Raw genomic sequence first — 55,934 nt, 5'->3', positions numbered from 1 at the left:
GACCAACACCACCATCACGAACGCGGCCACCACCACAAGGGACGGCGGCGCGGACCAGCCTGGATGCCCTGGCTCGGACCCATCTCCCTCGACCTCGCCGCCCAGATCTCCTGCGACGCCGACATCACCCCCATCGCCATGGACTCCGACGGCAACCCGATCGATGTCGGACGGACCACCCGCCTGATCCCCCGCAAACTCCGCCGCGCCCTCAATGCGAGGGATTGCGGCTGCGCGTTCCCCGGCTGCGGACGACCCGCCGCCTGGACCGAAGCCCACCACATAATCCACTGGTCCAACGGCGGACCCACCAACCTGTCAAACCTGGTACTGCTCTGCCGCTTCCACCACACGACCATCCACCGCGGCGACTGGACCGTGACCATCAGCAAAGACGACAGCCATCCCTGGTTCACCCCACCCCCCTGGATCGACCCCAGGCGACAACCCATGCCGGCACACAACCGGCGCAACCAACTCACCTTCGCCGCCTAAAGGCGAAACCATAGGGCACCGCCCGACACCATCCCGAAACGGGAGGCGTCGGCGCGGTGCCCGCCGCGCGTTCGGGGGAGTGATGGCGGCCTCGCCGTCGAGTTGACCGCCTCGATGCAGACCCTCGCCCTCACCGAGACCGAAGCCCCGCAATGGGATCCGAAAAAGGTACGACTGCGGCAGTTTTCGATCGCGGATGGATCGTCCGACATGCCCGGCGAACCCACCTGAGACGGTCTGCGTACGTACCGTGGCGACACCTGATCGAGGCCGCCCTTGCCAGGATCGCCGCTTGTTCCGTCCCAGCCTGACTAGTTTGAACCGGCCCTTACAGGCCGACACGGATATCACCGGAACTCGTGGAACGTGGCCGTCAAACCCGGCTACCTCGGGTGCGTGATCGGCTCACCTCACACGCGGTAGCGGCGAGCGTCGGCAATCGGATGAGACCTGACCCATTCGGAGGTGCGGGTGAGCCCGTCGCGCAGGGAGACCTGCGGGCTCCAGTCCGTCAGCTCCCGCACCCGCCTGTTGTCGGACACCAGCCGATGGACCTCGCTCCCGGCGGGACGCTGGCGTGAGTCCTCCGTGGTGATCGATGCGGAGGAACCCGAGATCTCGATGAGCAGACCGATCAGGTCGCGGATCGAAATCTCCTTGCCGGTGCCGAGATTCAGCGTCTGGCCCAATGTCCGCTCGGACTCGGCGATCGCCATGAAGCCGCGAGCGGTGTCCTCGACATAGGTGAAGTCCCGGGTCGGGGTCAGCGCGCCGACGGCGATCTCCTCTGCGCCGGAGTGCAACTGGTGCAGGATCGCGGGAATCACTGCGCGCGTCGATTGCCTAGGGCCGTAGGTATTGAACGGACGGCAGACCGAGACCGGGGTGTCGAACGAGTGGAAATGCGACAGCGCGACCATGTCCGCGGCGATCTTCGATGCGGAGTAGGGCGACTGGGGTTGCAGAGGATGCGCCTCGGAAATGGGCACCTCTCGGGCGGTTCCGTACACCTCGCTCGTCGACGTGTGGACAACCCGTCGCACATCGCGTCGGCGCGCGGCGTCGACGATGTTCTGGGTGCCCAGCACATTCGTCTCGAGATAGGTCAGCGGAGCCTGGTAGCTGTAGGGGATACCGATCAGTGCCGCGAGGTGGAAAATGGTGTCGACACCGTCCGCGGCATCGAGGACCTGTCCACTGTCACGGACATCTCCGGCAATCATCTCGATATCGTCCAGGTGTTCCGACAAAAAGCCCGCCGACGCGTAGGGCTTGTAGTGCGCCAGAACCCGTACCTCCGCGCCCTGCGTGATCAACTGTTCGACCAGGCTGCTGCCTATGAATCCCTCGCCGCCGGTGACCAAGACTCTTCTGCCGGACCAGAATTCATTCACGGGTACACCCCTTCGTTTGATGTGCTCAGCGTTTGATGTGTTCATGCGCTGACGACGTCATATGCCGCGGACCTGTGGCCGCCGAGCTGCCGGATCCAGTTCGCCACTGTTCGCGCGGAGTCATTCATTGCCGGATGGAGGGCGTGCTCGACCGTCGCGCGCCCAGTGGCGTCGCCGACGAGGTCGTCGATTGATCGCGCCAGGCTTGCCGGGCTCAGGTCGCCGTCCGCCAGCATCCTGGCGGCGCCGCGAGCCACGAGCGCCTGCGCGTTGTGTCGCTGATGGTCACCGATCGCGTGCGGGTAGGGCACGAGGACGCTGGGCACGCCCACATGGGAAATCTCGGCGACCGTGATCGCTCCCGCCCGTCCGACGAAGACATCGGCGCCCGCGTACACCAGGTCCATCCTGTCCAGATACGGCAGCACCAGCACGTTGCCGAGGCCTTCGACCGCGGCCGACGCCGTCGCGAAATGCTCGGTTCCCGCCTTCACGACCAGGCGCACGTCGTCGCGGTCGCGCCACTGTCGCGCCAGCGACAGCGCGGTATCGGTGAGCCGACGAGATCCGAGGCTGCCGCCGCACACGACGACGAGTTTCTGGCCCGGTTCCGCGCCGAAGACGGTGCGTGCCTGGTCGCGAATCGCCCACTTGTCGAGCCTCGCGATCTCCCGCATCAGCGGTGTGCCGACCACCCGAACCTCGTTGCGGGTGAACGAACGCGCGGCCTCCGGGAATGCCACCGCCACCCGGGACGACAGGAGTGCGCTCAGGCGGTTTGCTCGTCCCGGCACGGCGTTGGATTCATGAATCAGTGTCGGTATGCCCGCGATGCGGGCGGCCAGCACGATCGGCAGGCTGGGGTATCCGCCGGTGCCGAAGACGACATCGATGCCGAGTTCACGGATCTGCCTCGCGCACTGGGCACTGGCTCGCACGAGTCGTGTTGCCGCCCTCGCGCTGCCGCGAAGGCCGGTCAGTCCGTCGACCTCGGCGGTATGAAGTCGGTAGCCCGCCGCGGGCACGAGTGTTTCTTCGAGTCGGCCCTTGGCGCCGAAGAAGTCGATCTGAATATCGGCGTCTTCGCGCAGAGCCTCGGCGACGGCAAGTCCGGGGTAGATGTGTCCGCCGGTGCCGCCCGCGCCGATGGCGACTCGAAGCGTCGATCGCGGTTCGAATGTCATGTCCGCACTGTGCGCGACGGAGATTAGAGCTCCGTTAGACACCGGATTCGGCGGGCAGCGGTCGAAGCAGTGCGGAGCAACGAAAACGCCCGGCGGCCTGGAACTTCCAGGCCGCCGGGCGCTTCGCGAAACGAGTGGACAGTCTCACCACGCGTTCAAGGTGTTCAGGATCTGGGGGCGCGCCTTCCACAGTTCGGCGGACCAGTACTGCCACGAGTGGGTGCCGCTGGCCGGGAAGCTGTATGTGGCCGGGATGCCCATCGAGTTCAAGCGGAACTCGAAGGCGCGGGTGTTGGCCAACGCCAATGCCTCGAGTCCCATGCCCGCTGCGGTGTTGAAGTACTCGATCGGGGCGTTCGGCTGATCGTAGGGGCCCGGAAGGCCGCTCGCCGCATAGACATACATGGACAGGCCGCGTAGTTGCTCGGCCTGGACGAACGGGTCGTTGCGCAACCACAAGGGCGACCAGGGCGGGCCCCACATGGAGTCGACGTTGTAGCGACCGGCGTCGAGCATCGCGACGCGGATGGCCTCCCGCATGCCCGGTGCGGACAGGTTGAGGTAGCCCGACAGGGAGCCGGCGAAGGTGAACTGGTCGCGATGGTGCGCCGCGAGCGTCATCGCCGCGGAGCCGCCCATCGACAGACCGAGCACGCCGTTGTTGTTGCGGGAGACGCCGCGGGTCTCGAGGTAGTTCGGCAGGTCACGGGTCAGGAAGGTCTCCCACTTGTAGGTGGTCTGCTGTCCGTTGAGGTTCGACGGTGCCATCCAGTCGGTGTAGAAGCTGGATTCGCCACCGACCGGCATCACCAGGGTGACGTTGTCGTTGCGGAACTGGTCGAGCGCGTTGGTCTCGAATGTCCAGGCGTTGCGATCGTCACGCGCCCTCAGCCCGTCGAGCAGGTACAGCGCGGCATTGCCGCCGCGGGAGGCCCACTGGATCTGCACCTTGATCGGGCCCATCTCCGAGGGGACCCATACTTCCTCGTACCCACCCGACGGCGCGCGGTGTGCGACGGGCGCAGCGCCCGCGGTCGCCTGACCCGAGATCCCCGCGAGCATCGCGCACGCGAGCAGCGCCGCTGTGACGGTGAGCAGGCGTTGGAGAAGTCGGCTGGTCCATTCTGGTCTGGCAATGCTCATCAAAACTACTGGGTTCCGTCCTGTCCGTGCGATGTGCGGCGGCCGCCCCAGCGGAGAGTGGCGCCGCCCCGACCCACATCGGGCACGAAGGTACGGACGAATTATTAGCGAACCTTAAGAAATGGAAGCCCTCCTGGGGCAACCCGAAATCGGCGAGTTCTACATCACAAGGGCTGGCACGGTCGCCTCCCCGGATCGGAACCCGGGTGGCGATCCGGCCCTACTGGTGCCCGTCGTGCAGGCGCTCCTCGAACAGCGTCCGCACCTCGTCGACATGCTTGTCGAGCGTCTCCACGGTCCAGTTCTCGGTGCTCACCGGCTCCAGCACGTCCACGTACACCGTGCCCGGATGCGCGACAAGTGAGTTGCGCCACATCAGCTCTCCGGCGTTGTGGATGACGATCGGCACGATCGGCACCCCCGCCTGGATGGCCAGGTGGAAGCCGCCCTTTTTGAACCTGCCGAGGCGCGGCGTCACCGTCCGGGTCCCCTCCGGCGAGATCGCGATCGAGATGCCCGACTTCAGCTTGTCCACCGCCGGCGCCAGCGCGGCCTTCGCCTTCTCGCTGTCCGACCGGTCGATGTACGCGACGTCCAGCAGCGCGCCGATCGGCACGAACCGCGGATCTCGGGAGGCCTCCATCTTCGCCACCCCGGTCACGTCGCGGCGGATCACCCCGCCGACGATCAGCATGTCCAGCGAACTGGTGTGGTTGAACATGAACACCGCGGGTCGATCGCTCCACGCGTTGTCCTTGCCGCTGATCTTCACCGAGACCCCGCAGATCGCCAGGGCCAGGTCCGGACCGAAGGTGCCGACGAGGTTCGCCGCGCTCTGCCGGTTGCGCAGGACCAGCCCGGCCGCGCCGCCCGCCACGGCCGTCGCCATCAGCGCGCTGACGGCGGCGGTGGTCCGCACCACCGACACCGGATCGGCGCCGAGCTGCGGCTTGCGCAGGTTCACCACCGGCCAGCCCTTCCGCTGGGCGACACCGGTCAGCTTGCGGTCCGGGTTCAGCGCCACCGGATGCCCCACCGACTCCAGCATCGGAATGTCCTCGCCGCCATTGGAGTACGCGAAGCTGCGCGACAGATTGGCCTCCTTCCTGGCGGCGTACGAGCGCAACGCGTCGGCCTTGGCCTGCCCCCACAGCGGCGGCGTCGCCAGCTCGCCGGTGAGCATCCCGTCGACGACCTCCGGTTCGGTCGACAGCACGTCCGAGATGTCGAGGTCCGCCGCCACCCACTGGGCTTGGTACGGCGTGGCTGAGGTGGCCATCACGATCGTGTGGCCGGCGCGCCGGTGCGCGGCGAGCAGCCCACGGACCTCCGGGTAGATCATCCCGGCGATCTCCTGACGGAACAGCCGCTGCCCCCACTCGCGCAGCTCGTCGTCCATCCGCCCGGCCAGGGCTTGGACCCCGATCCGCATCAGCCCCCCGACGTCGGCGCCGCGGAACTGGGTGTCGATCGCCGCCCCGGTGGTGCGCAGCAGCTCGGCGAGGCTGATGTCGAAGCGGCGCAGCCGATCCCGGTACACCACGCTCGCGGAGTAGCCGCTGATCAGGGTGCCGTCCAGGTCGAACGCGGCGAGGGTCCGCGGGCCGGGCTCGGCGGCGGCGATGGCCTTGTGCAACGCATCCACATCGCTCACAGATCACGCTCCTCGGGCGATGTGCTGGGCTCCCGGAACTGGTCGAGGCGCCCCTGGGTGAGGCCGCGGATGTGCCGTATCCGGGCGACCAGGGTGCGGATCTCGGCGGCGAATGCCGTCCGCCGCCGCGCCAGGTCGCCGTCGGCGTCCCCGTCGGCGGCCTCGACCAGATTGCGGTTGCGTGCCAGTTTCAGCGCGGTGCCGAACAGCTCGCTCGAGATGGACTCGCTGCTGGCGATCTGCTGGCGCAGCCGCCGCTGCTCGGCCAACGCGAGACACGTTGTGATGAAGTCCTTCTCGTTGAACTTCCCGGACAGCGGGGTGTGGACCAGCTGATCGGCCACCACCTGGTAGGCCTCGAGGAACGGTTGCAGGACCCGGTGCGCCAGGTAGGGGCGTACCCGGTCGAGCATGTTCTCGGCCAGCTTCGGATCGTCGAGGTTGCTCTCCCACGCCGGGTCGATCAGGCTCATCTCCCGGCGCATGTCGTGTTCGAAGGTGTCCCGGTCGCTGAAGAAGAACTCGAACTTGAGCAGATCGCGGATCCGCTTCGCCTCGATCCAGCCGTCGACCTCCAGGTTGCTGTACTGCGCCTCGATGGCGCCCAGCAGCACCAGCTCCGTGATCGCCCGGACCACAAAGAAGTGGATGGTGTTGTTGCGGTAGAACGCCGCCACCAGATGCTGGTCCTTGCCGAGGTAGTAGACGCGTGTGCCGCCCTTGTCGAAGCACTGCAGCACACCGGATTCCACGTGCGTGTCCAGGGCCTTGCGGTACACCTGCGGGTTCTGCAGGTCCACACCGCCTGCGGTCGGCAGCGCGCGGGCGGAGATGTAGTCGACCAGCGGCGTGAGGATGAAGGCCAGCTCGGGGACGGTGAGCGCGCGGTCCTCGATGCCGAGGAAGGCGAGCATGACCAGGGACGACACCGTGATCGGGGTGACCTCGTTGATCCGATGGCACACCTCGAACGCGGTCTTCTGAATGGCCAGCCGCAGGTCCTTCTCGCCGCCGAGCGACTCGGCGAGCGACAGCGGCCGGCCGACGGTCACGTGCGCCACGCCGTGCCGCTTGCCCTGGGCGCGCACGTACCCGACCATCCAGCGCAGGCTCTCCTTCGTCTTCGCCTCGCCATGTGCCTCGGCGGCCATCGCACTGACCTCGTAGAGCTGGTCGTAGGTGAGCGAGACGGGTACCAGGTAGACGTCCTTGATGCCGCTGGACTGATAGGACTTGGTCAGATAGGTGAGCAGCCCGAAGCGCGGTGGCCGCAGCTTTCCGGTGCGGCTGCGTCCGCCCTCGATGTACCACTCGAGGTTGAACCGCTTGGTGAGCAGGTAGCGCATGTACTCGCGCAGCGTCCACTTGTAGACCTCGTCGCCGTCGAACTTGCGGCGGATGAAGACGGTGCCGCTGCGCCTGCTGATCGGCCCGATCGGCCAGAAGCTGACGTTCAGCCCGCCCATCACGTGGTTGAGGGGCAGGTCGTTCGCGAGCAGCGCCGGCCGCAGGACCAGCGGGTCGAGGTACGAGCGGTGACTCGGCAGGAACACCAGCGAGTGCTCCCGGTTCAGCTCACGCAGTTCCTCGAACCGGGAGGTGTCGACGTCGAGCCGGTAGGCGCGGGAGAAGTAGCGGCCCAGCCGATCCCACAGGGCGATCGCACGCCTGCTCTGCGCGGCCACCATCTCACCGAGCGCCTCCCTTGCCCGCTTGTCGACGTCGGCCAGCGGGACGTTCAGCCGCAGGGACAGTTCGCTCATGCCGGCGTGGAAGCGGGCGGTGTCGGTGATCTCCTCGGTCACGAACCGCGACACCTTGTATTGATTGCCGAGCAGGGCGCGCTCGGACCGTTCCAGCGCGAGGGCGGCCTGCCTACGGATGTATTCCGGCAGCGAGCCGCCGCCGCTCTCGTCGAGCCGGCGCTTGAGGTCGCTGAGGGGGGCGGGCTCGCCCTCGATCACCTGGCAGCGCGCCGGGTCGCTGCGCAGCACCCGCCGCTGTGCGCCGTGGCCCGGATGCAGCGGATCCCGCGGGGACAGCGCATCCCGCAGTCCGTGTCGATGCCCGTTGTCGGGCGGTGGCAGCCACACCACCCGCACGGGGGTGAGCATCGGGTCGTCCTGCCTGCGGGTGAGCTCGGCCAGCGACTGGCTGCCGATCGGCACCGCGGTCGCGGGCTGCCCGGTGTCGGTGGGGCGGCGGCTGAGCCACGACCGCAGCACGTCGTCCTCGGCCGCCGTCACGGTCTCGGTGAGATAGACCCGAGGGTGCTGCGTGCTCGTCATCGTTGCGTCCCTTCGTCCGGGCCGGCCAGGGCGACCACCTCGTCCAGGCTCTCCTGCAGGCAGCGCATGAACAGCTTGGGAGCGGTGACCGCGGCGGTGTCGAGGTTGACCCCGATGCAGCAGGTGCCCACGTGCGAGACCAGGGTGGCCATCACCGCGCAGCCGGGCGCGGGACCGAACGGGAACATCCGCTCGATCCGGGCCCCCGCGAGATACACCGGGACCGGGACGCCCGCGACGTTGCTGGCCTGCAGGTCGAGGCCGGTGGACTGGGACAGGTACCACTCCGCGAGCAGCCAGTTCGGCAACCGCTTGAGCACGGGAGCGGCGAGGTCGATCGCGTCGATCGCCGGTTCCTCGCGCAGTCCGAGGACGATGGCGCGCACCTTCCTGATCCGCTCGACCGGGTCCGCCTCGGCGGCGGGCCCGGCGAACCGGACGGCCGCGAACCGGTTGCCGCCCGAGGGGTCCGAGGCCGCCCGCATGTTCACCGGCATGCCCATCGGGATCGGGCCGATCTGCTGGCCGTGGGCCTGCGCGTAGCGGCGGAAACCACCGAGCAGCGCGGCGACGTACGCGTCGTTGAGCGAGCCGTGCGCGGCGCGGGCGGCCGCCTTGAACTCGGGCAGGCCCACCTCCAGCACACCGAACCAGCGCCCGAGCCCGCGCCCGCGCAGCAGCGGCGATCCCGTCGCCGGGGGAGGGGTGACGATGCGGCGCAGCGAATTGGCATAGCCAAGGGCGTCGCTCGCGGTGCCGATCGGGTCGGCGAGGGCGCCCACCGCGGTCCTGGTCGCGCCCGCGATGAGCCCGGTGATCCGGCCGGGGGCCTTACGCACCTCCGTCAGCACGTCCTGGCCGAGCGCCTCGAAGTGGGACAGGTGCTCGGGCGGCGCCGGCAGCCGGTCCGGCTTGTTGGGGCTGGGCGCGGACCGGCGGCTGTGCAGCAGCGTCATCATCCGGATGCCGCCCATGCCGTCGGTCATGCTGTGGTGCGTCTTGACGACATACACCGCGCGGCCGTCGTCGAGGCCCTCGATGAGCATCGCCACCCACGGCGGCCGGGCCTTGTCGAACGGCTCGGTGCCCATGTGCCTGCAGATCCGCAGCGCGTGGTTGAAGTCGGCAGGCGCAGGCAGCCGGATGCGCCGCAGGTGATACCCGAGGTCGAACTCGGGGTCCACCGACCACACCGGGTTGCCGAGGCCGAACGCCGGCTCCACCGCGCGCATCCGGATCCGGGGCACGATGTGCGAGGCCCACTCGTGCGCCCGCACCAGCCGGTCCCAGTCCGGCGGGCGATCGAGGAGGTCGACCGCGACGATGGGGGTGCGCAACCGCGGCTGGGACTCCTCCATCCGCCACATGCCGGTCTCGAGGTCGGACATCGACCGGTCCCAGCCGTCCGCGACGGCGGAGAGGTCGACGTCGACCGCACTCGGTGGTATCTGCGGAACGCCGTCGGTCATGCCCGCACTCCCTCGGTTGTGTCGCCCGCGGTCGTCGCTTCCGGCGTGGAGCCGGCGGAGCCGCCCACACAGCAAGTGTGGACCCGTCGGGTGGGGGACGCACAGGGTTTCGGGGGCTCGGTGGCCACCGGTGCGGGTGGCTACTAGGCGACCCGGATGTCCTCGTTCCGCAGCGGCGGCAACGTGGTGACCTCGCTCGAAAGAGACCGCGGGGACTTATAACGCCAGCGTGATCCGCAAAACAGCAGAGTTGTCGGTTCGTAACCGAAGGTTCTCACAACGGCAACCCAAACTCCCCGCCCGCTGGGTTAGGTTTCCCCCTATCGCTCGGTAGCGCGAATGCGTTACACAGAGACGCCGACCAATTTCGGTGAGGCGTCCGATATGAATCGGGAAGAGGTGGGCGATGAGCGGACTGCCCAGCGGAGTCGACGGGATCATCCGCGCGATTTTCGCCTATGAGTTCGAGGACCGTGACGTGGTCGACGAGGTGGTGATCGGTGCCATCAGGTCGGGCGAGTTCGGGGAGTACCTCGACACGGTCGGGTCCTCGGGAATGTTCACCCCCTCGGTGGTCGACACCATCGGGACCGCCTGGTCTCGCGACCCGGAGTTGCTCGTCGACGCATTGCTCGACGGAGTGAGGGTCGGCGGATAGCGGCATCGCATGCCCCATGAGTCACATTCGTCACGCCAGTCACTCTGTTATCGGATCGTTGGCGAGCCGAAGGTTCAGGGGACGGAATCGGCGATAGCGTGAGCTATCGCCACAGCACCACACAGTGTTACAGCGAAGATGCCGTCAGTATTGACGAAGGGACCGACACGATGAGAGACCTGGGATCCCACACAAAAGACCTCGTCAGCGCCGTGCTGTCGTATGAGTTCGACGGCGGCGAGATCGACGCCTGGGCGATCGATCTGGTGCGCGGGGGAGAGTTCGCGCAGTGGCGCGACGCCCTGACCGATTCGGGTTTGTTCACCGACACTGCGGTGGAGGTGATCGGGTCGGCCTGGCGGCGGGATCCGGAGCTCCTCGTCGACGCCCTGCTCGACGGGGCGGATGAGGTCTCACGCCGCAGGCTCAAGACGATGCGCCGTCCCTCCCTCCTGCCGGTCCACATCCCGGCCGACCGGATCGTCGGATTCGGCTGACCAACGGCTGACCGGTGGCCTGGCCCGCGGGCCAGGCCACCACTCATATCCGCGTGTCGATGACGATCGCGTCGTCGTCGGTGAGGGTCCGGTATCGGATGCCCGCCAGCCGGTAGTTCTCCGCGACCTCCTCGATCAGGGCCGTCTCCTCGCTCCCGTAACCCGGCGAGCGAAAATGCGGCACGATCGCCTGATCGATCAGGCCGAGCCCCTCCCAGATCACCGGCGTCCCGCAGGCCGGCCCGACCTCCGCCGGATCGTCGAGCAGTTCGAGCCCCCGCAGCGACGGCGACATCACGCAGGCCCCGGCGCTGTACCCGGCGTAGACCAGCGAGTCGGCACGCAGCAGCTCAGGCAGCACCACGTCGGCGCCGCTCCGCGCGAACTGGGCGCGCAGGACGAAGGTGTTGCCGCCGCGCACCCACACCATCGACTGCCTCGTCAGCTCCGCGCGCAGCGATTCCGGGTCGCCGATGAATTCGCGCAGGTCCAGCTCTCGTGCGTCGAAGCCCATCCGGCGCAGCGGCATCACGTCGCTGACCACCGCCGAGTCGCGTCCCACCTCCCACGCGTCCGCCGCGTTCGCGATCACCGCGACGGGGCCGCGGTCGTCGAGCAGGCTCAGCAGTCGATCGGGGTCGGCCCCGAACCTGTACGAGGACAGGAACAGTCGCATCAGATGGTGAAGGCGAGGTTGGCCGCGATCTGGCGGCCGAGTGCCTCGTCGCCGAGCACCTCGATCTCCCCGGCGTGATCCGCGGCGGACGCCCGTCCCCCGCAGAGCCGGGTGAACAACCGCGAATCGAGCCGCAGCGTCGTGGTCGCTGGCGCGTCCAGGGCGGGGACGACGGCGGCGCGGCCGTGGACGGCGATGTGGATGTCGCGGGCGAGCGGGCCGGTCAGCGCGAACGTCACGGTCGAGCCGTCCGGTGCGCCGCCCTTCTTGCCGACCGCGAAGCCGAGGCCACCGACCAATTCCGCGAACGAGTACTCGGCCCGCGGCCCGCCCTCCTCGCCGGGCTGGCCGACGGCGTCCCGGATGTCGTGCTCGTGGAACCAGCAGTCGAACAGCCGGGTGCGCATGAACCGGCCGTAGCTGTCGGGGCCGACCGGCGTCATCGACGGGGCGTCGAAGTCGGCCTGGTTCATCGCGGACAGCGCCGCGCGGCGCGTGCGGATGATGTCGCGGAACCCGGACAGCACCTCGGCGTGGCTGTGCGAGCGCAGGCCGGCGACCCAGCGCTCATTGAAGGCGCCGATCGCGTTGACCACGTGGGGGGAGTCGGGCACCTCGTCCGCCGCGAGCGGCGGCTCGACATCGCTCAGCATCGACTCGATGCCGATCAGGTGGGCGACGACATCGTGCACCGTCCAGCCCGGCAGCGGCGTCGGGCTCGACCACTGCTCGTCGGTGAGCCCGGCCAGCAGGCCGTCGAGGATGTCCCACTCCTCGAACAGGGCGGCGGTCAACGGCTCACGGTCGATCAGCGTCGGCTGCTTCGCATCGCTCACCGGCGCCACTCTAGGTGCTGGGCAGGCGGGTGGCGGCGATATGCGGCTCGGCGTCGCCCGCACACCGCGGGCAGCCGTCCTCGGTCCCGTCGGGCCGGAACGCCCCGCACTCGGGGCACACCCGGTCGAGCCAGCAGGCCGGGTCGCCGCCGATGTCCTCGGAGCTCACGAGTCCGACTCCCGCAGGAACTCGGCGAGCACCTCGGCGTGGCTGTGCTCAAGGTCCCTGGTCGCGGTGAGCAGGACCAGCGGGCGACCGTGCGCGAGCTTCTGGACGCGGGCGATGGCCTCCTGGCCGAAATCGGACTCGAGCTCCGCGCGGTAGCGCGCCCGGAACTCCCGGAAGTGCGCCTCCTCGTGGCTGTACCACCGCCGCAGTTCGGTCGACGGCGCGAGGTCCTTGGCCCAGTCGTCGTAGTGGAATGCGTCCTTGCGGATGCCCCGCGGCCAGAGCCGGTCGACGAAAATCCGTGCACCCGGCTCGGGTTCGGGGTGGTCGTAGACGCGCTCGATCGTCACGGTCGGCTTGGTCTGCCTGCTCATCGGCACCTCCGATGCGGTCGGAATCCCAGACTACGCGTGTGATCGGTGCCACATATCGATGTCCGAGTTGGGCGATTGGTCCTGTTCGGATTCGATTCAGTTTCCACCCGCTGGGATGAGAATCCCCTATCGTGGCGCCACTCTGGCTAGTGTTGTGAACTTCGTGCCAGCTGGGTCATCATCCGCAAGTCGCACGGGTGCCGCCGTCCGCCGCGGTTCCAAAACCACCTACCGCAGGAAGTAAACAGACAGTTGGATACATCGCAGAGCTCTAAGCAGCCGCGCCCAACGGTCGGCGTCGTTCGGGAAACGAACGACGGCGAACGCCGGGTCGCGTTGGTACCCAAGGTCGTCGCAACGCTTCGCGGCAAGGGGCTCGACGTCATCGTCGAGTCCGGTGCGGGGCTCGGCGCCCTGATGCCCGACGAGTTGTACGAGGAGGCGGGTGCGACCATCGGTGACGCGTGGTCCGCGGACGTCGTCCTCAAGGTCGCGGCCCCGAACGCCCAGGAGACCGCCCGGCTGCGCGCCGGCCAGAAGCTGATCGGTTTCCTCGCCCCGCGCACCAACGAGACCGGCATCGCCGCGCTCGCGGACGCCGGGGTCGAGGCGTATGCCGTCGAGGCGATCCCGCGCATCTCCCGCGCCCAGGTGATGGACGCGCTGTCCTCGCAGGCCAACGTCGCGGGCTACAAGTCCGTCGTGCTGGCCGCGTCGGAGTCCACCCGGTACTTCCCGATGCTCACCACCGCCGCGGGCACCGTCAAGCCGGCCACCGTGCTGGTGCTCGGCGTCGGCGTGGCGGGCCTGCAGGCGCTGGCCACGGCCAAGCGTCTCGGCGGCCGCGTCACCGGCTACGACGTGCGACCCGAGGTGGCGGACCAGGTCCGTTCCGTCGGCGCGCAGTGGCTGGACCTGGGCATCGACGCGGCAGGCGAGGGCGGCTACGCCCGCGAGCTGACCGAGGACGAGCGGGCCCAGCAGCAGCAGGCGCTCGAGGACGCGATCAAGGGCTTCGACGTGGTCATCACCACCGCGCTCGTGCCCGGCCGTCCGGCCCCGCGCCTGGTCACCGCCGCCGCCGTCGAGGGCATGAAGCCCGGCAGCGTCATCGTCGACCTGGCGGGCGAGACCGGCGGCAACTGCGAGATCACCGAGCCCGGTCAGACCGTCGTCAAGCACGGCGTGACCATCTGCTCCCCGCTGAACCTGCCGGCCACCATGCCGGAGCACTCGAGCGAGCTGTACTCGAAGAACCTGTACGCCCTCATCGAGCTGATGCTCGACGAGGGCGGCGCGCTCGCGCCGGACTTCGACGACGAGGTGCTCGCCGCCGCGTGCGTCACCCGCAAGGAGGCAACGCCCTGATGTACAACGAACTTCTTGCCAACATCGCGATCCTGGTCCTGGCCGGGTTCGTGGGCTTCGCGGTCATCTCCAAGGTGCCCAACACCCTGCACACGCCGCTGATGTCGGGCACGAACGCCATCCACGGCATCGTCGTGCTCGGCGCGCTTGTCGTGCTCGGTCACCTGCCCGGCGATGCGCCGTGGAGCATCAAGATCATCCTGTTCGTCGCGCTGGTGTTCGGCACCCTGAACGTCGTCGGCGGCTTCGTCGTCACCGACCGCATGCTCGCGATGTTCAAGCCCAAGAAGGACGCCCCCAAGGCGGCCGAGAAGAAGGGGGCTGACGCCTGATGGGCTACCTCGTCACGATCCTCTACATCGTCGCGTTCTCGATGTTCATCTACGGTCTGTCCGGCCTCACCGGCCCGAAGACCGCGGTCCGCGGCAACTACATCGCCGCGGTGGGCATGCTGATCGCGGTGGTCGCCGTGCTGATCGACATCCGCGACACGGACAACTGGGCCCTCATCGCGGGTGGCCTGCTGGTCGGCGTCGTCCTCGGCGTCCCGCCTGCGCTGCGCACCAAGATGACGGCGATGCCGCAGCTGGTCGCGCTGTTCAACGGTGTCGGCGGCGGCACCGTCGCGCTCATCGCCTGGGCCGAGTACCTCAACTCCGACGGGTTCACCGCCGTCGAGGCGGTGCCCTCGGCGCCGTTCATCGTCGGATCGCTGTTCGCCGCGATCATCGGTTCGGTCTCGTTCTGGGGCTCGCTGGTGGCGTTCGCGAAGCTGCAGGAACTGCTGAACAAGAACGTGGAGAAGGTGTTCGTCTCGAACGCGAAGGCGTTCCAGGTCGCGAACATGATCCTCGCGCTGGTCTCGATCGGGCTGGCCGTGTTCATCGGCATCAATGCCGACGGTGACCCGCAGTCCTCGCTGCTGATCGTCGGGCTGCTCGTCGCGGCCGGTGTCATGGGCCTGTTCGTGGTGCTGCCGATCGGCGGCGCCGACATGCCCGTCGTCATCTCGCTGCTCAACGCGCTCACCGGTCTGTCGGCCGCGGCCGCGGGTCTCGCGCTCAACAACCAGGCGATGATCGTCGCAGGCATGATCGTCGGCGCGTCGGGCACCATCTTGACGAACCTGATGGCGAAGGCGATGAACCGGTCGATCCCGGCGATCATCTTCGGCTCGTTCGGTGGCGACGCCGCCGCGGCGGGCGGCGCGAGTGCGACCGGCGGCACCGTCAAGGCGACCTCCGCCTCGGATGCGGCGATCCAGATGGCGTACGCCAACCAGGTCATCGTCGTCCCCGGTTACGGTCTCGCGGTGGCGCAGGCGCAGCACGCTGTCAAGGAGATGGCGGCGTTGCTGGAGGCCAGGGGCGTCGAGGTCAAGTACGCGATCCACCCGGTCGCGGGTCGCATGCCCGGTCACATGAACGTGCTGCTCGCCGAGGCGGATGTCGAGTACGACGCCATGAAGGAGATGGACGACATCAACGGTGAGTTCTCGCGCACCGACGTCGCCATCGTCATCGGCGCCAACGACGTCACCAACCCCGCGGCGCGCAACGATCCCAGCAGCCCGATCCACGGGATGCCGATCCTCAACGTCGACGAGGCCCGCTCCGTCATCGTGCTCAAGCGTTCGATGTCCTCGGGCTACGCAGGCATCGACAACCCGCTGTTCTTCGCGGACACCACCTCGATGCTGTTCGGCGACGCCAAGAAGATGGTCGCCGCGGTGACCGAGGAGCTCAAGGCCCTCTAGCCCGCCGCATTCGCTGACGAAGGCGCCCTCCCCGAGATGATCGGGGAGGGCGCCTTCTGTGTTCTTTGTGTCCGTCGAATTGCGCGTAATCGCCGGTGCTCAGACGGACTGGTTGAGCTCGCTCGGTACCCGGGGACGGCCGACCAGTCCCGCATACCGCGACGCCAGCAGCACGAACACCAGCGGCACCAGCATGGTCGCGGTCAGTGGCATCAGCTTGGTCAGCCAGCCGAGCAGCGCGGGACCCGCGAGCAGCCCGACGTAGCCCATGCCCACCACGCGCGACATGTTCACCCCCGCCGATCCGACGCTCAGGTTGCCCGCCGCGGTGAAGATCTGCGGGATGCAGCCGGACAGCCCGAGCCCGAACAGTGCCCAGCCGGCCAGCGTCAGCCACACCCAGCCGGACACGATCACCGTCCCGATGCCCGCGGCCGCGATCAGCGTGCCGTAGCGCACCACCGCGACCGGTCCGAGCGCGGCGCTGACCCGGTCGGCACCGAACCGGCCGACCGTCATCATCAGCGCGAACGCGCCGAAGGCCAGCGCGGCCATCGCGTCGGATGTCCCGAGGTGCTCCTTGACCTGCAGCGTGCTCCAGTCGTTCGCGGCCCCCTCGGACAGGAACAGCGCGAAGGCGAGCGCGCCGAGCGCCAGCACCTTGCGTGAGGCCCCGGTGCCTCGCCGGCCGGCGACCCGGTCGGGGGCCGTGTGTTCGGCGGGGGCGACGTGCGGCAGCAGGAAGGGGGCGCACCCGGCGACCGTCACGAACCCGATCGCGGCCGCGACGGCCAGCGAGGTCAGTGGCGGCCATCCGGCGGCAAGGGCGGCGGCGCCGAGGAGCGACCCGACGACCCCACCGATCGAGAAGAACGCGTGGAAGGCCGACATGATCGGCCGCCGGTAGAGCCGCTCGGCGTGCACGGCCTGCGAGTTCATCGACACATCCAGCGCGCCGTTGCCGAACCCGAACACGGTCAGTGCCACGCCGAGCCAGACCGCATCGGTCGCCAGCCCCGGTCCGATCACCCCGAACGAGATGAACACCCCGGCGAGGATCACCATCAGTCGGCTGCCGTAGCGGTCCGCGAGCGGGCCCGCCACCTGCATACCGATCAGGGCGCCGCCGGCCAGCAGCAGGAGCAGCCAGCCGAGGGTGGCGTGGCTGATGCCGGTGCGCTCCGAGATGGCCGGGATGTGCACCACCCAGGCGGCCAGCAGGAACCCGTTGACGGCGAAGATGCCGAAGATCGCGGCGCGGGCCCGGCGGAGCCGGACGGGATCCGTGAGGGTCGGGCTGTTCGGGCGCACCCACTCTTTCTACCCCGGCCGGGTGCCCTCCCGGCCGGACGGTCAGAGCAGGGTGAGCGGATCGGTGAGTACGGCGGCGATGTCTGCGAGGAAGCGCGAGCCCTGTTCGCCGTCGACCAGGCGGTGATCGAAGGACAGCCCCAGGGTGGTGACCGAGCGGACGGCGAGTTCGCCGTCGACCACCCACGGTCGCGGCGCGATGGCGCCGAGGCACAGGATGGCCGCCTCTCCCGGGCTGAGGATCGGGGTTCCGGTGTCCACGCCGAACACCCCGACGTTGGTGATCGTGATGGTGCCGCCGGACAGGTCGGCGGGCGTACTCCGGCCGGCGCGGGCGGTCTCGACGAGCTGGTGGATCGCCCGGGTGAGCTCGAGCAGGCTCATCAGGTGGGCATCCTTGACCGACGGAACCAGCAGTCCGCGCGGGGTGGCGGTCGCGATGCCGAGGTTCACGTAGTGCTTGGTGACGATCTCCTGGTGCTCCTCGTCCCAGCTCGAGTTGAGGGAGGGGTGCTCGCGCAGCGCGACCAACAGGACCTTGGCCACCAGGGCGAGCGGGGTCGGCGCGAGGCCGGCGAAGGCGGGACTCGCGTGCAGGCGATCGACCAGGTCCATCGATGCGCTCACGTCGGCGGTGACGAACTCGGTGACGTGCGGGGCGGTGAACGCACTTCGCGTCACCGCGTCCGCGGTCTGCCGCCGCACGCCCCGGATCGGGGTGCGGGTCTCGCGGGTCGGCGTGGCGTCATGGGGCGCAGCCGTTTCTCGTGGAACATCCTGTGCGCGTACATCCTCGGTGGTGATCGCCCCGCCGAACCCGGTGCCCTGCACGGCGTTCAGATCGATGCCGAGCTCATGGGCCAGCCTGCGCACGGAGGGCTTGGCGTCGGGCCGCGCCCGCTCGCCGTCCGCGGCCGCGGCGGCGGTGGGGGCGGCGGTGGGGGCGGCCTTTCGCCTCCGGCTCGCGGGCGCGGCGGTCGGCCCGTACCCCACCAGCGTGGCCGGATGGTCCGGCGGTTCGGCGGCGGGCGTCGCCGCTGCGCCGGGGGAGTCGCCCGCGCCGGGCTCGCCGATCCGGATCAGGGGCGCGCCCACCTCGACGATGGTGCCGGGTTCGGCGAGCAGGGCCAGCACCGTCCCGGCGAGGGGGGAGGGTAACTCCACCAACGCCTTCGCCGTCTCCACCTCCGCGATCACCTGGTCGAGTTCGACGGTGTCACCCACCGCCACCGACCAGCGGACCAGTTCCGCGTCCGTCAGGCCCTCGCCGAGGTCGGGCAGCCGGAACTCGTTCGCTGGGTGCACGGGGATGTCCCTTCAGGCGGCGAGCATCTGGTCGACCGCGTCGAGGATGCGGTCCGGGTCGGGGAGGTAGTACCGCTCCAATCTGGCGGGTGGGTAGGGCGTCGCGAACCCGCCGACCCGGGCGACCGGCGCCTCGAGCTGGTAGAAGCACCGCTCCGTGATCCGGGCGGCGATCTCCGACCCGAGCCCGAGGAACACCGGGGCCTCGTGCGCGACGACCAGCCGCCCGGTCTTGCGGACGGAGGCCTCGATGGTGTCGAAGTCGATCGGGGAGAGCGAGCGCAGATCGATCACCTCGATCGAATGCCCCTCCTGCCGGGCGATCTCGGCCGCCGACAGCGCGGTGGCCACCATCGCCCCGTACGCGACAAGGGTGACGTCGGTGCCGGGGGCCGCGACCCGAGCCCGGTGCAGGTCGAGCGCGGCGGGTGCGTCGAGGTCCACCTCGCCCTTGTCCCAGTACCGGCGCTTGGGTTCGAAGAACACCACCGGATCGTCCGCGGCGATGGCCTGCATGATCATGTGGAAGGCGTCGTCCGGGGTGGACGGGGTGACCACGCGCAGGCCCGGCGTGTGCGCGAAATGCGCCTCCGGAGACTCCGAATGATGCTCCACCGCACCGATTCCGCCGCCGAACGGCACCCGGATCGTCAGCGGCGCACGCACTCGGCCCCCGGTGCGGAAATGGATCCTGGCGACCTGGGACACGATCTGGTCGAAGGCCGGGTAGACGAACCCGTCGAACTGGATCTCGCACACCGGCCGGTAGCCTCGCAGCGCCATCCCGAACGCGGTCCCGATGATGCCGGATTCGGCGAGCGGGGTGTCGATCACGCGGGCCGCGCCGAAGTCCTTCTGCAGCGTGTCGGTGACCCGGAAGACGCCGCCGAGCTTGCCGATGTCCTCGCCCATCAGCAGCACCTTCGGGTCGCGCTCGAGCGCCCTGCGCAGGCCGGCGTTCAGCGCGGCGCCCAGCGCCATCGTGGTCATGGCTGCGCCTCGTCGAAAGTGTCCAGGTACGCCGAGAACTGTTCGCGCTCCTCGTCGATCAGCGGATGCGGGTCGGAGTACACGTGATCGAACATCGTCAGCGGGGCCGGGTCGGGCAGGGCGAGGGCGCCCGCCCGAAGGGCCTCGGCCGCCGCGAGGGCCTTGGCTTCGACCCCGCGGGTGAACTCCTCGTCCATCGCGTTCTCGCGCAGCAGCAGCCGGCGGAGCCGGTCGATGGGATCGCGGGCGCGCCAGTGCTCGATCTCCGCACCGGTCCGGTACCGGGTCGGGTCGTCGGAGGTGGTGTGCGGGCCCATCCGGTAGGTGATGGCCTCGATGAACGTCGGCCCGCCGCCCTCACGCGCGCGCCGCGCGGCCGTCCGCGTCACCGCGAGGACGGCGAGGACGTCGTTGCCGTCCACCGCGATCCCCGGGATCCCGAACCCGCGGGGCCGGGCCACCAGCGGGAAGGGGCTCTGCAGCTGCACCGGTTCGCTGATCGCCCAGTGATTGTTCTGGCAGAAGAAGACCACGCCCGCGCCCCAGCTCGCGGCGAACCCGAGCGCCTCAGACAGGTCGCCCTGGCTGGTGGCGCCGTCGCCGAAGTACGCCATGACCGCGATCTCGGCGCCGTCCATGTGGGCGGCCATCGCATAGCCGGTGGCGTGCAGCCCCTGCGAGCCGACGACGATGGCGGGGTTGGTCAGGTTGAACTCGGCGGGATCCCAGTTCGACAGCGCCACGCCCCGCCACAGCGGGGGCCACTGCGCCGGCGGCACGCCGCGGCAGTACGCGAGCCCGTGCTCGCGGTAGCTGGTGAAGACGTAGTCGTCGGGTTCGAGTGCGCGCGCGGATCCGATCTGAGACGCCTCCTGACCCAGGCTCGGCGCCCAGATCCCCAGCTGTCCCTGGCGCTGCAGGGCGGTGGCCTCGGCGTCCACGCGGCGCAGCACGACCATGTCCTCGTACAGGCCGCGCAGCTCCGCCGGGCCGATGTCGGTGACCTCGCCCGCGTAGCCGGCTCCGTGTACCCGGGCCCCGTCGGGCTGGATGAGTTGGACCGGATAGTCGATTTTCTCGGACACCGGACCCTCCTCGCTGCTGTGCCGGGGCGGTCCTCGTGAGACCTCGGCGGCGCTGGATGTGTCCTTACTTCTCAGCATCCACCTTTGGCGGCGCGGCGCAAGTGAGCCGGTCGTCGAGTGGCATATCGCTACTCTGACCTGCGCGGACGATCAGTTCGTCACGAGCAGCGTTGCGATCACGATCACCGAGAGATTCGCCAGGGCGAATGCCGTCCAGGCGTCGTTGCCGGAATCCGGGTTGCCGAAGTCGCCGTACCTGATGTGGAAGGCGACCGCGGACCCGAACAGCACGAGCAGGCCAACGGCGGCGGCGACCCCGACCGGCCACCAGTACAGGCCAACCATCAGCCCGGCCGCGCCCGCGAGCTCCGCCGCGCCGATGAAGCGGACCCGCGCGGCGCTCAGCCCGCGCCTGCGCAGCGCCGTCCATGCCGGCCCCCGCAGCATCACCTTGGGCACCCCCGCGCCCAGCGCGGCGACGGCGAGCAGGACGGTGCAGACGATGGTGAGGATCTCCATGGGTGTCCTTCGCTGTCAGCGGCGGTGCAGGCGCAGCCGGAATCCCTCCGGCTTGAGGGTGAGAAGCTCGGTGACGTCCAGCTCGTAGTCGGGTTCGGGCTCGAGGTCGTAGCGGTGCAGCAGCAGTGCCAGGGCCATCACGATCTCGTGGATCGCGAACTGCCTGCCGATGCAGGAACGGATCCCGGTGCCGAACGGCTTGTAGACGTGGCCGGGGCGTGCGCGGACGTTCGCGGGCAGGAAGCGGTCCGGGTCGAAGGCGTCAGGGTCGTCGCCCCAGACGGGGTCCCGGTGCAGCTGCGGCAACAGCACGAACGCGGCGTCACCCGCCTTCATCGGGTAGCGGCCGCCCAGCACGGTGTCCTCGCGGGCCTCGCGCATGTAGCCGGGCGCGGTCGGCCACAGGCGCAGCGTCTCGTCGAGGACCCGCCGCACGTAGCGCAGCTTCGGGATCTGCTCGAACACCGGATCTGGGTCGGTGCCCTGCGGCCACATCGAGTAGATCTCGGCGCGGGCCCGCTCCGCGATCTCCTGGTTGTTCGCCAGGTAGTACAGCGCGAACGACAGGGCGCCCGAGGAGGTCTCGTGACCGGCGATGAGGAAGGTGATCACCTGGTCGCGGACGTTCTCGTCGTCGAGGCGCTCGCCGGACTCGGGATCCTCGGCGGACAGCATCAGGCCGAGCAGGTCGTCGCGGTGCTCATCGGGGTTCGCGCGGCGCGAGCGGATCACCTCGTCGACCACGTGGGCCATGTAGGCCAGGTCGGCCTGGTTCCTGCGGATCGCCTTGCGCTTGATCGCCCGGTCCAGGATCGGGATCGGGAGGGTGAACGAGGCCTTCTGTGCGAACCGGAGTGAGCGGATCATCGCCCCGACGAACGGGTCCTGCTCGGCCCGGTCGAAGGAGCCGAACTCGTATCCGAAGCCGGTCCGGCCGATCGTCTCGAGGGTCACCTTGGTCATGTCCGGGGTGACCTCGACCGGTGCGGAGTCGCAGCGCTCGTCCCAGTGCACGATCAGCTCGCGCACGGTGTCGAGCATGGTCTGGTGGTAGCTGCGCATCGCGGACTGGGTGAAGGCGGGCATCAGGATGTTGTGGGCCTTCGACCAGTTCGGTTCGGAGTTGTAGGCGGTGAACAGCCCGTCGTTCCCGATCGGCCGCAGGTTCCGCAGGGCGACGCCGACGTGCTTCTGGAACCGGCTCTCGTCGTTGAGTTCGGTGGCCAGGTCTGCGCCGGAGACGAAGGTGAACACGTAGTTGAAGATCTTGCGCTGGTAGATCGGGCCGAGTCGCCGCGCGCAGGCCATCGCGTTCTGCGTCGGCTTGGTGACGTCGACGTCGAGCAGGTCCCCGAGCAGGGGGATCCGGCGCGGCGGGTGGGGCACCGACGGACGATCGACCGTGAGGACTGCCATGGGCTCCATCTTGGCGTGCCTGCGCGGCTGTGGGCGGCGTAACGCGCCCAACCGCGGGGGTTCGTCGACTTCGGGTTGGTCAGCGTCGCCGCAGACCCAGCCGCAGGCCGACGGGCTTGAGCGTGAACTCCTCCGCGACCTCCAGTTGGTAGCCCGGCACGGGATCGAGCTCGTAGCGGTGCAGGATCAGCGCCAGCGCCAGCGTGGACTCGTGCAGGGCGAGCTGTCGTCCGATGCACGAGCGCATGCCCGTGCCGAACGGCTTGTAGATGCCGGTCGGGCGGGTTCGGGCGCGCTCCGGGAGGAACCGGTCCGGGTCGAAGGCGAGCGGGTTCGGGCCCCACACCGGGTCCCGCTGCACCCGCAGGGTGAGCGCCAACAGGGCCTGGCCCTTCCGGACCGGGTGGCCGCCGAGGGTGGTGTCCTGTTTCGGTTCCCGGAAGTAGCCGGGGGCGATCGGCCACAGGCGCAGCGTCTCGTCGACGACCCGGCGCACGTACTTGAACTTGTGGATGTCGGCGAACATCGGGTCCGGCTCCGTGCCCGCCGGCCACAGCGAGGAGACCTCGGCCCGGGCCCGATCCGCGATCTCGGGGTGGGTCGCCAGCAGATGCAGCGCGAACGAGAGTGTGCCGGAGGTGGTCTCGTGGCCGGCGCTGAGGAAGCTGATCACCTGATTGCGGATGTTCTCGTCCTCGAGGCGCTGCCCGCTCTCGGGGTCCGCGGTGCCGAGCATCAGCGCCAGCAGGTCGTCGGGCTGACCGTCCGGGTGGCGGCGGCGCTCGCGGATGATGTCGTCGACCACCTGCCTGATGTAGTCGACATCGCGGGCATTCTGTCTGATGTCCTTGCCGTGGACCGCCTTCTCCAGCCAGTGCACCGGGATGCGGAACCCGGCGCGCCCGATGTAGGCGAACATGCGCGCCACCGCGACGGCGAAGGGGTCGGGCTCGCTGCGCGTGAACGAATCGAAGTGATAGCCGAAGCCGATGCGGCCGATCGTCTCGAGCGTCAGTTTGCTCGTGTCGGTGTGCACGTCGACGGTGGTGTCCTCGTCGGCCAGGGTGTCCCAGTGGGCAAGGAACTCGCCGACGGTCTCGAGCATGATGTCGTGATAGCTGCGCATCGCGGAGAGAGTGAAGGCGGGCATCAGGATGTTGTGCGCTCGCGCCCAGTTGGGTTCGTCGCTGTACGCGGTGGGCAGTGCGTCGCCGAGGAACTCGCGGGAGGCCGCGAAGGCGAAGCCGACGTGCTTGCCGAACCGCTTCTCGTCACCGAGCTCCGCATATACCGCGGGCCCCGAGACGACCGTGAGGTGTCGGTTGAAGATCTTGGTCTCGTACATCGGGCCAAGGAACCCGGCGAGTTCGGCCAATCGCTGCGCGGGACGCGCGGCATCGGCGGAGAGCACGTCGCCCAGCACCGGGAGCCGATGCGGTGGGTGCGGCAGCGTGTCGGTGGTCATCGCCGGAAGCGGACGAGCCATGACTGATTCTCGCGCACTTCGGGGGTGTTTGTCGCCCCTCGGCGCTCGCGCCGGATCACGTTTCGTGGTCTGGCGAAATCGAATCGGCCCCGATTTGTTGCGGCTCGGCGGCGATATCCGCGTCCGCAGGTGGTAACGGCATCCGCGAACTAGCATCGCTGCTTGGGTAATTCCGCCGCGGTCGCGGCCGTCACGGGCACGCTGATCCAGGGAGAGGGAAGCAGATGGATTTCGCACCCACCGAACGCTGTCAGGAGTACCGCGACAAGCTCCTGGCCTTCATGGACGAGCGGATCTACCCGGCCGAGGCGGTGTACGAGCAGCAGATGCGCGAGTCGGGGGACCCGCACTTCCAGCCGCCGATCATCGAGGAACTCAAGGTCGAGGCGCGGTCGCGGGGGTTGTGGAACCTCTTTCACCCGCATCCCGGGTACGGGCCGGGGCTGACCAACTCGGAGTACGCGCCGCTGGCCGAGATCATGGGACGGAGCCACCTGGCGTCCGAGGCGTGCAACTGCTCCGCCCCGGACACCGGGAACATGGAGGTGCTCACGCTCTTCGGCACCGACGAGCACAAAGAGCGCTGGCTGCGGCCGTTGCTGGAGGGCACCATCCGCTCCGCGTTCGCCATGACCGAGCCCGACGTCGCCAGTTCGGACGCGACCAACATCCAGATGACCATGGTCCGCGACGGCGACGACTGGGTGCTCAACGGTCGCAAGTGGTGGACCTCGAATGCGTTGCACGCCAACTGCCGGGTGCTGATCGTGATGGGCAAGACCGATCCCACCGGGCCCGTCTACGGCCAGCAGTCGATGATGGTGGTGCCGATCGACGCCCCCGGGATCACGGTGGTGCGCGGGCTGCCGGTGTTCGGCTACCAGGACCGCGAGGGCCACGCCGAGGTGCTGTTCGAGAACGTCCGGGTCCCGGATGCCGACGTGTTGGCCGGTGCCGGTGCGGGATTCATGATCAGCCAGGCCCGGCTCGGACCGGGGCGCATCCACCACTGCATGCGCGCGGTCGGGATGGCGGAGCGGGCGCTGGAGCTGATGTGCCTGCGGGCGTCGACCCGGGTCACCTTCGGTCGTCCGCTCAGCGCGCGCGCCAACATCCAGGACTGGATCGCCGAGGCGCGCATCGAGATCGAGATGGCCCGGCTGCTGACCCTCAAGGCCGCCTGGCTGATGGACACGGTCGGCAACAAGGAGGCGCGCACCGAGATCGCGGCCATCAAGGTCGCCGCCCCGCAGATGGCGCTCAAGATCGTCGACCGCGCGATCCAGGTGCACGGCGGCGGCGGGGTGTCCGACGACTTCCCGCTGGCGATGATGTACGCGCACCTGCGCGCCCTGCGGCTCGCCGACGGCCCCGACGAGGTACACAAAATGACCATCGCGCGCCAGGAGCTGCGGCCGTACCGGCTCGCAGCCGAAGAAGCCGTCGCCGCCGCGAAATGACAGACACCGCACCACAGTCCGTGACAGGAAAGGGAACCCGATGAGCAACGCCGTAGGACTCGACGAAGAGGCGGTGTCGAACTGGATCGCCGACATGGGGGTCGGTGCCGTCGCGCCGCTCGAGTTCAAACGGATCGGCAACGGCCAGTCGAACCTGACCTACCTGGTGTCCGACTCGGGGGGTGGCCAGTGGGTGTTGCGCAGGCCGCCGCTGGGGCACCTGTTGGCGTCCGCGCATGACGTGGCCCGGGAGTACCGGATCCTGTCGGCCCTGCAGGGGACCGGGGTGCCGGTGCCGAAGGTGCTGGGCCTGACCGAGGATCCGGCGATCACCGACGCGCCGCTGATGCTGATGAACTACGTCGACGGTGTGGTGATCGACAGCATCGGGGTGGCCAAGCAGCTGACGCCGGAACGTCGACGGGCCACCGGGCTGTCGATGCCGAAAGCGTTGGCCAGCATTCACGCCGTCGACCTCGAACTGTCCGGCCTCGACGATCTCGCGAGCCACTCGCCCTACGCGGAGCGCCAGCTCAGGCGCTGGTCGGGGCAGTGGGAGAAGTCGAAGACCCGCGACATCCCGGCGGTCGACGAGCTGGCGGCGCTGCTGACCCGGTCCATCCCCGCGCAGACCGAGCTGACCCTTGTGCACGGCGACTTCCACCTGAGCAACGTGATCACCGCCCGCGACGACGGCCGGGTGGTCGCCGTCGTGGACTGGGAACTGTGCACGCTCGGTGATCCGCTCGCGGATGTCGGTGCGCTGCTGGCGTATTGGGCGCAGGCGGAGGACGAGGTGCCCGGTCCTTTCGCGGCGTCGACGCTGGAGGGCTTCCCGACCAGGGAGGAGCTGACGAAGGCCTACATGCAGGAGACCGGCAGGGATCCGGCCGCACTCGGGTTCTGGCACGCGCTCGCCCTGTGGAAGATCTCGATCATCGCCGAGGGGGTGCTCCGGCGGACGATGGAGGATCCACGGAACACGGCCGCAGTGGGGGCACCGTCGGCCAAGTTGATCGACGACATCGTGGCCCAGGCGACGGAGATCGCGCGCAAGGCCGGCCTCCGGTAGCCAATCGTATGCAAATCGTGACCAAAAGAATCTTGTAAAAGAAACCATCAATCCGCTAGACGGATGGGGGATCGGCGTGCACACTTCTTTGTGAGCCGGAACACGGTGACAGGAATCACACTGAAGGGAACAACATGGACAACATTCTGAGCCAGCTGATCTCACTTCTCGGCGGCCTCACGGGCGGTCTGACGTCGGGCTCGTCGAAGCCCTCGACCACGACCACGACGTGACAACTCGGACCTGATCGAATGCCCCGCTTCCCGAGAGCGGGGCGTTCGGCGTTTCGGGGCAGTTCCCTGGCGAATACCCCGGCCGAGGCCGGGATCTCCCACCCCGGGTTGCTGCATCATTTCCCCAACAAGGCGGCGCTGCTGATGGCGGTGCTCGCCGGCCGGGACGTGCAGGATCTGCGCGCGACGGGCACGGATCCCGAGGCCCTGTCCGAGATGGACTTCGCCGAACAGCTGCAACGAGCGGTGGCGCCGACCGCCTGAGCGTGTGGCCCCGAGCAGGGAGTTCCCGGCTCAGGACGGCGGGGTCAACTGGCTCACCGCGTCGCGGATCTCCTCGGGAATCGCCACCGGTTTCCGGGTCTGCGCGTCGATGTAGACGTGCACGAAGCGTCCCGTGGCGGCGAGATCGAGCGCGCCGCGCTCGCCGACCCGGAAGATCGCGAGCGCGTATACGATGCTGCGCGCGCCGAGCCGGGCCACCGACAGGCCGACCTGCAGCTGGTCCGGGAAGCTCAGCTCGCTGTGATACCTGCACGAGGTCTCGGCGACGACGCCGATCGCGGGCAGGTCGCGGATGTCGACGCCGACCGTCGACATCAGCCAGCCGTTCACCGCGGTGTCGAAGTACGAGTAGTAGGTGACGTTGTTGACGTGGCCGTAGTGGTCGTTGTCCGCCCAGCGGGTGGGTACCGGCCACAGCACGGGGTAGTCGGCGGCGGTGGGCTCGGATTGGGCGGAAGTCATGGTGGCGACCTTAGATCAGTCGTATCGGGACGGATGCCTCGGTCGCTGCGCCGGGTGGATCAGCGAATCGACGAGCTTGGTCATCGCCGAGCCGGCGGCGTCGGTGGCGGTTGGCCCCAGTGCGACCAGCGAGACGATGAGGGCCGCGGCCTCGCCGGGGGTGAGGGTGATCGGGTCGACGTGGCGCCTGGCATCGATCGCGTACCCGCCGCCTGGCCCGTTGCGGACCTCGATCGGGATGCCTGCCTCGCGCATGCGGGCGATGTCGCGCTCGACGGTTCGCGGGGTGACGCGCACGGTGTCGGCCAGCGCGCGGGCCGTCGTGAACTCCGGCGACCGGGCGCGCAGGCACTCGATCACCGCGTGCTGGCGTTCGATGCGCCGTAGCGTCAGGTGCGGGTCGGTGGACTTCGAGAAGGCCATGGCGACAAGGTTATAGAAGCCGACATTTGCTTGTCGGGCTCTCTGTCTACTGTTGCGTTCACCCTCACATTCAAGGAGAGCGCATGAACACCGAACCGAAGTCGACACCGATCGTTTTCCTCAGCGGCGCAGGGCTTCCGGCCTGGATCTGGGACGAGGTGCGGGCCTCATTGCCCGTCGACTCGGTCGTCGTGTCCTACCCGAAGCGTGCGGACGCGACGCTGCGGGACTACGCGGACGCGGTGCTGGCGCAGGCGCCCGAAGGTGAGTTCACCGTGGTGGCGCATTCGATCGGCGGGGTGGTGGCGAGCGAGGTCGCGGCCGTCGCCCCCGAGCGCGTCGGCGGGCTGCTCGCCGTCGCGGCCTCGGTGCCGTCGGCGGGCAGCTCGTTCCTGGGCGCGCTGCCCGCGCCGCAGCGGTACATCGTCGGGCCGATCATGCGGCTCGCGGGCACCAGGCCGCCGGAGAAGGCGATCCGCTCGGGCCTGTGCGCCGGTCTCGGCGAGGACGACATCGCGCGGATCGTCGCGGACTTCGCGCCGGAATCGCAGCGCCTCTACCGGGATCGCGTCTCGGCGCGGACCCTGCCCGCGCGTACCGGCTACGTGGTGACGGCGGCGGACAAGGAGTTCCCGGCGGCTCTCCAGGGCCGGTACGCCGACGAGCTTGGAGCCCGGTGGCGGCGCGAGATGGCCACTGGCCACCTGCCGATGCTGCAGGATCCGGCATCGTTCGGTCAGATCCTCAAGGAGTTCGCGTCCGGGGCCTGACGCCGCGCACCACCAGCCGGAAGACCAGCCCGGCGACGAGGGCCCAGAAGGCCGACCCGATGCCGAGGATGTCGACCCCCGACGCCGCGATCAGGAAGGTGAGCACGGCCGCCTCCCGGTCGGCTTCGTCGGCCACCGCCGCCGCTAGCGAGGCGCCCAGCGTCGCGAGCAGCGCCAGGCCCGCGACGGCCTCGACGACGCCCTGCGGTGCGGCGACGACCAGCGCCGCGAGCGCCGCCGAGCACAGCGCCAGCACCAGGTAGGAGCAGCCCGCGGTGAAGGCGGCCACCCAGCGCCGTTTCGGGTCCGGGTGCGCGGAGGGCGCGGCGGCCAGGGCGGCGCTGATGGCGGCGAGGTTGATCGCGTGGCCGCCCGCGGGTGCGCCGATCACAGTGCCGATGCCGGTGACGGTCATCGCCGACTTCCACGGCACCCGGTACCCGAAGGACGACATCACCGCGGTTCCGGGGATGTTTTGCGAGGCCATCGTCACGATGTACAGCGGGATCGCGATGCCGACCAGCGCCTGCCACGTCCAGTGCGGGGCGGTGAGGTCGAGGGTCGGTGCCAGCGCGGAGGTATCCAGGGAGCCGTCGCCGAACGCGATGCTGATGCCGATCACCACCGCGGCCGCGGCGAAGGCCGCGGGCACGGCCCAGCGTCGGGAGAACCGCAGCAGGATCAGCCAGACGAGGACGACAGGGGCGACCGCGGCGGGGGAGTCGCGGAAGGCGGTGACCGGGGCGAGGCAGAGCGGGAGCAGGACCCCCGCGAGCATGGCCTGGGCGAGCGGGGTGGGGATCGCCGCGATCAGCCGGCCGAGCCGCGGCCACAGGCCGGTGAGGGTGACCGCGAGGCCGACGACGATGAAGGCGCCCACCGCCGCGGGCCAGCCGCCGACCACCAGTCCGGTTCCGGCCAGCAGCGCGGCGCCGGGGGTGGACCAGGCCAGGGTGATCGGTATCCGGTAGTGCCGGGAGAGCCAGAGCATGCCGATCGCCTGGGTGACGCACAGCGCCATCAGGCCGGACGCCGCCTCGGTTGGGCTCGCGCCGACCGCGCGCAGGCCGGTGAGGACCACGGCGAAGGAGCTGGTGAAGCCGACGAGGGCGGTGACCACGCCTGCGCTGATCGGGTGCGAGAGGCCCGGTTCGCGCGCGACCGCGGGCTCCGTCTGTTCGGCTCCCGTCGGATCGGGCTCGAGGGTTCGTGACACGACCGCCATCTTGCCGCAGCCGCGATCGCGGTCGGTCGCGGTCGGTCGCGGCGCCCCCGCCGAGTGTGCAGCTGCCGTCGCGCTACCTGGGCGTTTGCCCCGACAACTGCACACTCGACGCGGCGGGCGGCTAGGTGCGGACCTTCTTGACCACGAACAGCAGGATGACCGAGCCGAGCAGGCAGGTGAAGAAGCTGAAGATCAGCCCGCCGCCCTTGACGTCGACGCCGACGAGGTTGAGCAGGAAGCCCCCGAGCAGGCCGCCGACGACGCCGACCACGATGTTGAGCAGGATGCCCTGCTGCTCGGAGGTGCCCATCATCTTGCTGCCGATCCAGCCGGCGAGCCCGCCGATGATGATCCAGCCGATGATGCCGAGTCCAAGCATGTGTTGACTCCTAGGTCGATGATGGTCCCGCGCCACGGCGGCGCGCGAACAACCGTAGCGACATCCGGGCTCCGTTCGATTGGGGCCGGTATCCGTGCGTGTCGCTTGCCGTGCCCCGCACCATTGACTGGTGCGACACGCGATGACACGGTTGCGCGGTGACCGAGTTCGGCATCCGGGCCTCGTTCCTCGACTTCATCGACGATCCGTGGCGGCATGTCGGACGGGAAAGTGAAGCAGCGCGCTTCCACGCGGATGGTCTGCTGGTCGTCGAGGACGGCCGGATCATCGACTTCGGCGCGCATGACGAGGTCGCCGCGCGGCACGCAGGGCTGGCCGTCACGACCATCAGCGACCGGCTGGTGTTACCCGGCTTCATCGATGGCCACGTGCATTTTCCGCAGACCCGGGTCATCGGCGCGTTCGGTGAGCATCTGCTGCCGTGGCTGGAGAAGTGGGTGTTCCCGGAGGAGATCAAGTTCTCCGACCGCGCCTACGCGCGTGAGGCGGCGGGGCGCTTCTTCGACAGCTTGGTGGCCTCGGGCACGACCACCTGCCAGGCCTTCACCACCACCGCCTCGGCCGCGACCGAGGAACTGTTCGACGAGGCCGCGCGGCGCAACATGCGGCTGATCGCCGGCCTGACCGGCATCGATCGCCTGGCGCCGGATGGCTATTCCCTCAGCGCCGAGAACTTCTATCGCGACAGCAAGCGGTTGATCGAGCGCTACCACCGGCAAGGCCGCGGTCTGTACGCGATCACGCCGCGCAACGCGCACGTCTGCACGCCCGACACGATGGCCGCCGCTGAGCGCCTGAAGCGCGAGCATCCGGACTGCTGGGTCAACACGCACCTGGCGGAGACGACCGGTGAATGCGAGGACATGCGCGAGCTGTATCCGGACAGCGCCGACTACGTCGCGGTCTACGAGAAGTATGGGCTTGTCGGGCCGAAGTTCTCGGGTGGCCACGGCGTGTGGCTGTCCGACGACGAGTTCGACCGCCTCTCGGCCGGCGGCGGGGCGATCACCTTCTGCCCGTGCTCAAATCTGTTCCTCGGCAGCGGCCTGTTCCGCCTCGGCCGCGCCACCGACCCGGCGCACCGCGTCAGGCTGTCGTTCGGCAGCGACGTCGGCGGCGGCAACCGCCTGTCCATGCTCAACGTGCTGGATGAGGCCTACAAAGTCGGAATGATGAACAACGGCATGCTTGACGATCCTGCCGAGGCCGAGCGCAACAAGCTCTCGGCCTATCGCGGCTTCTGGTCGATCACGCTCGGCGGCGCCGAAGGACTCTATATAGACGATCTGGTCGGTAACTTCGCCCCCGGGAAGGAAGCCGACTTCGTCGTGCTCGACTGCAATGGCGGGCCGCAGGCGCTGCGCTGGCGGCAGTCCCTGATCGCCCAGAACGGCACGCCGGCAACACTCGAGCAGGCGGCGGACCTGCTGTTCGGCCTGATGGTGGCGGGCGATGACCGCGCGATCGAGCAGACGTGGGCGATGGGCAGGCAGGTTTATCTGCGGCCTGGCTCCACCTGATCCCCGTCGATCGCGCCGACCCACGAGCGGTGGCGGTCGCCGGTAGGGTGGAAGCGACATGGAGATCGTGATCCGGTCCACGCCAGACGAAGTCGCCTCGACCGTCGCCGACATCGTCGAGCGCTCCGTGCGCCGAGGCCCGACGACGCTGGGCCTCGCGACCGGGTCGTCTCCGCTCGGCAGCTACCGCGAGCTCATCCGGCGGCACCACGACGACGGGTTGGACTTCTCGTCCGCCCGGGTGTTCCTGCTCGACGAGTATGTCGGGCTCCCGAAAAGCCATGAACAGTCCTACTTTTCCGTGATCAGGTCCGAATTCGTCGATCGGGTGAACCTCGACCCCGGCCGGGTGCACGGCCTCGACGGGCAGGCGCCGGACCTGGCCGCGGAGGCCGCCCGCTACGACGCCGCCATCGCCGCGGCCGGCGGCATCGACGTGCAGCTGCTCGGGATCGGCACCGACGGACACATCGGCTTCAACGAGCCCGGGTCGTCGTTGACGTCACGGACGCGCATCAAGACCCTGACCGAGCAGACCCGCATCGACAACGCCCGCTTCTTCGGCAGCGTCGACGACGTTCCGCTCCACGTGCTGACCCAGGGCCTCGGCACCATCGGCGAGGCCAGGCACCTGGTGATGGTCGCGGTCGGGGCGGGCAAGGCGGACGCCATCGCCGCGGCGGTGGAGGGCCCGCTCACCGCAATCTGTCCGGCGTCGGTGCTGCAACTGCACCGGCACGCGACCGTGGTCGTCGACGAGGCGGCCGCGGAGTGGCTCGCGTTGGCCGACTACTACCGGTACGCGCTGCGGCACAAGCCGGACTGGCAGCAGTTCTGAGACGATGGTCCTTCGGTCAAACGAGGGGTGGGGCCGGTCGGTACGGAGTAGGTTCTGCAGACAACTGCACGTCTGACGACGGGACCCGGCGATGACAGCACAGGTCGTGACCAGGACACATCGGCGGCGGGGGTTGTTGGCGGCGGCGGCCGTCACCCTGCTCATTGCGGCGGGATGCGCAGACGATTCGACCTCGGAGCAGGCGGCCACCAGCACGCCGGCAGGCGCCGAACCGAGCGCGGAGATGGATTCCGCCGTCGCCCAGCGCCTCGACGATGCGATCAACGCGACGATGACCAAGACGTCCGTGCCCGGCGCGATAGTCGGTGTCTGGGGGCCGGAGGGCAAGTACGTCAAGGCTTTCGGCGTCGCCGACAAGTCCACCGACGCGCCGATGGAGACCGACTTCTACACCCGGATCGGCAGCCTGACCAAGACCTTTACGGCCACCGCCATCCTGCAGCTGGTGGACGAGGGGAAGGTGGGTCTCGACGACCCCATCTCGAAGTACATCGACGGCGTCCCTGCAGGCGATCAGATCACCATCCGGGAGCTGGCCCGCATGCAGAGCGGGCTGGCCAACTACTCGGAGAGCCCGGAGTTCCAGCAAGCGCTCTTCGCGGATCCCAAGGCGCCCTTCACCCCGCAGCAGCTGCTGGACTATGCGTTCGCCCAACCGGCGACGTTCCCGCCCGGCCAGGGATTCCAGTACTGCAACACCAACTACGTGCTGCTGGGACTCGTGGTGGAGAAGGAAAGCGGGCTGGCGCTGCAGGACTACATCAACGAGCGGATCCTCCAGCCGTTGCACATGGAGAAGACGAACTTCCCCACCACCAACGCGTTCCCGAGCCCGCACGCGCAGGGGTACACCGTGCAGACCGCCGACGGCAAGGAAGCCACGGCCACCGACTGGGACCCGTCCTGGGGCTGGGCGGCGGGCGCGATGATCTCGACCCTCGAGGATCTGCACATCTGGGGTCCGGTGCTCGCGACCGGCACCCTGCTCAAGCCGGAAACACAGGCGCAACGGCTCGAGACGGTGAATGCGCCGGGTTATCCCCCCGACGTCGGTTACGGCCTTGGCGTGTTCAACGCCGCCGGCTGGATCGGGCACAACGGCAGCCTGCCCGGATACCAGACCGTGACGGTCTACCTGCCGGAGCAGCAGACGACCCTCGTCATCATGACCAACACCGACATCGCCTACGAGGGTGGCGAGCCGAGCACCCAGTTGGCGACGGCGATCACCGAGATCATCTCCCCGGAACACGTCTATCGGCTGAGCGCGGCCGCGCCGAGTCCGGAGACGACGACTCCGGAGGCGACGACCCAGTCGACCGAGCCCACCCGCTGATCTGGGGGCGCCCGAACGCGCCCACTCCGGTGACGCACCCATCCGCGCGACCCATCGGCTCCGAAGACCTTGCGAACTACGATGCAAGGGAGCGGAGGCGGGCATGCCGGCTACGAGTTCGACGTCAACGGACGAGGGCCCCGTCGCCAGGAACGCGGCGCTGCGGCTGATCGCGCGGGCGGCGTCGGGGGTGATCGCCGCAGGCGTGGTGCTGGGCGTCGGCGAACTGCTGTCGGCGCTGACCGGCCCGGAATCGTCGCCCTTCTTCGCGGTCGGATCGACCACGGTCGACCGCAGCCCGGCCTGGGCCCGGGAGTTCGCCATCACGACCTTCGGCACCAACGACAAGCCGGCGCTGTTCGTCGGTATGTCGGTCCTCATCACGGTGATCGCCGCGATCGCGGGCATCGTCGAACGGCCGTCGCGGCCGTACGGCAGCGCGATCCTCGCCGGGCTCGGAGTGGTCGGGATGTACGCGGCCTACAACCGGCCCGGCGCGAACGGCGCCGATGTCCTGCCGACGGTGGTCGGGGTGGTGCTGGGCATCGTGGTCTTGCGGCTGCTCACCGCCCAACTCGACGAACCCTCGCCCGGCGGCGACGGGGGGATGGGACGGCGCCGGTTCCTGGTGATCGCGTCGGTCGCCGTCGCCGTGGCCGCCGCCGCGGGGGTCGCCGGGCGGCAGATGAACCAGCGGCTGAGCGGGGTGCTCGAGAGCAGGCGCCGGGTGAAGGTGCCCGTCGTGGTGGACCGGGCGGCACCCATCCCGGCCGGGGTCGACCTGGAGATCCCCGGCGCGACCTCGTTCATCACCCCGAACCCGGTCTTCTACCGCATCGACACCGCGCTGCAGGTGCCCCGCCTGACGACCGAGGAGTGGCGCCTGCGCATCCACGGCATGGTGGAACGCGAGGTCACGCTGAGCTGGGACGAGTTGCTGCTGCGGGCGCCCATCGAGCGCCGGATCACGTTGACCTGCGTCTCGAACGAGGTGGGCGGCGAGCTCGCGGGCAATGCCACCTGGGTCGGCTTCCCGATCGCGGATCTCCTCGACGAGGTCGAGGTACAGCGCGACGCGGACATGTTGCTGTCGAAGAGCGTCGACGGCTTCACCGTCGGCACGCCGATCGAGGTGTTGCGCGACGGCCGCGACGCGCTGCTGGCCATCGCGATGAACGGCGAGCCGCTGCCGCTCGAGCACGGGTTCCCGGTCCGCCAGGTGGTGCCGGGACTGTACGGCTTCGTCTCGGCCACCAAGTGGGTCGTCGACTGGGAGCTCACCAGATTCGATCGGGCACAGGCGTATTGGACCAAACGCGGGTGGGGGGACAGGGCGCCGATCAAGACGGCCTCCCGGATCGACGTGCCCGCGGCGTTCGCGCCGGTGCCCGAGGGCCGGGTGACGATCGCGGGCACCGCCTGGGCGCAGCACCGGGGCATCGAGAGGGTGGAGGTGCGGGTGGACGAGGGGCCGTGGCAGCCCGCGACCCTCGCGCCGCAGTACTCCATCGACACCTGGCGCCAGTGGTCCTGGCAGTGGGACGCGCCCGCGGGGGTGCACAACGTGCAGGTGCGCGCCACCGATCTTGACGGCAACGTCCAGACCGAGGAGCGCGCCGCGCCGATCCCGGACGGCGCCACCGGCTGGCACAGCCGCACCATCACCGTGCGCTGACGCCGAGTGTGCAGCTGCTGGCGCGCTTCCTGGGGGTTTGCACTGACAACTGCACACTCGGCGGCGGTACGGTGTGGCCATGGTGGCTATCGAGGTGCTTCGCGGGGACATCACGAAGGTCGAGGCGGACGCGATCGTGAACGCGGCGAACTCCGGACTGCTCGGCGGCGGGGGAGTGGACGGGGCCATCCACCGGGCCGGCGGCCCGAGCATCCTCGAGGAGTGTCGACGGCTGCGCGCGAGCACGCTGCCGGACGGGCTGCCCGCGGGCGACGCCGTCGCGACCACCGCCGGAGGTCTGCCCGCGCGCTGGGTGATTCACACGGTGGGCCCGGTGTACTCGGCCGACGAGGACCGGTCGGCGGTATTGCGGTCGGCCTACATCCGCAGCCTCGAGGTGGCCGACGAGCTGGGCGCGCGGACGGTGGCGTTCCCGCTGATCTCCGCGGGCAGCTACGGCTGGCCGCACGCCGACGCCGTGCGCCAGGCGGTCGCCGCGGTGCGCAGCTCCGGCACCTCGGTGCGGACCGTCACCTTCGTCGCGTTCGGCGAGCCGATGGCCGAACTTTTGCGGCGCGAGCTCGGGGTGCTCGTCACCGCCGAGGACCTCGCGTCCCGGCTGAGCGCGCCCCGGCCGCCGGTACTGCTCGACGTCCGCTGGGCGCTAGGCGACCCGAACGGCCGGGAACACTTCCGCGACGGGCACATTCCCGGCGCCTCGTTCGTGGACCTGGAAACCGAGCTGGCCGCGCCGCCCGCGCCGGAACACGGCAGGCACCCGCTGCCCGAGATCGCCGACCTGCAGTCCGCGGCCAGGCGGTGGGGGATCGACACCGGCGACGCCGTCGTCGTCTACGACGCAACCGGGAACACCGCCGCCGCTCGCGCCTGGTGGCTGCTGCGCTGGGCCGGGGTGCCCGACGTCCGGATGCTCGACGGCGGGCTGTCCGCGTGGACGTCGGCGGGACTCGACCTGGAAACCGGTGCGGGCCAACCGGTACCGACCGGGAACGTGGAGCTCACCGCCGGACACCTGCCGACGGTGACGGCGGGCGAGGCCGCGGAACGCGCGGCGGACGGGGTGCTGCTCGACGCCCGCGCCGCCGAGCGATACCGCGGCGAGGTCGAGCCGGTGGATCCGCGCGCCGGTCACATACCCGGGGCACGCAGCGCCCCGACGGCCGAGAACCTCGACGGCGCCGGACGATTCGCGGACGCCGCGGCGCTGCGCCGACGCTTCGCCGGGCTGGGCGCCGACGGTTCGGCGCCGGTCGCGGTCTACTGCGGGTCGGGGGTGACGGCCGCGCACGAGATCGCCGCGCTTGCCATCGCCGGGGTCGACGCGGCGCTGTACCCCGGCTCGTGGTCGCAGTGGTGCAGCGATCCGGATCGTCCCGTGGCGACCGGCCCGACCCCCTAGTGCCCCGCGCCCGAGCGCGAGGCACTAGGCCCGCCTCACCCGGTCAGGACCGCGAATACTCCGAGGCACGGCGGATCTGGTCCGGGCTCGGGCGCACCCCCGTGTAGAGCTCGAACTGGGCCGCGGCCTGCAGCGCGATCACCTCGGCGCCGGTGATGACGGTCTTGCCCAGCGCCGACGCGGCCCGCACGAGCGGGGTGTCGGGCGGCAGCGCCACCACGTCGAACACCGCCTCGGACCCCCGCACGGCGTCCTCGTCGAACGGCAGGCCGTCGGCCCCTGGCCCGCCCGACATCCCGATCGGGGTGGCGTTCACCAGCAGTCCCGGCCGCAGCTCGCCCAGCTCCGCGCGCCAGCCTAAGCCGTATTGGTCGGCCAGCGCCCGCCCGGTGACCTCGTTGCGGGCGATGACCGTCACCTCTCCGAACCCGTTGTCGCGCAGAGCCGCCACCACCGCCTTGGCCATCCCGCCGCTGCCCGCGACCGCGGCGGAAAGCGACGAGGGGACCCGATGCTCGGCGAGCAGCGTCGCGACCGCCTCGTAGTCGGTGTTGTAGGCGTGCAGCACACCGTCCTCGTTGACGATGGTGTTCACCGACGCGATGGCGGCGGCCGAATCGTGCATCACGTCGACGTGCTCGATGCAGGCCTCCTTGTGCGGCATCGAGACGCCGCAGCCCCGGATGCCGAGGGCCCGGATGCCGGCGATGGCGGCAGGCAGATCGGTGGTGGTGAACGCCTTGTAGACGAAGTCCAGGCCCAGTTCCTCATAGAGGTAGTTGTGGAAGCGGGTGCCGATGTTCGACGGCCGTGCGGCGAGGGACATGCACAGGCGGGTGTCCTTGGTCAGGGCGTCTCGGATGGTTCGGCTCACCCGATCGACGGTATCGCCGTCGGCCGTCGGCGGTCCACCTCACCGAAGGCCGCGGGCGCCGCCCGCAGGTTGGCCGACTCAGTACACGTTGATCTCGGTGACGCTGGGGAGGTGCGGACGGTCGGTGGTCAGGGTGACCTCGACGCGGCCGGACCCCGTCTCGAGGTGTGTCCACGGCTCGGCCGGGAAGTCGATCACCCCGCCACTGACCTCGGCGGACCACGATCCCGCAGCGCCGGTACCCAGGTTGCGCCAGTGCAGCGTCGCCGACACCGAGCACAGCACCCCGGGCGTCGTCGGTATCCCGACGAACGTCGCGTTCAGTCGAACGTAGACCAGCCCGGGGAGCCTGTCCGTGGCGACGGTGACGCCTCCGATTCGGCCGCCGCAGGCAAGTCCGTCAGCGACGGTCGCCGTGTCCGGGATGTTCACCCACCTGTCCTGCGCCGGACCAGCCGCCGCCGGGGTGCAGGCACCGAACAACCCGGCGAGCACCAGGCCGCTGATCGCAATCGACCTGCCGAGCGTGGGAAGCGACATGGTGCTCCGATCGTCGTCGGACAGTGTTCCGACGCTACCTCGGCGGGGTGGCCTGGCATTTCCGTTTGTCGGGGACCGGTACACCGGTCACCGACGCCGGACGGTCAGCCGGTGAACGGCGGAACGAACATGCACGGCACCTCGCGCCGGTGCGCCGGGTCGAGGGCGTTGAACACCATGTACGCCGCGCGCTTGGAGCCGGCGATGGCGGCGTGCTCGGAGTAGTCCTGCGCGCAGGTGTCCTGCACGACGATGTTGTTCACCGTGTATCCGGGAGGTCCCTGCACCTGGCCCTGCGGCAGCGCGATCGCCTCGTCGTATCGGGTGGAGATGTTGGTGTAGTTCACGCCCTTGACGTACGGGGTGCCGCCCGCGTTGATCTTCTTGATCAGCTCCGAATCGGCGGTCATCTCGCCGCAGCCCTGGCACACGGGGACCGAGGTCTCGGGCACCCCCAACCGCTTGGCGTAGGCGGGCAACGCGTCGACGCCGAGGGTGGTCAGACCGAGCCATGGCGGCGCGACGGAGACGTAGTTGGTGATCGTGCCCTCGCCGCCGAGGTGCTTGAGGTAGTACGTCGGGATCAGCGTGCCCTGCGAGTGGCCGACGACGTCCACCGTCTGGGCGCCGGTGGCGGAGCGCACCCGGTCGACGAAGGTCTTGAACTCGCCGGCGCTGTTTTCGAGCGGACCCATCCCGCCGATCGCCGAGATCGGCCAGGGTGCGCCGGGGATCGCCCCGTAGGTCAGGGCGAACACGCAGAAGCCCGCGTTCTTGAGCATCGGGACGTAGGCGCCCCAGTTGGTCTGCTGCCCGCCGCCCGTCCCGTGCACCAGCACCACCGGTCGGGGGTGCTCCGCGGTCGGCTTGCATCCGAAGTCGTTCGCGCCGGGCAGCGAGCCGCCCGGGTTGGTCAGTTCGTTCGGGATACCCGCGAAGAAGTTGTAGTTCTCCGGCAGCGGCTCGGCCTGGGCGACCCCCGCCCCGAACGGCAAGACCAGCGCGGCCAGCGACAGGACCAAGGCCGCGGTGCGTGACGCTCGGAACATGAGCCCCCCATTGTTGTGTGGATCACTGTGATTGCGGATCACAGCAACCTAGCAATTGCTCGGTTGGTTGCATAGGGGGGAAACCGGACGTTCCGGTACCGGCCCCTCAGGGCATCGGGAAGCGGGTGGCGGTGATCGACTCGAGGTTGCTGCCGTCGTGGCCGATCAACCAGGAGCCGCCCTGGCGCTCACAGTTCGCGATGTCGTCGAAGACCCGCATCAGGAAGTAGGCCGAGAGGTCGGGCGAGGGAGTCAGCGCCAGCTGGTGCGACTCACCGGGCCGAGTCATGTCCAGCCACACGCCGGACTGCCCGTCCAGCCGCAGGCCGACGATGTGTGCGGCGTCGACGAACTGGTATCTCCGCTGCTGCCACGGCGTGCTGTGCGAGTAGCCCTGCTCGAGCACCTGAACCAGGATGGTCATCTCTCGCTCCCGACGCGATTCGCCCAATGGCCCATTATCCCGCTGGTCAGACGGATTAATCCAGCGTCGTCGAGGTTTGTCGTGGCTGCCTGATTGGATGGGCTGATGGTGCACGCGGTGTGGTCCCCGGGATCGGGGCTGATGCTGTGGCGCGACGGCGGTGCTCCCGAGCCGGTCGACGACGAAATCGAGCACCTGCCCGCCTCGCTGCGGCGGGCCCTGGACCGCAAGTTCCGACACCGGGTCACCGTGTCGCTGCCGAACGGCGACGGCACCCTCGGCGAAGTGACGGTGCCCGCCCTCGCGATGGCCCCGCCCGCGGCCGCCGCGCTGCTGCTCGACCTCCCCACCGGCCCGACTCCCGGGCTGCCCGGCGACCTCCGCTTCCTCGCGCACGTCGCCAGGGGAGTGCGGAGCTGGGTTCGGGCGGGACGGGTCGTGCCCGAGCTCGAACGCGCGGACGGCGAGTGGTGGGCCCGGTGGCGGCTCGTCGGCGGCGATCGGCAGCGGGCCTGGATCTCGGAATTGGCGGCGGCGACGCCCGCGGTGCTCCGCGGATCGGGTGGCGCGCGAAAGATGCTGGAGGATTTCGTCTTCGAGATCACCGACCCGATCGTGCGTGAGCTGCTCGGCGACCGCGACGGCGGCGAGCACCCGTTGCTCGCGGCGCTGGCCGCGGGCACCCCGTACGCCGAGGGCACCCAGCGGATCGCCACCGATCTGCAGCAGTGGCGGCAGAGCCTCACCGTGGAGGAGCCGGACCTGGTCCTGCGGCTGCTCGAACCGGAGGACGACGACGAGCCCGCCCCCGAGGACGGCCTCGTGCTCTGGCGGCTGCAGGTCTGCCTGCGGCCCGAGGGTGAGGCGCCAAACCCGGTGCCGGTGCACCTGGGCGACCCCAAGGCCCTGACGGTCGGGGTGCGCAAGCTCGCCGAGGCGATGGCCGCCTACCCGATGCTCCGCGCGGTGCCGTCGGACCCGGACAGCCTGGACCTGCTGCTGCCGCTGGAGGTGGTGACCGACCTGGTCGCGCACGGCGCCCAGGTGCTCGCCGACGCAGGCGTCACGTTGATGCTGCCGCGCGCGTGGAGCGTGGTGGCCCCGTCGCTGCGGCTGCGGGTGACCAGCCCGCCGGTGGCGGCCGACAGCGAGGACAGCGCGGTCGGGATGAACCAGCTCGTCGCCTACAACTGGGAGCTCGCGCTCGGCGATCTGGTGCTCACCCCCGCGGAGATGGCGCAGCTGACCCGGGCCAAGACCGACCTGGTCCGGCTGCGGGGACAGTGGGTCCAGGCCGACAAGACCGTCCTCGCGAAGGCCGCCAAGTACGTCATCCGGCAGGCGGGCGAGGGCGGGCACACCCTCGCCGATCTCCTGGGCGAGCTCACCGCGCCGGAACCGCCGCCGGTGCCGGTGGCGGAGATCACCGCCACCGGTTGGGTTGCGGGACTGCTCGATTCGGGAGCGCGGCCGACCAGCGTGCCGCAGCCGCCCGGGCTCGAGGCGCGGCTTCGGCCCTATCAGCGGCGCGGACTGGACTGGCTGGTGTTCATGAGCGACCTCGGGCTCGGCGCGGTGCTCGCCGACGACATGGGCCTGGGCAAGACGGTGCAGCTGCTCGCGCTGCTGGCCCACGAACGCGCCGCGGGGGCGCAGCGCCCGGGGCCGACCCTGCTGGTCTGCCCGATGTCCGTGGTCGGAAACTGGCAGCGCGAGGCCGCCCGGTTCACGCCGGGCCTGCGGGTGCTCGTGCACCACGGCACCGACCGTCTGCGCGGCGACCAGCTGACCGCGGTGGTGGCCGAACACGACCTGGTGATCACCACCTACGCGCTGCTGGCGAGGGACACGGCCGCCCTCGGTGAGCAGAGCTGGCGCCGGATGGTGCTCGACGAGGCCCAGCACGTCAAGAACTCGGGCACCGCACAGGCGCGGGCGGCGCGGGCGATCCCGGCGGCGCACCGGCTCGCGCTGACCGGCACCCCCGTGGAGAACCGGCTCGACGAGCTGCGCTCGATCCTGGACTTCGTGAACCCGAGGATGCTCGGCAGCGCCCAGCAGTTCCGGGCGCGGTTCGCCGTCCCGATCGAACGCGAGCACGACGAGGGCGCGTTGGCGCGGCTGCGGACCGTGACCTCGCCGTTCGTGCTGCGCCGGGTCAAGACCGATCCCGAGGTGATCTCCGATCTGCCGGAGAAGTTCGAGATGACGGTGCGCGCGAACCTCACCGCCGAGCAGGCCTCCCTCTACCGGGCCGTGCTCGACGACATGATGGAGCGGATCAGGGACACCGAGGGCGCCGCCCGCAAGGGCGCGGTGCTCGCCGCGCTGACCCGGCTCAAGCAGGTGTGCAATCACCCGGCCCACTTCCTCGGCGACGGGTCGCCGATGCTGCGTCGCGGCAGCCACCGGTCCGGCAAGCTCGGCCTCGTCGAGGACATCCTGGAATCGGTGCTCGCCGACGGCGAGCGCGCGCTGCTGTTCACCCAGTTCCGTGAGTTCGGCTCGCTCGTGGCCCCGTACCTGGCCGAGCGGTTCGGCGCCGAGGTGCCGTTCCTGCACGGCGGGGTGTCGCGGGCCAAGCGCGACGCGATGGTGGAGGGGTTCCAGGGCGGCGACGCCGCGCCCATAATGTTGCTCTCGCTCAAGGCGGGCGGTACGGGACTCAACCTCACCGCGGCCAATCACGTTGTGCACCTGGATCGCTGGTGGAACCCCGCGGTAGAGAACCAGGCCACGGACCGGGCCTTCCGTATCGGTCAGCGTCGCGACGTGCAGGTCCGCAAACTGGTGTGCGTCGGCACCCTCGAGGAGCGGATCGACGCGATGCTGGCGAGCAAGTCGGAACTGGCGGACCTCGCCGTCGGCACCGGCGAGAACTGGATCACCGAGATGTCCACCGATGAGCTCCGCGAACTGATGATGCTCGGCGAGGAGGCGGTGGGCGAATGAACCGACGGCGCACCGATTTCAGCCAGTTCGGCACCCAGCGTGCGGCGCGCGGCGGCCCCTTTGCCCAGTCCTGGTGGGGCCGCGCGCTGGTGTCCTCGATGGAGAAGATCGCCGACTCCGGCCGGATCGCCCGCGGGCGCGGCTCCGCCCGCGCGGGACAGGTGATCAGCTATCGGATCGCGCCAGGAGCGGTGGTCGGCGAGGTCCAGGGCAGTCAGATCGACCCGTTCACCGCGACCTTCACCCTCCGCCCGCTCGACCCCGACACCGTCGACGTGCTGATCGACCGGGTGCGCAGGGCGCCGGGCATGCTCGCCACCCTCGCCTCGGGCACGGTGCCGATCGAGCTCGGGGACCTGTTGCTGCCCACCGAGTCCGGCGACCTGGACTTCGGCTGCACCTGCCCGGACCAGGGCTGGCCGTGCAAGCATGCGGCGGCCATCGTCTACCTCACCGCGCAGCGCCTCGACACCGAGCCGCTGGTCATCCTCACCCTCCGCGGGCTCGACCTCGACACCCTGATCCGCTCGTTCGACTCGGACGGGGCGGACGCGGAGTCCGCGCCCGACCTCGACGACTACTTCGGGGACAGGATCGAGCTGCCGCCGCTGCCGCGGGTGGAATTCCGGCCCGCGCCGGACGATCTCACCCCGGAGCCGCTGCGCAAGTCGCTGCGGGCGGGCGGGGTGGAGGAGCCGGTGGTGGCCGCCGCACTGCGCGAGCTGACGGCCACCTACCGGATCCTGGGCGGGCGGTGACGCCCGACTACCGCTGCGAGGAGATGTTTCCGCCGTCGACGACCAGCTCGCTGGCCGTGATGTAGCTGGCCTCGTCGGACAGCATGAAGCGGACCACTCGGCCGACCTCTTCCGGGCGGCCGAGGCGGCCCATCAGGATGCGGCGCTCGAACGTGCCCTCGGGCAGCAGGTCGACGGTGGGCTGCAGCATCGGGGTGAGGATCTGTCCCGGGGAGACGCAGTTGATGCGGATGCCGTCGGGTCCGAGCCGGTCGGCGAGCGAGCGGACCACCGCGAGCATGCCGCCCTTGGCTGCGCTGTACACCGGGTTGATGGCGTTGCCGAGGTGCGCGTTGATCGACGAGATGCCGACGATCGCCGAGCCCGGGTTCGCCGTGAAGTCCGGCAGCAGCTCCTTCGTCAGCAGCACCAGCGGACGCAGGTGCGTGTTGATGCCGAGGTCCCACACGTCCACGGTGACGCCCTCGAGCGAACCGGTGTCGACCACGCCCGCGGCGTGCACCAGTCCGCCGATGTTCGGCAGCGCGGCGCGGGTGGTGGCCAGCGCGTCGGCGTACAGGTCGGGGTTGCTCAGGTCGACCGCGACACCGATCGCGTCGACGCCGAACTCGGCGGCGATGGCCTCGGCCTCGGACTTGGCCTTCGCCTCGTTGAGGTCCCAGAGGGCGACCGGACGGCCGGCCTCGGCGAGGGAGCGGGCGGACGCGAGGCCGATGCCCGACGCGCCGCCGGTCACGATGACGGCGGTCGTAAGGGTCGCGGGGGTGTTGGTGGCTTCAGACATGTACCCAGCGTCGACCCGCCCGGGGACGCCCACAACCCCCTCGTCCCGCTCAGCGGCTACAGCCCGCGTGCGGGGGTGGTGCCGGTCCTGGCCATCGCGGCGAACAGTGTGGTGTGCATGGCCGCGGCCTGCTCCGGGGCGTAGTAGCCGACGTTGAGCGGGTTGGCGCGGTTGTGCATCTCGAGGGGGTCGTCGACCAGGTCGTACAGCTCGTACTGCGGCGAGGCGACGCCCGCCGGGTCGAAGTACGCGGAGTACTTCCAGCGGGTGTCCCTGATACAACGGATGTGGTTGGGCTGGGTGACGATGAACTGGCCGTCGGGAGTGGCGCAGTTCTGGTCGTCGTAGGTGAACAGGATACTGTCCTGCACCGCCGCGGTGGGGTTGTCCGGGTGCGCGGCGGCGTCCGCGACCACCGGCATCAGATCGGTGCCGAGGAATCGCCACGCGGCCGGGTCCGCGCCGGCAAGGGTGGCGAGGGTGGGCACCACGTCGATGAGCGAGGCCATGGCGTCCGTCTGCACCGGACTTGGGAACATCACCGGGTTGCTGATGACGAGAGGCACCCGGAGCGTTTCCTCGTAGGCGTTGAAGATCTTCTGGCGCAGGCCCCCGTGCGAGAGCCCCATCTCGCCGTGATCGGACATCCGGACGATCACCGTCCGGTCGATCAGCCCCGGCTCGGCCTCGAGCGCGTCGAGGACGGCGCCAATGTGATCGTCGACCACCTTGTGCATGTAGGCGTAGAAGTTCACGTAGTTCTGCGCAGCCTGGGGGCCGATCAGCGGCCCGAGCCCGGCCGCGAGCAGCAACTGCGACTGGATCTGGGCGGTCGGCTTGTGATTGACGGCCAGCATCTCGTCGACGCTGGGCGGCAGCGAGATGCCCTGGTTGAACGCCTGGGTCGCCTCGGTTCCGTAGTTGTTGCAGGTGCCGTTCAGCGCGTCCCATGTCTGTGGGTAGGCGAGGACGTCGTGCGGGTTGATGAACGAGACGATCAGCGCGAACGGCCCGTCCCCGTCGGCGCCCTGGCCCCCGATGAACTCGACCGCCTCGTTCGCGATGCGTTGGTCGATGTCGGCGCAGCCGCCGCCGAAGTGATCCGGGTTGGTGTCCTGCCCGCCCTCGGGCGGGACCCGGCCCTGGAACCCGTAGGCCGCGATGTCGGCGCTGCTCGGGTCGCCGCCCGCGGCGCCCTTGCTCATGTGCCACTTGCCGCGGTAATGGACGGTGTAGCCGGCCGACTCCAGCACCCGGGCCATGTTCTGCTCGCCGACCGGCAACTGCGGTTCGGTAGGCGAGACCGTCCCGCCCTCGGTCAGGGTCGCGGTGACCCCGTGCTGGGCCGGGTAGAGGCCGGTGAAGAAGGTGCTGCGACTGGGGGAGCACATCGCGGTGTTGCAGAAGGACCGGGTGAAGGAGAGCCCGTGGTCCGCGAGGCGCTTGCGGTTGGGCAGGTTCGCGTCCGCCCAGCCCGCTGGCCAGTGCATCGGGTGCCGTTCCTGATCGGTGATGATCACGACGATGTTCGGGCGATGGATGGGCACGCCGGACCCCTGGGCCGCGCTCGCCCGCGGACCGGTCGTGCCGATCCCGGCCACGCCCGCCGCGACCAGGGCGCCCGCGGCGCCGAGGAAGGTCCGGCGGGTCGTCGCCGCGGGGAATCCGGCGGACCCGTCCGAGCAGTGAGGTGATTCGTTCGCGCACCGGGTCGATTCGGTCTGGGGCTCCATCGGGCGATCTCCATCCTGAGACGAGAGAGTGCAGCTGACAGGTTTCATGCCCATTCGCGCGCGCCCGGTGGCGGTCCGGCCGGCACCGTGTGACCGTGATTGTTCTCCGCCGGCGGCGGCCGCACCCCCGGTTTCGGATGATCTTGTTCGGCGGGACCGCGATTCTCGCCTGGTCGACGCCACCTCTAGACATACATGGACATCCAACTATAGGATGACAACATATCCGGAACTCCGCACCGCGCCCGTGGGTTGCCATGGGGTCGGCGCGGGCATTCGCCCTAGCGAGAACAGGTCCAAGAAAATGGTTCAGGAACTCACCCACTTCGTCGGTGGCAAGCGCGTCCCCGGCACCTCCGACAAGTTCGGCGACGTCTACGACCCCAACACCGGTGAAGTGCAGTCGCGGGTGCCGCTCGCCGACAAGGCCGAGACCGAGGCGATCATCGCCAATGCGGTTGACGCTCAGCGTGAGTGGGCCGCCTTCAACCCGCAGAAGCGTGCCCGCGTCCTGATGAAGTTCCTCCAGCTCGTGCAGCTGGAGATGGACTCGCTCGCGCGACTGCTGTCCTCCGAGCACGGCAAGACCATTCCCGACGCCAAGGGCGACATCCAGCGCGGCCTCGAGGTCATCGAGTTCTCGCTCGGCGCTCCGCACCTGCTCAAGGGCGAGTACACCGAGTCCGCGGGCACCGGCATCGACGTGTACTCGATGCGGCAGCCGCTCGGCGTCGTCGCAGGCATCACCCCGTTCAACTTCCCGGCGATGATCCCGCTGTGGAAGGCGGGACCGGCGCTCGCCGCGGGCAACGCGTTCATCCTCAAGCCGTCCGAGCGTGATCCCTCGGTGCCGCTGCGCATCGCCGAGCTGTTCGTCGAGGCCGGTCTGCCCGCGGGCGTGTTCAACGTGGTGAACGGCGACAAGGAGGTCGTCGACGTGCTGCTCACCGACGACCGGGTCAAGGCGGTCGGCTTCGTCGGCTCCACCCCGATCGCGCAGTACATCTACGAGACCGCGGCCGCCAACGGCAAGCGCGCGCAGTGCTTCGGCGGGGCCAAGAACCACGCCATCGTGATGCCCGACGCCGACCTCGACGAGGTCGCCGACGCCCTGATCGGTGCCGGCTACGGCTCCGCGGGCGAGCGCTGCATGGCCATCTCGGTCGCCGTTCCCGTCGGCGAGGAGACGGCAGACGCCCTCGTCGCGAAGCTGAAGGAGCGCGTCGCGAAGCTGAAGATCGGCCGCAGCGACGACGAAGCCGCCGACTTCGGGCCGCTCGTCAGCCAGGACGCCCTCGACCGCGTCAACAGCTACGTGCAGATCGGCATCGACGAGGGCGCAACGGCGGTCGTCGACGGCCGCGGCTTCACCCTCGAGGGCCACGAGGGCGGGTTCTTCGCAGGCGCCACCCTCTTCGACAATGTCACCTCGGACATGCGCATCTACAAGGAGGAGATCTTCGGACCCGTCCTCCAGGTGGTTCGCGCCGCCGATTACGAGGAGGCCCTGCGCCTGCCGACCGAGCACGAGTACGGCAACGGCGTCTCCATCTTCACCCGTGACGGCGACACCGCGCGTGACTTCACCGCTCGCGTCAACGTCGGCATGGTCGGCGTCAACGTCCCGATCCCCGTGCCGATCGCGTACCACACCTTCGGCGGCTGGAAGCGGTCCGGCTTCGGCGACCTCAACCAGCACGGCCCGGACTCCTTCCGCTTCTACACCAAGACCAAGACGGTCACGCAGCGCTGGCCTTCGGGAACCAAGGAGCACACGACCAACCACTTCGTCATCCCGACGATGGATTAGGAACACCATGTTCACCCTGACCGATGACGAGCGGGCGATCAGCGACACCGCTCGGGACTTCGCCTCGGAGTACTTGGCCCCCAACGCGATCGAATGGGATCAGACCAAGCACTTCCCGGTGGACGTGCTGCGCAAGGCCGGCTCGCTCGGCATGGGCGGGATCTACATCAGCGAGGACGTCGGCGGGTCGGGGCTCACCCGGCTCGACGCCGTCCGGATCTTCGAGCAGCTCGCCAAGGGCTGCCCGTCCATCGCCGCCTATGTGTCCATCCACAACATGGTCACCTGGATGATCGACTCCTTCGGCACCGACGAGCAGCGGCACCAGTGGGTGCCGGCGCTGGCCTCGATGGAGCACCTCGGCAGCTACTGCCTGACCGAGCCGGGTGCCGGCTCCGATGCGGCGGCCCTGAGCACCAAGGCCGTGCGGGACGGCGACGACTACCTGCTCACCGGGGTCAAGCAGTTCATCTCCGGCGCGGGCACCTCCGACGTCTACGTGGTGATGGCCAGGACCGGATCCGCGGGGGCCAAGGGCATCTCGGCGTTCATCGTCCCGAAGGGCGCCGAGGGCCTGTCCTTCGGAGCCAACGAGAAGAAGATGGGCTGGAACGCGCAGCCGACCCGTCAGGTGATCCTCGACGAGGTGCGGGTGCCCGCCGCCAACCTGCTCGGTCAGGAGGGCGACGGCTTCCGCATCGCGATGTCCGGGCTCAACGGCGGCAGGCTGAACATCGCGGCGTGCTCGGTCGGCGGCGGCCAGGCCGCGCTGCAGAAGGCGGTCAACCACCTGGCCGAGCGCAAGGCGTTCGGCTCGCCGCTGCTCGACTCGCAGGCGCTGCAGTTCCAGCTCGCGGACATGCGCACCGAACTCGAGGCCGCACGCACCCTGCTGTGGCGGGCCGCGGCCGCGCTCGACGAGGACGCGAACGACAAGGTCGAACTCTGCGCGATGGCAAAGCGATTCGCCACCGACACCGGATTCGACGTAGCCAACAAGGCACTACAGATGCACGGCGGGTACGGCTACCTGTCCGAGTACGGATTGGAGAAGATCGTGCGTGATCTGCGGGTCCACCAGATCCTCGAGGGCGCCAACGAGATCATGCGGGTGGTCATCGCCCGCGCCGTCGTCGGAACGGCGGGGACGGCGTGAGCGCGGGCGCGGCGGAGATGACCGAGGCGGAGGTGATCGTCGACAAGCGCGACGGCCTCGGCCTGCTCACCCTGAACCGGCCCAAGGCGATCAACGCGCTCAACCACTCGATGGTGCACCAGCTCGCGGCGGCGCTGGCGGAATGGGCCGCCGACGACGAGGTGCGCGCGGTGGTGCTCACCGGTGCGGGGGAGCGCGGGCTCTGCGCGGGCGGCGACATCGTCTCGATCTACCACGACGCCCAGGACGGCGGCGACGGATCGCGCGAGTTCTGGCGCGACGAGTACGTGCTCAACGCCGCGATCGCGAGCTACCCCAAGCCGTACGTCGCGATCATGGACGGCATCGTGATGGGCGGCGGCGTCGGGGTGTCCGCGCACGGCGGCGTCCGGATCGTCACCGAGCGCTCGATGATCGGGATGCCCGAGGCCGGAATCGGATTCGTGCTCGACGTGGGCGGCACCTACCTGCTCTCGCGTGCTCCTGGTGAGCTCGGTACCCACATCGCGCTGACGACCGCACGGCTGACCGCGGGCGACGCCATCGCCTGCGGTCTGGCCGACCACTTCATCCCGTCCGGCCGGGTGCCCGCCTTCCTGGCGGCGCTCGCCGCCGGGACCCTCGAGCGCGCGCTCGAGGAGTTCACCGAGCCCGAACCCGAATCCGCCCTGCTGGCGCAGAAGGGGTGGATCGGCGACGCCTACTCCGCGGACACCGTCGAGGAGATCGTCTCGCGGCTGCGGGACAGCGGGATACCGGCGGCCGCGGACGCCGCCGAGCAGATCCTCGCCAAGTCGCCGACCGCGGCGAAGGTGACGCTGCGCTCGCTGCGCCGCTCCCGCGACCTCGGCAGCCTCGAGGAGGTGCTGAACCAGGAGTACCGGGTCTCCTCGGCCTGCCTGGATTCCCATGACCTCGTCGAGGGCATCCGCGCGCAGGTGGTGGAGAAGGACCGCAATCCCGCCTGGTCGCCCGCCACCCTGGAGGAGGTCACGGACGAGCAGGTGGATCGCTTCTTCGCGGATCTGGGGGCGTTCGAGCTCGGCCTCGTCCCCGGTGGAAACACCCACAGCTCCATCACTCTCGGCAACACCCAGGAACTCAGCAGCGTTGGGGAAGGAAAGTCATGAGCGCCGCAGGCAATCTCCGGATCGGCTTCATCGGTCTCGGTCACATGGGCGGCCCGATGGCCGCGAACCTGGCCAAGGCCGGATACCAGGTCAACGGCTTCGACCTGGTGCCCGCGGCACTGGAACAGGCCACCCGCGACGGCATCACGGTCGTCGCGTCGGCCGCCGACGCGGCCACCGGGTCGGACATCGTGATCACGATGCTGCCAAGCGGCAAGCACGTGCTCGGGCTGTACGAGGGCGGACTGCTCGAGGCCGCGGCCCCCGGCACGCTGTTCATCGACTGCTCGACCATCGACGTCGCGGACGCCCGCCAGGCACACGACCTCGCGGTCAAGGCCGGGCACCGCGGCATGGACGCCCCGGTCTCCGGTGGCGTGGCGGGCGCGACCGCGGGCACGCTGGCCTTCATGGTCGGCGCGGACGAGGCGGACTTCGAGTCGGCGCGGCCGCTGCTCGAGGTGATGGGCGCCAAGGTCGTGCACTGCGGCGCATCCGGCGTCGGCCAGGCCGCGAAGATCTGCAACAACATGATCCTCGGCGTGTCCATGATCGCGATCAGCGAGGCGTTCGTGCTCGGCGAGAAGCTCGGCCTGAGCAACCAGGCACTGTTCGACGTGGCATCCAACGCCTCGGGTCAGTGCTGGGCACTGACCAGCTACTGCCCGGTGCCGGGCCCGGTGCCGACCAGCCCGGCGAACAACGACTACCAGCCGGGTTTCGCGGCCGCCCTGATGGACAAGGATCTCGGCCTGGCCGCGAACGCCCTGCGCGGCAACGGCGTTCCCGGAGAGCTCGGCCTTCGAGCCGCGGAGATCTACTCGCGGTTCCACGAGGAGACCGGCGGCACGCTGGACTTCTCCGCCATCGTCAACGACATCCGCCGACGTGCGAACGAGGAGAACGCGTGAGTCACTTCGAGACCATCCTGCTCGAGCGCAAGGGCAGGGTCGGTGTCATCACGCTGAACCGGCCGAAGGCGCTCAACGCGCTCAACGCCCAGCTGATGGGCGAGGTCGTGGCCGCGGTCGTCGACCTCGAGCGCGAACCGGAGATCGGCGCGATCCTCATCACCGGGTCCGAGCGGGCCTTCGCCGCGGGAGCCGACATCAAGGAGATGGCGCCGAAGTCGTACATGGACATGTACCTCGACGACTGGTTCGCGGCGTGGGATCGCCTCGCCTCGGCCCGCAAGCCCACCATCGCCGCGGTCGCCGGCTACGCGCTGGGCGGCGGCTGCGAGCTGGCCATGCTCTGCGACATCATCCTCGCCGCGGACAACGCCAAGTTCGGCCAGCCGGAGATCAAGCTCGGGGTGATCCCGGGAATCGGTGGCTCGCAACGGTTGACCCGCGCCGTCGGCAAGGCGAAGGCGATGGACCTGTGCCTGACCGGACGCAACATGGACGCGGAGGAGGCCGAGCGTGCGGGCCTGGTCTCGCGGATCGTGCCCGCGGCCGACCTGCTCACCGAGGCCATGGCGACGGCGACGACCATCGCCGAGATGTCGCTGCCCATCGCGATGATGGCCAAGGAGAGCGTGAACAGGTCCTTCGAGACCACCCTCGCCGAGGGTGTCCGCTTCGAGCGCAGGGTGTTCCACTCGACGTTCGCGACCGCGGACCAGAAGGAAGGCATGGCGGCGTTCGTGGACAAGCGGGCGCCGAAGTTCACCAACAGCTAGGTATGCCCGGCTTCACCAGTCGCTGAGCGCAGTACCTCGGCGCGAGGACGGCATGCCGGTGGCGGCGGCGAGGAGCACCGCTCCTCGCCCCGCCACCGAGGCCGGTTCCGGCGGCATGACCACCGGGATCCGCAGCAGGGCCTCCAGGCGTGAGCCGAGGGCCGGGGTGTGTGCGCCGCCCCCGAGCAGCACGATCGACTGCGGGGTGGTGCCCGATTCACGGATCATGCTGCGCAGCACCGTGCTCGAGTGGGCGACGGCGTCCGCGGCCAGTCCCGCCAGATCGTTGTTCGTCAGGACCTGGCAGGCGCCGGTCTCCGGGTCCTTGGCCGTGACGATGCGCTCGAACCCGAGCTGCTCCTTGAGATCGCGGCACGCCGCCTGCTCGAGCCGGATCCCGCGGCCCGCCAGGTGCTGCTGCACCAGCCGGTCGAACTGGTCCCCGCCGACCACCGCGCTGCGGCGCGAGGCCAGCACCTCACCGGACACCGTGTCCGCCACGCAGGCGGCCAGTCCCGAGCTCCCCACGTCGTAGATCAGTACCGACCCGCGGCGTGGCAGTCGACCGGTGAACCTGAGATACCGCAACTGGGCGGAGGTTTCGGGCACCACCCGCACGTGCTGCCGGGTGGTCGCGGCGGTGGCGCTCTCCACCACGTCGGGATCGATGCCGGTGCGCAGGGTCACCGCGGTCGCGCCGATGAACGCGGCCTGCTCTACGGCGGTGGCGCGCAGGGTGCGGATCGCGGAGATGACCGGCTCGCCGATGGTCGTGCCGGGGCGACGCCGAACGTCGCAGCGCGCCACCGGTTCGTGATGCGGTCGATCCGAGAGCGCCAGCACCGCGCGCGCTCCACTAGCGCCCGCCGACACGCCAAGAACCAGCACCAACGTCGCACTCCTTGCTCGCTGATCAGCTCACCACTTGGTGGGTGCGTCCCCGGTGTCGAAGTCGCCCGCGCTACGGCGGAGCTCCGCGAGAATCCGCACGAGGGTGTCGAGCTTATCGGCGGACAATCCGGGTTGAGCGAAGACCTGGGTGTTGAGCTGCTCGGTGGCCGTGAGAGCCAAATCGCGGCCGGCCTGGGTGATTTCGATCAGAGTAGCGCGACGGTCGCTCGGATGCGGAACTCTGCGAACGAGTTTCGCGGATTCGAGCCGATCGACGGCGTTCGTGACGCTGGTCGGGTGCACCTGGAGGCGGGCGCTGGCCTTCGCCATCGGCAGGGCGCCGGTCCGGGTGAAGGTCAACAGCGTCAGCAGTTCGTACCGCGAGAAGGTGAGACCGGTCGGCTTGAGCACCTCTTCGACCCGGGCCATCATGATCTGCTGCGCGCGCATCAGCGAGGTGACCGCGGCCATCCCATCCGCGACATCGCCCCAGCCGTGCTCCTCCCACTGGCGATGGGCCTCCTCGATCGGATCGAGTGGCAAAGGTGACGAAGGCGGCATTCCGCCATCATCCCATGCCGATCGCCACCTGCAGGTATCTCAGGGCGCGGTCGGCGCCAGGTGGCCCGTCAGGCGGTCGGCCCGCAGTCGCAACAGATCGTCGGCGCGTTCGGGATGGGTGTAGATCCAGAACCGTCCCGCGGCCAGCCCCTCGAACATCGTGTCCGCGGCCTGCTCTGGGGTCACCCCGTTCTCGCGCAGGAAGGCCTCCATCCGGTCCCGGGTGGCGGCGCCCGCCGAACCGTCCGACCCGGCGGACTCGTAGATCGCGGTGTGCACCGGACCGGGCAGGAGGGCCGCGACCGTGATCGGCGCGCGCTCGGCCGCGAGTTCGATTGCCAGGCACTCCGTCATCGCCAGCGTCGCGTGCTTGCTGGCGCAGTACGCGGCCTGGGTGGGCACGGTGGTGACGGCCCCGATCGAGGCGGTGTTGACGATGTGTGCGGGCCCGCCGGCCGCGAGCATCCGCGGGACGAAGGCGCGGACCCCGTGGAAGACGCCGGTGACGTTGACGGCGAGGACGCGGTCGAATCGCTCCGGGTCGAGCTCCCACAGCCGCCCGGTGCTGTCGATGCCCGCGTTGTTGACCAGCAGGCGCACCGACCCGAACCGATCGACGGTCGTCGCGGCCAGGCGTTCGAGGTCATCGGGGTCGGTCACGTCGCAGCGCACGGCGAGTGTCTCGGCTCCGGTGGCGGCGATCTCGCGCGCGACTTCGTCGAGCCGGGCGCCGTCGAAGTCGGCCAGTACCACGCGCATTCCGAGCCCGGCTGCCCGGCGGGCGATCGCCGCGCCGATGCCGGAGGCCGCCCCGGTGACGACCGCGGTGGTGCCCGCCAGGTCCCGCAAGTCGAATGCAGTCATGACCGCACCGTAAGAGCCCTGGCGCGGGCGGGCACCTCCGGTTCCCTGTCAGCGGGAGTCGAACGCGGGGGCGGCCGACCCGTCGCGGTAGCGTCGGCGGCGAAGGAGAGAGTCTTGACGCAGCCACACACACCCTGGCGCCAGCACCTGCTGATCCACTTGGTGTTCTTCCTGATGGGGGCCGAACTCTTCCTGGCATCCCCACTGTTGCCGACCATGTCGGCGGATTTCGGCACCACCGTCGCCGAGACGGCCTGGGTGGTCACCACGTTCGGGGTGTCGTACGCGATCGCGAGCCCGCTGCTCGGGGCGCTCACCGAGCACCTGCCGCGCAGGCGGGTGATCCTCTCCGGGCTGGGGGTGTTCGCGGCGGGGGAGACGCTGTGTGCGCTGGCCCCGAATCTCGGCTGGCTGCTCGCGGCCAGGGCGATCGGAGGCGTGGGCGGGGCGCTCATCGGGCCCGCGATGTGGGCGTACCTGGCGGAGACCGCGGTGCCGCTGGAGCGGGGCCGGGCGATCGCGCGGGGCGCCGCGGCGTATGCGGGCGGTCAGATCGTCGGGGTGCCGCTGGCGACGTTCGTCGCGGCCGGGTCGAGCTGGCGGCTGGCCTTCGCCGCCGTCGCGGCCGGCCTGATGGTGGCGGGCACGCTGATCGCGTTGCGGCTGCGGGAATCGGCGCGCGCCATCAGGATCCACGACAGGGGTGCGTTGGCGGCGCTGCGGTCGTCGTTCGCGCTGTGGCGGGGCGGGGTGTTCCGGTTGATCATGGCGGGCAACTTCTTCGTCCAGGCCGCGCGGCTGGGGACCTACGCCTACGCCGGCGCGCTGTTCGCGACGAAGTTCGGATTCGCGACCGGCGTGCTGGGCCTCGTCGGCGCCCTGGTGGGTCTCGGCTCACTGATCGGCTCGCTCGTGGCCGGGCCGCTGGTGGATCGCTGGCGCTCGCGCGGGCGGCGTGAGCCGCTGCTCTGCGTCGGCTGGGGACTGGTCCTCGCGGCGGCCCTCGGCGTGGCTACCACCGCGGACACCTGGCAGCTGTGCCTGGCGGGCTTCGTGACCGCCTTCTTCGCGGGCACCGCCTTCTTCAGCACCGCACAGGTGTACCTGACCACCGTGATGGCGGAGCGCCGCGCGCCCGCGGTGTCCTGGAACAACTCGGTGCTCTACATCGGCACGGGCGCGGGCACCACCGCGCTGGGCCTGACCACGCTCGGCGGCACCGCGTTCGCGGTCTGCTCGGTCGCCTTCGCGCTTCTGGCCGCGGGGTTCAGCGCGCTCTCGGCGCTGCGACGCCCGAGCCTGGCGGACTAAGAATCACGCTGAGCCGAACCCTGGTCGGATCGTCCCCGTGTCGGCAGAGTGTCCTATCGATGCGGGTGTGGCTGAGTGGTTAGGCACCGGCCTGCAAAGCCGTTAACACGGGTTCGATTCCCGTCACTCGCTCGAATGTCGGGGCCGGCCAGCAGGGGCCGGCCCCGACTCGTCTTGCGTGCGCGACGTGGTTCTTCTAC

General features: G+C 69.7%; 53 protein-coding genes, 1 tRNA gene and 1 pseudogene (1 of these 55 running past the window's edge). 25 read left to right on the top strand and 30 right to left on the bottom strand.

The genetic code is table 11. The features are described from left to right. Positions 1–495, top strand: the 3' end of a protein-coding gene (locus FCG67_RS19590) for an HNH endonuclease signature motif containing protein (protein ID WP_136911360.1). It extends 990 nt beyond the left edge of the window; only the last 495 of its 1,485 coding nucleotides appear in the window; its start codon lies off the left edge, out of view; its stop codon occupies positions 493–495. Positions 496–905: 410 nt separating this feature from the next. Here the strand turns inward: FCG67_RS19590 and FCG67_RS19585 are convergent, their stop codons facing one another. The 6 genes from FCG67_RS19585 to FCG67_RS19560 all read right to left on the bottom strand — a co-directional run bounded on the left by FCG67_RS19585 (position 906) and on the right by FCG67_RS19560 (position 9,627). Then, positions 906–1,889: a GDP-mannose 4,6-dehydratase gene (locus FCG67_RS19585; RefSeq protein ID WP_211243275.1), complete on the bottom strand. Its 984-nt coding sequence runs from the start codon at positions 1,887–1,889 to the stop codon at positions 906–908. A 41-nt stretch (positions 1,890–1,930) separates the two neighbouring features. Beyond that, complete coding sequence (murG, locus tag FCG67_RS19580) at positions 1,931–3,073, bottom strand: undecaprenyldiphospho-muramoylpentapeptide beta-N-acetylglucosaminyltransferase (protein WP_136911358.1); 1,143 nt, start codon at positions 3,071–3,073, stop codon at positions 1,931–1,933. A gap of 144 nt (positions 3,074–3,217) precedes the next feature. Next, positions 3,218–4,216: an alpha/beta hydrolase gene (locus tag FCG67_RS19575; RefSeq protein WP_136911357.1), complete on the bottom strand. Its 999-nt coding sequence runs from the start codon at positions 4,214–4,216 to the stop codon at positions 3,218–3,220. A gap of 220 nt (positions 4,217–4,436) precedes the next feature. After that, the gene (locus FCG67_RS19570) at positions 4,437–5,870 is read right to left on the bottom strand and encodes an HAD-IB family hydrolase (protein ID WP_136911356.1); all 1,434 of its coding nucleotides are present in this window, start codon (positions 5,868–5,870) and stop codon (positions 4,437–4,439) included. Next, positions 5,867–8,158 (bottom strand): glycerol-3-phosphate 1-O-acyltransferase, encoded by a 2,292-nt coding sequence (locus tag FCG67_RS19565; RefSeq protein WP_136911355.1) that lies wholly within the window; start codon positions 8,156–8,158, stop codon positions 5,867–5,869. The genes FCG67_RS19570 and FCG67_RS19565 overlap by 4 nt, the downstream gene beginning before the upstream one ends. Then, complete coding sequence (locus tag FCG67_RS19560) at positions 8,155–9,627, bottom strand: wax ester/triacylglycerol synthase domain-containing protein (protein WP_136911354.1); 1,473 nt, start codon at positions 9,625–9,627, stop codon at positions 8,155–8,157. The genes FCG67_RS19565 and FCG67_RS19560 overlap by 4 nt, the downstream gene beginning before the upstream one ends. Before the next feature lie 406 nt (positions 9,628–10,033). Between FCG67_RS19560 and FCG67_RS19555 the strand changes: the two genes are divergently transcribed. Both FCG67_RS19555 and FCG67_RS19550 read left to right on the top strand, forming a co-directional pair. Further along, positions 10,034–10,285, top strand: coding sequence for a hypothetical protein (locus tag FCG67_RS19555; RefSeq protein ID WP_136911353.1), 252 nt, complete (start codon positions 10,034–10,036; stop codon positions 10,283–10,285). A 170-nt stretch (positions 10,286–10,455) separates the two neighbouring features. Continuing rightward, positions 10,456–10,782 carry a hypothetical protein gene (locus FCG67_RS19550; RefSeq protein ID WP_136911352.1) on the top strand — a complete coding sequence of 109 codons (327 nt, stop codon included), beginning with the start codon at positions 10,456–10,458 and terminating at the stop codon, positions 10,780–10,782. A 43-nt stretch (positions 10,783–10,825) separates the two neighbouring features. Here the strand turns inward: FCG67_RS19550 and FCG67_RS19545 are convergent, their stop codons facing one another. Genes FCG67_RS19545 through FCG67_RS19535 form a run of 4 tightly spaced genes read right to left on the bottom strand, consistent with a single transcriptional unit; the run spans position 10,826 to position 12,837 of the window. Further along, positions 10,826–11,458 carry a Type 1 glutamine amidotransferase-like domain-containing protein gene (locus FCG67_RS19545; protein WP_136911351.1) on the bottom strand — a complete coding sequence of 211 codons (633 nt, stop codon included), beginning with the start codon at positions 11,456–11,458 and terminating at the stop codon, positions 10,826–10,828. Beyond that, positions 11,458–12,294, bottom strand: coding sequence for a maleylpyruvate isomerase family mycothiol-dependent enzyme (locus FCG67_RS19540; RefSeq protein WP_136911350.1), 837 nt, complete (start codon positions 12,292–12,294; stop codon positions 11,458–11,460). Before FCG67_RS19540 ends, FCG67_RS19545 begins: the two co-directional genes overlap by 1 nt. 10 nt (positions 12,295–12,304) lie before the next feature. Then, positions 12,305–12,463 carry a hypothetical protein gene (locus tag FCG67_RS25080; RefSeq protein ID WP_169310568.1) on the bottom strand — a complete coding sequence of 53 codons (159 nt, stop codon included), beginning with the start codon at positions 12,461–12,463 and terminating at the stop codon, positions 12,305–12,307. Continuing rightward, complete coding sequence (locus FCG67_RS19535; RefSeq protein WP_097213752.1) at positions 12,460–12,837, bottom strand: DUF488 domain-containing protein; 378 nt, start codon at positions 12,835–12,837, stop codon at positions 12,460–12,462. Before FCG67_RS19535 ends, FCG67_RS25080 begins: the two co-directional genes overlap by 4 nt. A gap of 252 nt (positions 12,838–13,089) precedes the next feature. On the opposite strand from FCG67_RS19535, the gene FCG67_RS19530 reads away from it, so the two are divergent. Genes FCG67_RS19530 through FCG67_RS19520 form a run of 3 tightly spaced genes read left to right on the top strand, consistent with a single transcriptional unit; the run spans position 13,090 to position 15,961 of the window. Beyond that, on the top strand, positions 13,090–14,205 hold the full coding sequence (locus FCG67_RS19530) for a Re/Si-specific NAD(P)(+) transhydrogenase subunit alpha (protein ID WP_136911349.1): 1,116 nt from the start codon (positions 13,090–13,092) through the stop codon (positions 14,203–14,205). Next, entirely contained in the window at positions 14,205–14,537 is a 333-nt protein-coding gene (locus FCG67_RS19525; RefSeq protein ID WP_027501548.1) for an NAD(P) transhydrogenase subunit alpha part 2, read from the top strand. The genes FCG67_RS19530 and FCG67_RS19525 overlap by 1 nt, the downstream gene beginning before the upstream one ends. Next, on the top strand, positions 14,537–15,961 hold the full coding sequence (locus FCG67_RS19520; protein ID WP_136911348.1) for an NAD(P)(+) transhydrogenase (Re/Si-specific) subunit beta: 1,425 nt from the start codon (positions 14,537–14,539) through the stop codon (positions 15,959–15,961). Before FCG67_RS19525 ends, FCG67_RS19520 begins: the two co-directional genes overlap by 1 nt. A 99-nt stretch (positions 15,962–16,060) precedes the next feature. Here FCG67_RS19520 and FCG67_RS19515 read toward each other — a convergent pair whose 3' ends face one another. The 7 genes from FCG67_RS19515 to FCG67_RS19485 all read right to left on the bottom strand — a co-directional run bounded on the left by FCG67_RS19515 (position 16,061) and on the right by FCG67_RS19485 (position 24,052). Continuing rightward, positions 16,061–17,272, bottom strand: a complete 1,212-nt coding sequence (locus FCG67_RS19515; protein WP_136911347.1) for an MFS transporter — start codon at positions 17,270–17,272, stop codon at positions 16,061–16,063. Between the two features lie 42 nt (positions 17,273–17,314). Beyond that, positions 17,315–18,577, bottom strand: a complete 1,263-nt coding sequence (locus tag FCG67_RS19510; protein ID WP_136911346.1) for a dihydrolipoamide acetyltransferase family protein — start codon at positions 18,575–18,577, stop codon at positions 17,315–17,317. Positions 18,578–18,589: 12 nt separating this feature from the next. Continuing rightward, complete coding sequence (locus FCG67_RS19505; RefSeq protein WP_136911345.1) at positions 18,590–19,567, bottom strand: alpha-ketoacid dehydrogenase subunit beta; 978 nt, start codon at positions 19,565–19,567, stop codon at positions 18,590–18,592. Then, entirely contained in the window at positions 19,564–20,652 is a 1,089-nt protein-coding gene (pdhA, locus tag FCG67_RS19500; RefSeq protein WP_136911344.1) for a pyruvate dehydrogenase (acetyl-transferring) E1 component subunit alpha, read from the bottom strand. Before pdhA ends, FCG67_RS19505 begins: the two co-directional genes overlap by 4 nt. Before the next feature lie 150 nt (positions 20,653–20,802). Then, positions 20,803–21,171 carry a DoxX family protein gene (locus FCG67_RS19495; protein ID WP_136911343.1) on the bottom strand — a complete coding sequence of 123 codons (369 nt, stop codon included), beginning with the start codon at positions 21,169–21,171 and terminating at the stop codon, positions 20,803–20,805. Between the two features lie 15 nt (positions 21,172–21,186). Next, positions 21,187–22,596, bottom strand: coding sequence for a cytochrome P450 (locus FCG67_RS19490; RefSeq protein WP_136911342.1), 1,410 nt, complete (start codon positions 22,594–22,596; stop codon positions 21,187–21,189). A gap of 70 nt (positions 22,597–22,666) precedes the next feature. Then, positions 22,667–24,052 (bottom strand): cytochrome P450, encoded by a 1,386-nt coding sequence (locus FCG67_RS19485; protein WP_136911341.1) that lies wholly within the window; start codon positions 24,050–24,052, stop codon positions 22,667–22,669. A 245-nt stretch (positions 24,053–24,297) separates the two neighbouring features. Here FCG67_RS19485 and FCG67_RS19480 point away from each other — a divergent pair, with 245 nt between their 5' ends. The 3 genes from FCG67_RS19480 to FCG67_RS25635 all read left to right on the top strand — a co-directional run bounded on the left by FCG67_RS19480 (position 24,298) and on the right by FCG67_RS25635 (position 27,102). Continuing rightward, positions 24,298–25,533, top strand: coding sequence for an acyl-CoA dehydrogenase family protein (locus FCG67_RS19480; protein ID WP_136911340.1), 1,236 nt, complete (start codon positions 24,298–24,300; stop codon positions 25,531–25,533). A 40-nt stretch (positions 25,534–25,573) separates the two neighbouring features. Beyond that, a complete protein-coding gene (locus FCG67_RS19475; RefSeq protein ID WP_136911339.1) occupies positions 25,574–26,605 on the top strand; it encodes a phosphotransferase family protein in 1,032 nt (343 codons plus the stop codon). Positions 26,606–26,946: 341 nt separating this feature from the next. Then, a complete protein-coding gene (locus FCG67_RS25635; RefSeq protein WP_211243273.1) occupies positions 26,947–27,102 on the top strand; it encodes a hypothetical protein in 156 nt (51 codons plus the stop codon). Between the two features lie 30 nt (positions 27,103–27,132). Here FCG67_RS25635 and FCG67_RS19465 read toward each other — a convergent pair whose 3' ends face one another. Further along, complete coding sequence (locus FCG67_RS19465) at positions 27,133–27,585, bottom strand: acyl-CoA thioesterase (RefSeq protein WP_136911338.1); 453 nt, start codon at positions 27,583–27,585, stop codon at positions 27,133–27,135. Positions 27,586–27,600: 15 nt separating this feature from the next. Then, on the bottom strand, positions 27,601–28,008 hold the full coding sequence (locus FCG67_RS19460) for a helix-turn-helix transcriptional regulator (protein ID WP_136911337.1): 408 nt from the start codon (positions 28,006–28,008) through the stop codon (positions 27,601–27,603). Between the two features lie 83 nt (positions 28,009–28,091). Between FCG67_RS19460 and FCG67_RS19455 the strand changes: the two genes are divergently transcribed. Next, entirely contained in the window at positions 28,092–28,778 is a 687-nt protein-coding gene (locus FCG67_RS19455; protein ID WP_136911336.1) for an alpha/beta fold hydrolase, read from the top strand. Here the strand turns inward: FCG67_RS19455 and FCG67_RS19450 are convergent. After that, entirely contained in the window at positions 28,753–30,003 is a 1,251-nt protein-coding gene (locus tag FCG67_RS19450; protein WP_136911335.1) for a benzoate/H(+) symporter BenE family transporter, read from the bottom strand. The genes FCG67_RS19455 and FCG67_RS19450 overlap by 26 nt on opposite strands. A gap of 121 nt (positions 30,004–30,124) precedes the next feature. Next, complete coding sequence (locus FCG67_RS19445) at positions 30,125–30,382, bottom strand: GlsB/YeaQ/YmgE family stress response membrane protein (RefSeq protein WP_136911334.1); 258 nt, start codon at positions 30,380–30,382, stop codon at positions 30,125–30,127. 158 nt (positions 30,383–30,540) lie between these two features. Here FCG67_RS19445 and guaD point away from each other — a divergent pair, with 158 nt between their 5' ends. The 6 genes and pseudogenes from guaD to FCG67_RS25430 all read left to right on the top strand — a co-directional run bounded on the left by guaD (position 30,541) and on the right by FCG67_RS25430 (position 37,213). Next, entirely contained in the window at positions 30,541–31,923 is a 1,383-nt protein-coding gene (gene guaD / locus FCG67_RS19440) for a guanine deaminase (protein ID WP_136911333.1), read from the top strand. 58 nt (positions 31,924–31,981) lie between these two features. Next, positions 31,982–32,761: a glucosamine-6-phosphate deaminase gene (gene nagB / locus FCG67_RS19435; RefSeq protein ID WP_136911332.1), complete on the top strand. Its 780-nt coding sequence runs from the start codon at positions 31,982–31,984 to the stop codon at positions 32,759–32,761. Between the two features lie 91 nt (positions 32,762–32,852). Next, complete coding sequence (locus tag FCG67_RS19430) at positions 32,853–34,118, top strand: serine hydrolase domain-containing protein (protein ID WP_136911331.1); 1,266 nt, start codon at positions 32,853–32,855, stop codon at positions 34,116–34,118. Between the two features lie 103 nt (positions 34,119–34,221). Beyond that, the gene (locus tag FCG67_RS19425) at positions 34,222–35,793 is read left to right on the top strand and encodes a molybdopterin-dependent oxidoreductase (protein ID WP_136911330.1); all 1,572 of its coding nucleotides are present in this window, start codon (positions 34,222–34,224) and stop codon (positions 35,791–35,793) included. A 79-nt stretch (positions 35,794–35,872) separates the two neighbouring features. Further along, positions 35,873–36,364 (top strand): annotated as a pseudogene (locus FCG67_RS25435) (O-acetyl-ADP-ribose deacetylase); the annotation flags it as partial. Next, positions 36,350–37,213, top strand: a complete 864-nt coding sequence (locus tag FCG67_RS25430; RefSeq protein ID WP_246045184.1) for a sulfurtransferase — start codon at positions 36,350–36,352, stop codon at positions 37,211–37,213. The pseudogene FCG67_RS25435 and the gene FCG67_RS25430, both read left to right, overlap by 15 nt. Positions 37,214–37,256: 43 nt before the next feature. Here the strand turns inward: FCG67_RS25430 and FCG67_RS19415 are convergent, their stop codons facing one another. The 4 genes from FCG67_RS19415 to FCG67_RS19400 form a co-directional block, all read right to left on the bottom strand. Then, entirely contained in the window at positions 37,257–38,087 is an 831-nt protein-coding gene (locus FCG67_RS19415) for a shikimate 5-dehydrogenase (protein ID WP_136911328.1), read from the bottom strand. A gap of 78 nt (positions 38,088–38,165) precedes the next feature. Next, positions 38,166–38,627: a hypothetical protein gene (locus tag FCG67_RS19410; RefSeq protein WP_136911327.1), complete on the bottom strand. Its 462-nt coding sequence runs from the start codon at positions 38,625–38,627 to the stop codon at positions 38,166–38,168. A 104-nt stretch (positions 38,628–38,731) separates the two neighbouring features. Further along, positions 38,732–39,676: an esterase/lipase family protein gene (locus FCG67_RS19405; RefSeq protein ID WP_136911326.1), complete on the bottom strand. Its 945-nt coding sequence runs from the start codon at positions 39,674–39,676 to the stop codon at positions 38,732–38,734. A 106-nt stretch (positions 39,677–39,782) separates the two neighbouring features. Continuing rightward, positions 39,783–40,100, bottom strand: a complete 318-nt coding sequence (locus FCG67_RS19400; protein WP_136911325.1) for a hypothetical protein — start codon at positions 40,098–40,100, stop codon at positions 39,783–39,785. 105 nt (positions 40,101–40,205) lie between these two features. On the opposite strand from FCG67_RS19400, the gene FCG67_RS19395 reads away from it, so the two are divergent. Then, positions 40,206–43,052 carry a DEAD/DEAH box helicase gene (locus tag FCG67_RS19395; protein ID WP_136911324.1) on the top strand — a complete coding sequence of 949 codons (2,847 nt, stop codon included), beginning with the start codon at positions 40,206–40,208 and terminating at the stop codon, positions 43,050–43,052. Continuing rightward, positions 43,049–43,810: an SWIM zinc finger family protein gene (locus tag FCG67_RS19390; RefSeq protein WP_136911323.1), complete on the top strand. Its 762-nt coding sequence runs from the start codon at positions 43,049–43,051 to the stop codon at positions 43,808–43,810. Before FCG67_RS19395 ends, FCG67_RS19390 begins: the two co-directional genes overlap by 4 nt. Before the next feature lie 7 nt (positions 43,811–43,817). On the opposite strand, the gene FCG67_RS19385 is transcribed toward FCG67_RS19390, so the two are convergent. Both FCG67_RS19385 and FCG67_RS19380 read right to left on the bottom strand, forming a co-directional pair. Then, entirely contained in the window at positions 43,818–44,594 is a 777-nt protein-coding gene (locus tag FCG67_RS19385; RefSeq protein WP_136911322.1) for an SDR family NAD(P)-dependent oxidoreductase, read from the bottom strand. A gap of 56 nt (positions 44,595–44,650) precedes the next feature. Beyond that, positions 44,651–46,327 carry a sulfatase family protein gene (locus tag FCG67_RS19380; protein ID WP_136911321.1) on the bottom strand — a complete coding sequence of 559 codons (1,677 nt, stop codon included), beginning with the start codon at positions 46,325–46,327 and terminating at the stop codon, positions 44,651–44,653. 304 nt (positions 46,328–46,631) lie between these two features. Between FCG67_RS19380 and FCG67_RS19375 the strand changes: the two genes are divergently transcribed. The 5 genes from FCG67_RS19375 to FCG67_RS19355 are packed head-to-tail and all read left to right on the top strand — an operon-like array spanning position 46,632 to position 52,107. Further along, the gene (locus FCG67_RS19375) at positions 46,632–48,137 is read left to right on the top strand and encodes a CoA-acylating methylmalonate-semialdehyde dehydrogenase (protein ID WP_136911320.1); all 1,506 of its coding nucleotides are present in this window, start codon (positions 46,632–46,634) and stop codon (positions 48,135–48,137) included. Between the two features lie 7 nt (positions 48,138–48,144). Then, the gene (locus tag FCG67_RS19370; RefSeq protein WP_136911319.1) at positions 48,145–49,293 is read left to right on the top strand and encodes an isobutyryl-CoA dehydrogenase; all 1,149 of its coding nucleotides are present in this window, start codon (positions 48,145–48,147) and stop codon (positions 49,291–49,293) included. Positions 49,294–49,310: 17 nt separating this feature from the next. Beyond that, positions 49,311–50,423, top strand: coding sequence for an enoyl-CoA hydratase/isomerase family protein (locus FCG67_RS19365; RefSeq protein WP_136911440.1), 1,113 nt, complete (start codon positions 49,311–49,313; stop codon positions 50,421–50,423). After that, positions 50,420–51,334 (top strand): 3-hydroxyisobutyrate dehydrogenase, encoded by a 915-nt coding sequence (mmsB, locus tag FCG67_RS19360; protein ID WP_097213723.1) that lies wholly within the window; start codon positions 50,420–50,422, stop codon positions 51,332–51,334. Before FCG67_RS19365 ends, mmsB begins: the two co-directional genes overlap by 4 nt. Then, entirely contained in the window at positions 51,331–52,107 is a 777-nt protein-coding gene (locus tag FCG67_RS19355) for an enoyl-CoA hydratase (RefSeq protein WP_136911318.1), read from the top strand. The genes mmsB and FCG67_RS19355 overlap by 4 nt, the downstream gene beginning before the upstream one ends. Positions 52,108–52,119: 12 nt before the next feature. On the opposite strand, the gene FCG67_RS19350 is transcribed toward FCG67_RS19355, so the two are convergent. From FCG67_RS19350 to FCG67_RS19340, 3 genes are read right to left on the bottom strand one after another with little or no spacing between them, the layout of a single operon-like run. After that, positions 52,120–52,995 (bottom strand): DUF7159 family protein, encoded by an 876-nt coding sequence (locus FCG67_RS19350; RefSeq protein ID WP_136911317.1) that lies wholly within the window; start codon positions 52,993–52,995, stop codon positions 52,120–52,122. Positions 52,996–53,025: 30 nt separating this feature from the next. Further along, the gene (locus tag FCG67_RS19345; protein ID WP_077042273.1) at positions 53,026–53,559 is read right to left on the bottom strand and encodes a MarR family winged helix-turn-helix transcriptional regulator; all 534 of its coding nucleotides are present in this window, start codon (positions 53,557–53,559) and stop codon (positions 53,026–53,028) included. 39 nt (positions 53,560–53,598) lie between these two features. Beyond that, positions 53,599–54,423, bottom strand: a complete 825-nt coding sequence (locus tag FCG67_RS19340) for an SDR family NAD(P)-dependent oxidoreductase (RefSeq protein ID WP_136911316.1) — start codon at positions 54,421–54,423, stop codon at positions 53,599–53,601. Between the two features lie 114 nt (positions 54,424–54,537). On the opposite strand from FCG67_RS19340, the gene FCG67_RS19335 reads away from it, so the two are divergent. Together FCG67_RS19335 and FCG67_RS19330 are read left to right on the top strand one after the other, a co-directional pair. Further along, complete coding sequence (locus tag FCG67_RS19335; RefSeq protein WP_246045168.1) at positions 54,538–55,734, top strand: MFS transporter; 1,197 nt, start codon at positions 54,538–54,540, stop codon at positions 55,732–55,734. Between the two features lie 61 nt (positions 55,735–55,795). Beyond that, positions 55,796–55,866: transfer RNA gene (locus FCG67_RS19330), tRNA-Cys, on the top strand. The last annotated feature ends 68 nt before the right edge of the window (positions 55,867–55,934 follow it).

The organism is Rhodococcus oryzae (genome assembly GCF_005049235.1).
Taxonomy (GTDB): domain Bacteria; phylum Actinomycetota; class Actinomycetes; order Mycobacteriales; family Mycobacteriaceae; genus Rhodococcus_G; species Rhodococcus_G oryzae.
The sequence above is the reverse complement of the archived record's forward strand: the minus strand, read 5'-3'. Positions and strand labels throughout refer to the sequence as shown.

Excerpts from the sequence above, each read along its gene's own strand:
- FCG67_RS19390 (WP_136911323.1), top strand. The coding sequence starts at position 43,049 with ATGAACCGACGGCGCACCGATTTCAGCCAGTTCGGCACCCAGCGTGCG.
- FCG67_RS19395 (WP_136911324.1), top strand. The coding sequence starts at position 40,206 with ATGGTGCACGCGGTGTGGTCCCCGGGATCGGGGCTGATGCTGTGGCGC.
- FCG67_RS19460 (WP_136911337.1), bottom strand. The coding sequence starts at position 28,008 with ATGGCCTTCTCGAAGTCCACCGACCCGCACCTGACGCTACGGCGCATC.
- FCG67_RS19400 (WP_136911325.1), bottom strand. The coding sequence starts at position 40,100 with ATGACCATCCTGGTTCAGGTGCTCGAGCAGGGCTACTCGCACAGCACG.
- FCG67_RS19545 (WP_136911351.1), bottom strand. The coding sequence starts at position 11,458 with ATGCGACTGTTCCTGTCCTCGTACAGGTTCGGGGCCGACCCCGATCGA.
- FCG67_RS19495 (WP_136911343.1), bottom strand. The coding sequence starts at position 21,171 with ATGGAGATCCTCACCATCGTCTGCACCGTCCTGCTCGCCGTCGCCGCG.
- FCG67_RS19385 (WP_136911322.1), bottom strand. The coding sequence starts at position 44,594 with ATGTCTGAAGCCACCAACACCCCCGCGACCCTTACGACCGCCGTCATC.
- mmsB (WP_097213723.1), top strand. The coding sequence starts at position 50,420 with ATGAGCGCCGCAGGCAATCTCCGGATCGGCTTCATCGGTCTCGGTCAC.
- FCG67_RS19370 (WP_136911319.1), top strand. The coding sequence starts at position 48,145 with ATGTTCACCCTGACCGATGACGAGCGGGCGATCAGCGACACCGCTCGG.
- FCG67_RS19375 (WP_136911320.1), top strand. The coding sequence starts at position 46,632 with ATGGTTCAGGAACTCACCCACTTCGTCGGTGGCAAGCGCGTCCCCGGC.
- FCG67_RS19480 (WP_136911340.1), top strand. The coding sequence starts at position 24,298 with ATGGATTTCGCACCCACCGAACGCTGTCAGGAGTACCGCGACAAGCTC.
- FCG67_RS19450 (WP_136911335.1), bottom strand. The coding sequence starts at position 30,003 with ATGGCGGTCGTGTCACGAACCCTCGAGCCCGATCCGACGGGAGCCGAA.
- FCG67_RS19340 (WP_136911316.1), bottom strand. The coding sequence starts at position 54,423 with ATGACTGCATTCGACTTGCGGGACCTGGCGGGCACCACCGCGGTCGTC.
- FCG67_RS19425 (WP_136911330.1), top strand. The coding sequence starts at position 34,222 with ATGCCGGCTACGAGTTCGACGTCAACGGACGAGGGCCCCGTCGCCAGG.
- FCG67_RS19575 (WP_136911357.1), bottom strand. The coding sequence starts at position 4,216 with ATGAGCATTGCCAGACCAGAATGGACCAGCCGACTTCTCCAACGCCTG.
- FCG67_RS25430 (WP_246045184.1), top strand. The coding sequence starts at position 36,350 with ATGGCCGAACTTTTGCGGCGCGAGCTCGGGGTGCTCGTCACCGCCGAG.
- nagB (WP_136911332.1), top strand. The coding sequence starts at position 31,982 with ATGGAGATCGTGATCCGGTCCACGCCAGACGAAGTCGCCTCGACCGTC.
- FCG67_RS19505 (WP_136911345.1), bottom strand. The coding sequence starts at position 19,567 with ATGACCACGATGGCGCTGGGCGCCGCGCTGAACGCCGGCCTGCGCAGG.
- FCG67_RS19365 (WP_136911440.1), top strand. The coding sequence starts at position 49,311 with ATGACCGAGGCGGAGGTGATCGTCGACAAGCGCGACGGCCTCGGCCTG.
- FCG67_RS19560 (WP_136911354.1), bottom strand. The coding sequence starts at position 9,627 with ATGACCGACGGCGTTCCGCAGATACCACCGAGTGCGGTCGACGTCGAC.
- FCG67_RS19410 (WP_136911327.1), bottom strand. The coding sequence starts at position 38,627 with ATGTCGCTTCCCACGCTCGGCAGGTCGATTGCGATCAGCGGCCTGGTG.
- FCG67_RS19430 (WP_136911331.1), top strand. The coding sequence starts at position 32,853 with ATGACAGCACAGGTCGTGACCAGGACACATCGGCGGCGGGGGTTGTTG.
- FCG67_RS19520 (WP_136911348.1), top strand. The coding sequence starts at position 14,537 with ATGGGCTACCTCGTCACGATCCTCTACATCGTCGCGTTCTCGATGTTC.
- FCG67_RS19550 (WP_136911352.1), top strand. The coding sequence starts at position 10,456 with ATGAGAGACCTGGGATCCCACACAAAAGACCTCGTCAGCGCCGTGCTG.
- FCG67_RS19565 (WP_136911355.1), bottom strand. The coding sequence starts at position 8,158 with ATGACGAGCACGCAGCACCCTCGGGTCTATCTCACCGAGACCGTGACG.
- FCG67_RS19345 (WP_077042273.1), bottom strand. The coding sequence starts at position 53,559 with ATGCCGCCTTCGTCACCTTTGCCACTCGATCCGATCGAGGAGGCCCAT.
- FCG67_RS19445 (WP_136911334.1), bottom strand. The coding sequence starts at position 30,382 with ATGCTTGGACTCGGCATCATCGGCTGGATCATCATCGGCGGGCTCGCC.
- FCG67_RS19455 (WP_136911336.1), top strand. The coding sequence starts at position 28,092 with ATGAACACCGAACCGAAGTCGACACCGATCGTTTTCCTCAGCGGCGCA.
- FCG67_RS19380 (WP_136911321.1), bottom strand. The coding sequence starts at position 46,327 with ATGGAGCCCCAGACCGAATCGACCCGGTGCGCGAACGAATCACCTCAC.
- FCG67_RS19475 (WP_136911339.1), top strand. The coding sequence starts at position 25,574 with ATGAGCAACGCCGTAGGACTCGACGAAGAGGCGGTGTCGAACTGGATC.
- FCG67_RS19555 (WP_136911353.1), top strand. The coding sequence starts at position 10,034 with ATGAGCGGACTGCCCAGCGGAGTCGACGGGATCATCCGCGCGATTTTC.
- FCG67_RS19485 (WP_136911341.1), bottom strand. The coding sequence starts at position 24,052 with ATGACCACCGACACGCTGCCGCACCCACCGCATCGGCTCCCGGTGCTG.
- FCG67_RS19490 (WP_136911342.1), bottom strand. The coding sequence starts at position 22,596 with ATGGAGCCCATGGCAGTCCTCACGGTCGATCGTCCGTCGGTGCCCCAC.
- murG (WP_136911358.1), bottom strand. The coding sequence starts at position 3,073 with ATGACATTCGAACCGCGATCGACGCTTCGAGTCGCCATCGGCGCGGGC.
- FCG67_RS19465 (WP_136911338.1), bottom strand. The coding sequence starts at position 27,585 with ATGACTTCCGCCCAATCCGAGCCCACCGCCGCCGACTACCCCGTGCTG.
- FCG67_RS19525 (WP_027501548.1), top strand. The coding sequence starts at position 14,205 with ATGTACAACGAACTTCTTGCCAACATCGCGATCCTGGTCCTGGCCGGG.
- FCG67_RS19405 (WP_136911326.1), bottom strand. The coding sequence starts at position 39,676 with ATGTTCCGAGCGTCACGCACCGCGGCCTTGGTCCTGTCGCTGGCCGCG.
- FCG67_RS19535 (WP_097213752.1), bottom strand. The coding sequence starts at position 12,837 with ATGAGCAGGCAGACCAAGCCGACCGTGACGATCGAGCGCGTCTACGAC.